Source organism: Serratia sp. K-E0102 (genome assembly GCF_029962625.1).
GTDB lineage: Bacteria > Pseudomonadota > Gammaproteobacteria > Enterobacterales > Enterobacteriaceae > Serratia > Serratia sarumanii.
Map to the genome: position 1 here is coordinate 1696167 of NZ_CP124754.1, position 55987 is coordinate 1752153.

The window sequence follows — 55987 nt, forward strand, 5'->3', positions numbered from 1 at the left end:
GCGTGACCACCGGCGTGGTGTGAAATCACGGGGCGGTAACGCCCCGGTCATGTTGTACGGTTACTCTTTCACCCAGCCGCGGCGAATGGCGAAGGCGAACAGGAAACGATACAGGCGCGACAGCTTGTCGGCGAGGGCATCGCCGAACAGATTCCACACCAGCTGGGCGAACAGGCAGCCGACCAGGCCGAGCAGGAAACCGCCGACCATATCCAGCGGCCAGTGTACGCCGAGGTAAACGCGTGACCAGGCGATGCCGACGGCGACAATCATCAGCAGCGCACCGGACCAGACCCGGTGCCAGAACAGGAACGCCAGCGCAAAGGTAAAGATGGCGGTGCCGTGATCGCTCGGGAACGAGCTGTCCGGCGCGTGCGCCAGGAAGGTATACCCCACGCCGGCGACGAATGGGCGCTCATGCGGCAGCAGCGCGCCGATAGCGGAGGCGGCAAGCATGGCGAACAGCAGCGCGATCGTGGTTTTCGCCACCACTTCGCGCTGCGAAACCAGCTGGCTTTGCGGCCCCCACAGCCACAGGCCGACGATCAGCAGCGGCACGATAATGATCAGATCGCGCGCCAAAAAGGTGGCGAAATCAATCATCCACTCGGGAGACGCCGGGGTCGCATTGATCCAGGCGAAAAGAACATGGTTTAACTGCTCCATAACCGTTACCTCATCTTGCGGCACCAATAGCCGCTAACCATCCAATAAATAACCAACTGGCTTAACCAAACCCACCAACCCGCCCACAGGTTATGGGTAAGAAAATGTGCGCCGCGCATGATCTGACCAAAGCCCATCAGCATGCCGAGCGCAATGCCGCCGCACCAGCACCACCAGGCCAGGCGCGGGCGCTGCGGATAAAACAGGAAAAACAACGCCATGATCGCGAAACCGCTCGAGGCGTGCCCGCCGGGGAAACAGCGGCCGGGGCCCGGCAGTGCCGGCACCGCACCGAACAACGGGAAGGACATCGCCTTGCCGCCGTACTCGATCAGATCCCACGGACAGGAGTGCGCGCTGGTGGCCTTGAGAATGCCCACTACCAACGGGCCGATCCCGATCAACAGCATGGTCACGATCAGGCGCGCGCTGCGGCGATAGATGCCCCAAAACAGCGCCAGTACCGCCCCGACGATCACTATTTGCTTCAGCAGGCGGTGGTTGATCAGATCCAGCCAATAATTGTTTTGCCACGGGAAATGCCCGCTGGCGGCATCGTACCAAAAGTTGCCGATCGCCCAGTCCAGCTGTTCGCTGCGGGAAAGCCACAGGAACAGCAGGCCGCTGATCAGCAGGCCAAAAACCTGCCAACGGTAAAAGGATGCCGGTAGGGAGTAAAGAGCGGTTGTCTTAATTTGCGGTGCCGTTGAGGATTGATTTAATGACGATTCTGGATTCACGCGCAGGCTCGGTGGCAGGATTGAATAACGCCACTGTAATCATTCCGTCTTAAGAAAACCTTAGTCCACCGGTAAGAAAACCCTATCCGAGGCCACCGCCTTCGGCTAAGGTAATCGTTTGCTTTTTTTCGGGATGAGAGTGTGGTGATGCAGAATAACGCGCGTGTCTTACTGTTGGCGGCTGCCGGTGCGGCCTTTTCTCCGCTGAGCTTTGGCCAACCTGCGGCCGCCGGGCCGATCGTGGTGCAGGGCGCCATGCCGGTGGAGGCGGAACGTTTTGCCCAGCGATTGGAAAACCCGCGCGAGGAGCAGATTGGCGGCTGGCGCTTTTGGCACGGCACCGTAGACGGCTACCCGGTGGTGGTGTCGGAGACGCTGAAGGGCATGTCCAACGCCGCGGCGGCCACGGCGATCGCCGCCACGCAGTTCCGCCCGGTGGCGATCATCAACCAGGGCACCGCCGGCGGCCATGATCCGGCACTGAAAGTATATGACATCGTGTTGGGCAAATATTCGGTCAATCTCGGCGCGTTCAAAACGCCGGCCAAGGCGTTGGGGGCAGGCAGCGACTCGCGGCAGTGGCAGCCGATGGATCTGTTGGCTTCCAAAGGCAGCGCCGGCGAGGACAAAAAGGCGCACAGCCTGCGTCAGTTTCCCGCCGACCCCAACCTGCTGGCGATTGCGCAAAGCGTTAAGAGCGATTATCGACAGGGCAAGGTCGTGGAAGGGGTGATCGGCTCGGCCGACGTGTGGAACAGCGAGCTGGATCGCATTCGCTATTTCCACGACCGCTATCAAACTTCGGTCGAAGAGATGGAGACCGCCTCCGCCGCGCAGATCGCCGCCGAATTCAAGGTGCCGTTCGTCGGCATTCGCGTGTTGTCCAACAACATCACCAATCAGGGCAAATACGATCCGCAAACCGGGCTGGCATGCCAGGATTATGTTTATCAGGTGGTGAAGGCCTATATCGCCAACCTGAAGAAACACTGAGCCATTGCTTCGGTTAATCGGCGATATCAGGCGATTGTCACTATTTATCGCCTATTGTAAAGAAGATTAAACCTGTGGCGGGCTTGGCGGTAGTGTATTAGTTTATAGGCGGATTATTTGACAAAAAGTGTAGGGATAAAACATGAACAAGGCATCCGTTGTATTTTCCGGCCTGCTGATGGCCGTTTCCGCCGGCGCTATGGCGGCTACCTCTGGCGATGACGCGGATATCAGCAAACAGCCGCTGGAAAAGGTCGCGCCTTACCCGAAAGCCGAGAAGGGCATGAACCGCCAGGTGATCTACCTGCCGAAGCAAGAGCACGAAGAGAACTACAAGGTGGAGCTGCTGATCGGCAAGACGCTGGAGGTGGACTGCAACCGCCACATGATCGGCGGCACGCTGGAAACCAAAACCCTGTCCGGCTGGGGCTACGATTATCTGGTGCTGGAGAAGCTCTCTGAACCGGCCTCGACCATGATGGGCTGCCCGGACAACACCAAGACCAAGCAATTCATCGCCGCCAACCTGGGCGACGCCGCGATGCAGCGCTACAACAGCCGCCTGCCGATCGTGGTGTATGCGCCGAAAGACGCGGAAGTGAAATACCGCATCTGGAAAGCCGAAGATACCGTAAGCCAGGCCGAGCAGAAGTAATTGCCGCCTGACGCCGCTCCGCTTGCCCTGCGCGGCAGGCGGAGACTTTTCCCCGTTACGCTTTCTTTCCGCCCGCCAATACCGCCCGTTCGGTTTCTTCCCCCATGGCGATCAGCCAATCCAACACCGTTGAGAATATCGCATCCTCCTGGCCGTCGGCCTGGGTCATCAGCACGTAATCCGTCCCGTCAGGCGCAAAGCCATATGGCGCCACCAGCGCGCCGTTGACGATGTCATCCGCCACCAGCGCCAAAGGGCCGATGCCGATACCGGCGCCGGCGACCGCCGCCTGCAGGCTGAGATAGAAATGTTCGAAACGTAGCTCGTTGCCCGGCTGGATCTCGAAGCCGCTGTGGGCGCACCAGTCGCGCCAGGCGAACGGTCGCGTCTCGGTGTGGAGCAGGGTGCCGCGCAGTTCACGCCCCGCCGCGGCATGCTCCCGGCGGCAAACCGGGCCGACCCGTTCTTTGAGGAACGGGCGGGCGACCACGTCGTCGGCGATCGGGAAATCGTTGCGGCGAATCGCCAGATCGATGCCTTCGCGCGAGAAGGCGACGGCGCCGCCGGCGGAGACCAGCTGCAGATCGCGCTCTTTCCCCACCGCCTGCTGCAAACCGGCCAGGCGCGGGATCAGCCAGCGGATCAGAAAGGTCGGCTCGCAGGAGATCACCAACGGGCGATTCTGATGATGCCGACAGGCGCGGTCGATCGCCGACTGCAGGTTGTCCAGCCCCCGGCCGATCTCGCTCGCCAGCTCTTGCGCCTGCGGCGTCGGGTGCACCATGCGGCTGGTGCGCTGAAACAGCGCGAATCCCAGGGTCTGCTCGAATTCGCGCACCGCACGGCTGACGGCGCCGTCGGTGACGTTGAGTGATTTGGCGGCTTTCGACACGCTGCCGTACCGCACCGTAGCTTCGAAAGCCCGTAATACCGCCAGGTTAGGCAACCTTCGTTGACGCACTGCGCCCCCTTTTGATTGAGTTTTTGTCAATCATCGATACTACGCAAATCGTTTTTTATTGCCAGCCAAATCCGCCAAAGTGTGCATCACTTTCCACTTACGGGTAACTGCGATGATTGCCATTCTCGCCGATGATCTTACCAGCGCGCTCGACGGCGCGGCCCCGTTCGCCGCGCGCGGACTGAGCGCCTGCGTCATGCTGCGCCTGCCCGATGCCGCGTTGCAGGGCGCTGAGATCGTCGCTTTCGATTTAGATTCCCGCTTCGTTTCGCCGGAGCAGGCGGAGCGGCGTTTTCGCCATGCCGCCGCCAGTGTGAAGCCGGCGCGCCTCATATACAAAACGATCGATTCCACGCTGCGCGGCAATCTGGGGCCGGAAACGCGCGGGGCGCTGTCGGGCAGCGGGCGCCGTCTCGCCATCGTTGCGCCGGCCTTCCCGGATGCCGGCCGCACCACGGTGGGCGGCCGGCAATACGTCGACGGCGTCGCGCTGGAGCAGACCGCTTTTGCGCGCGATCCGAAGAACCCGATCGTCACCGGCTACGTCATGGAGCGCATGGCGGGGCTGGAGCCGACGCGTTTTCAGGTATTCGACGCCGCAGACAACGGCGAGTTGGATGAGGTCGTGAGGCGGATCGGCATTGCCGAACCGGTGGTGTGGGTGGGATCGCCGGGCCTGGCGGCGGCGCTGTCGCGTGCGTTGTCCCCTAAGGAGAACGCGGCGCCCGCTCAACCGCCGCTGAGAGCCAGCAAAGTGCTGGTGGCGATTGGCAGCCTGCATCCGGCGAATGACGCCCAGCTGGCAAGCCTGCGGCAGGCGGGCGCGGTGCTGGTCACGCTGCCTGAAGCGGCCGATCCCGAGGCGGTAGCGCAAGAGGTGCGAACGGCGTTTGCGCGCGCCGATGTGGTTTGCCTGATGTCGCCCCGGTCGCGAGCGGCCACGGCGGATCATGCCGCTGCGCTGGGCGCGGTCGTCAGCCGTTGCACGCCAGCCTTCGACGGGCTGGTGGCGACCGGCGGCGATACCGCGCGGCGTATCGTCGACGCCATGGCGGCCGGCTCATTGACGCTGTTCGGCGAGGTGGAACCCGGCGTGCCTTTCGGGTTGTTAAATCTGCCGGGCCGCAGGCTGCCGTTCGCCACCAAGGCGGGCGGTTTTGGCCGGGCCGGTACGTTGTTGAACTGCGTAACCCGGTTGCGCGCTGACCGAGAAGGAGAAGAACAATGACCCTTTCCACCTTGCCGCTGGCGATAACCATGGGCGATCCCGCCGGCATCGGGCCGGAGATCATCGCCAAACTGGCGGCCACAGAGCGGTTGAGCACGCCTTATGTGGTGATTGGCGATGCCGGCGCACTGGCGCGCGCGGCGGCCAGTCTGGGGCTGACGCTGCCTATCCGCGAACTGCCCGCCTCGCTGGCGGGATGGGACGAAGCCTGGCGGCGGGGGGAGACCGCCGTTTATTCCGCCGGCGTTGCGCTGCCGGCGGACTTGCCCCTCGGCAGGCTCGATAAGCGCGCGGGGGCGGCGTCTTATGCCTGGGTGGTTGCCGCCATCGATCTGGCGCTGGCGGGGCGCATCGCCGGCATCGTCACTGCGCCGCTGAACAAGGAAGCGATGCGCCTGGCGGGGATCGATTATCCGGGGCACACCGAGATCCTGGCGGCGCGCTCGGGCACCCAGGACTTCGCCATGATGCTGGCCAATGACGAGCTGCGGGTGATCCTGGTTTCCATTCACGTTTCGCTGCGGGACGCCATCGACGCGGCGACCGTGGAAAACGAGCTGCGCGCGTTTCATCTGGCGCAAACGGCCTGCCGGGCGTTGGGTATAGCGAAACCGCGCATTGCGGTGGCCGGCCTGAATCCGCACGCCGGGGAGAACGGCCTGTTCGGCCGCGAAGATCTTGACGTCATCGTGCCCGCCATCACCCTGGCGCGGGAACAGGGGTTGGACGTCAGCGGCCCCTGGCCCGGCGATACCGTTTTTATGCGCGCCCGGCGCGGGGAGTTCGACATTGTGGTCGCCCAATATCACGACCAGGGCCTGATCCCGGTGAAATATCTCGGGGTGGATCACGGCGTTAACGTCACCGTCGGCCTGCCGTTTATCCGCACCTCGGTCGACCACGGTACGGCGTTCGATATCGCGGGCAGCGGACGGGCGGAACACGCCAGCCTGCTGTACGCCTTCCGGCAGGCGGAAAAAATGCTGCGCGCCCAATAACTCACATCACCTGAAGACAATGAGGAAACACCATGCACACACCCGAGTTTATTTTCATGCTGACGCGCAACGACAGCACGGTGCCCGATGCGCAAGCGCGGCTGCCAGAAGTGCTGGCTGCCGGCGTGAAGCATATCGGCTTTAAGGATATCGGCCTGCCGCTGGATCAACTCAAACAGTTGGCGCAGGCGATCCACGCCGGCGGCGCCACCGCGTACCTGGAAGTGGTCAGCCTGGATGAGGAAAGCGAGATGAATTCGGCGCGCGCGGCGCTGGAATTGGGCGTTGATGTATTGATGGGGGGAACGCGCCCGGAAAGCGTGCTGCCGATCATTCGTCAGTCTGGCCTGCGCTACTATCCGTTCGCCGGCCGCATCAGCGGCCACCCCAGCGTGCTGGAAGGTGACATTGACGATATTGTCGCCAGCGCCCGCCAGCGCGCCGCTTTACCGGGCGTGACAGGGCTGGATTTGCTGGCCTACCGCTTTGCCGGCGACGTGCCGACGTTGATTCGGCGGGTGTGCGATGCGGTCGACAAACCGGTTTATATCGCCGGGTCTATCGACCGGGAAGAGCGCATCGCCGCCGTGGTGACGGGCAATGCGGTTGGTTTCACCGTCGGTACCGCGGCGCTGGACGGCGTGTTTCCCGCCGATAAGCCGGGGCTGACGGCGCAAATCAACGCGGTGAAATGCCTGATTGGCAATGTGATCCGCAAACTGTAACGCGCCTCCATTCGGTTCTTTCCAGGGCGATGGGGCAGTTATCTCATTCGTTGAAACATTAATTTGCATGGCTTCTCTTTTTTAATGCTCTTGCGAGCAGGCACGCCCTTGGGCGCTCGCCGACGTTTACCCGGCAAAACAGCGTAATTGCCGCCAGGTTCAATATATATAGAGGGAGTGAAAAATGAATAAAGGGTTAGGGAGTGCCGTTGTGGCGGTGAGCCTGTTGTTAACCGGCTGCGATACCTTCAGCCTGCTGCGCGATCAAAAGATCGCCGACGCTTTTCACGTCGGCGCCGACAAGCGCTCGGTCAGCCGGGATTTCGGCGCGCCGATCGCCACCCTGCCGACGCTGAACGGCCAGGGCGTGTGCCACGACTACCACCACCGCTTGCCGAACGGCACCGTGACGCCGTTCTACGTTGGCTTCAGAAACAGCGACGGCAAAGTGGTGGCCTTTGGCCCCACCACCTGCGGGGAAGCGCAGGCCAACGGCAATCTGAACAGTGATGAACCTATCAAACAGCGGTTCTAAACGGGCATTGCTGCGCCGGCCTGTGGCCGGCGCAGCAAAAGCAGCCCAGCAACGTTGGGTGTGCCATTTTTTTTTCTCTATATCCCTTCTGATTTTCCGCCAGACTTTTATCTGAGATTTATTTTCCTATGGCGTTTGCCAGACGCCGCTGCCGAAAAACACCATTACATGAATTCTCTCCACCGGGTCTTACGGTGTGAACAGCAAGACAACAAAGCAATCTTTGCTGAATTATGCTAGTTTTTCGAACATTCACGGGCATACAGTGACTTGCAAGATAAGGATATCCAATGCGTTATCGTTCGCTAAATCTCGGCGAGGTGACAAGGAAAGGGGCTGGAACGCCGCCCCAGGGAACCGACGTACGGGCTGGTGCCGTATGAAGCTGCTTTCTCTCTTTTCTGAACACACGGCGCCGGAAAGTTTCTCCCGGATACTCACCCCGACACAAGCGCACCATGAGCTGGAACGGCATTATCTGTTCGGCGGCGCAGCCGGCATATCGATAAGCAGCCGGTACTCCATAACCCGCAATACTCAATCCGGTATTGGCGTCACCGGTTATCGTGAGGACGCGATTGTGAAGCGCAGCGTGTTCGATGATCTCAATCGGGGCGGCTTGCTGGCGATTGATGAGGGAATGGGCGCCTGGACGCCGACGAAATACGCGTTTTACGTCGACGCGGAAGGCCGATTACAGCGCTATCCCGGCAGCTCTCTTCCTGCCTTTTATCCAACTGGGCGCGTGATCGCCCGCTATGAAGAAATGGTCAGCCGCTATGGCCGGCGGGCAAAACCGACGGTGCTGCCGGCGAGGCAGAATACGACCCGGAATCCCCCTCTGCAGCAAGCCATCGCTACCGCAGTGGCAACCGTTGCCGCCACGGTACAGGCCATTCGTCCGATGACTAAGGCTGAACGCTGGCAAGAACGCCAGTACCTGATAGGGCGAGGCAACCGCAGCATTTACCCTGATGCGCGCATGGCGGCACAGCGATTGGCGGAGAACAACGTCGCGGTCGAAAAAGCGAAGCTGGCTGAGAATGTTTACAAGACCACTAACCCACTCAAGGACACGATAGACATCCCTGAGGGCTGGAAGGACATCAGTAACAATGATGGGGCGCTGGGTAAACTCGGTTTAAGCAAAGATATGCTCTATGACGATGAGGATACGCCGGGCTTTCTGGCTCGGGTTTATCAGCCAGATGAAACGGTCTTTGGTAAAGCGATGAATCCGACGGTGGTGTTCCGTGGATCGCGTGCGCCCGAGTTCCCGGAGGGAATAAGTAAGGCTGCCCAGAAAGCGTTACTGAATGGCGATTTGTCAGGCATTAAAAACCTGAGTGACTGGTCAAATAACGGCGCTCAGGGGTTGGGGTTTAACTCCGAATATTACAAGAAAGCGGTCAATATAGGTAAAGCAATTAAAGGCGGTGCCGGGATATCTGGCCATTCGCTGGGCGGGGGCATGGCGTCTGCGGCCTCCATGGCCAGCGGCAAACCGGCTTGGACGTTTAATGCAGCAGGCCTGAATGCAGGAACTGTAGAAAAATATGGCGGTTCGATTATAGGCAGCGCCGATAATATTCAGGCGTATCGCGTGAAGGGGGAGCTATTGACCAAGCTGCAGGAGGTTGATTTGTGGGAGGATGCCAAAGACCTCCAATTTTATCCCCCGGCGGTGATGGCGAAAGAACGCTTGTCCATGTTGGCGCCTGATGCAGTGGGAGTAAAACACACGCTTTCCGGTGGAACAGGCTCACTGCTGGATAAGCACGGTATAGACCAGGCGATACAATGCATTGAAAATGAAAAAGACGATGACATTGCCACAATCAAGGGAAGAATATGAAAAAAATCATACTCATTATCACGATGGTAGTGTCTACGCTCATCATGCAGGGGTGCAAACAAGGTATGGATCTACAACCACAGGATTACTTTGAAGGAAAGCAGCTGGACATCGCCAACATCATCTACGAGGGTGACAGGCAAAAGCTGGATAAGGTTTTACCGACGGTAAGCAAAGAAACGTTAAATCGGCCGGCCAAGGCGGAGATGACGTTGCTATTCTGGGCGATAAATAACGCCATCTTTGACAAGAACACGCCAGAGCGGCTCAAGATCATTACGGATTTGGTCAAGGCAGGGGCAGATCCACTGCAGCCAAGACCGGAAGGGCGAAGTAGCCCGGCTGAATATGTTATGAAAGCGGATAAAGGCGTCTGGATACAGGCTATGCTTGAAGGCGGATTATCGCCTAATGCAAGGGATGAAATAAACAATCAGCCAATAATTTTCAAGAGCTTTCAAGCGGTTAATACAGAGACATTGAGTGCCCTAATAGATTACAAAGCTGATGTTAATATCAAAGGGGCTATGAACAGAACTCCATTAATTAATGCGCTGTATAACAGTTGCCCTGAGCACATTGAGGTTCTTTTGGCTCATGGCGCTAACCCCTTAGCCAAAGATGATTTTAATGACAGCTTCCTTTCTCTGATTTCTGCGGAAATAGCCAAAGGAGACAAAAATAATTCTTATATTAAAAAATTAATTAAAATTAAAGAGAAGATAAACATTGTGAATTAGTTAGCTTTCAGGTGGGTGAAATAACGGGTGTTTGACGTGGACGGGTACGGCATGAAGCACATTACTATGATTATTACCGTGGTGCTGTCGATGTTTGTGATGCAGGGATGCAAGCAAGGTAGGGATCTACAACCACAAGATTACTTTGAAGGAAAGCAGCTGGACATCGCCAACATCATATACGAGGGTGACAGGCAAAAGCTGGATAAGGTTTTACCGACGGTAAGCAAAGAAACGTTAAATCGACCGGCCAAGGCGGAGATGACGATGCTATTCTGGGTGATCAATAACGCTATCTTTGACAAGAATACGCCAGAGCGGCACAAGATCATTACGGATTTGGTTAAGGCAGGGGCGGATCCATTACAACCTCAACCTAACACGCCAGGTAGCCCCGCTGAGTTTGTTATGAAGGCGGATAAAGGCATCTGGATACAGGCTATGTTAGAGGGCGGACTTTCTCCAAATGCTAGGGATAAGGTTCATAATCAACCCATTATATTTAATAGCATCTTTGCGAAAAACACAGAAACATTAGAGGTCATGTTGGATTATGGTGCGGATATAAATATAAGAAATTCACTGGGTGATACGCTGCTCATCGATGCTTTAGACTATCACTCCTATGACCACGTCATTCTTCTTTTAGAAAAAGGTGCCGATAGCGATATAAGAGGCAACTCGGGTTGGACGATGGGTAATCAACTGCAACGGCTGATTAATAGGAGTCAGGACGGCAGTGAGGCGAAAGCGTCTCTTGAGCGCATCAGAGACGAGCTAATTAAGCGTGGCGGGAAATGGCCGCCTGCTCCTGTCAGTCAATAAACCGTCTCGCTGTAATACCAGAAAATGGGCACATGTTGTAAGGGTATTCTTACCGCAGAGGCATTGTCCACAGACGGTCGAGTTGCGAAAGTTTGCTTGGGTTGCGCACGATAAATACCTGAGCCAGTCGGCCTTCGGCATTCAAGCTGAGACTGACAGACGCCGTAATACGGCCTTGTTCGGATAGCAAGGCGCCTGGCACGCCATTGATGAGCGCGTGTTGCCAGAGATAGGCTCGCCAAAATACGGGCAATTTACCGCCGATAAATTCGAGCACGTCACGTTTGCCGACGAGTTCAGCCAGGTTGGCGGGCACTTTGCCGCCGCCGTCCGCACTGAGCTTAACGTCTTCGGACAACAGGGTCGAAAGGGGTTCGATATCTGCCGTTTCCACCGCCGTTTTGAAAGCGATAAGCAAGGCTTCCTGCCGCTCTGTGGGCTGGGTTTTACGCTCCTCTGGGCGGCCAATTTTTTCGCGCGCGCGTGACACCAGTTTACGACACGCCGTTTCTTCTCCACCTAATGTCATGGCGAGATCCGCGTAGGGCAAGTCAAAGATGTCATGCAGCAAATAGGCTGCGCGCTCGCGGGGAGTGAGTCTTTCGAGCAACAGCATAAAGGCCGTCGACAGCGACGATGAGAGTTCCAACGTTTGCTCGGGCGTTTTGGCTACGGCGGTTTGAATGGGTTCTGGTAGCCAAATACCGACATAATCGACGCGAGCCTGCTGCGCGGCGCGCAGCAGGTCAAGACAACGACGAGTGCAGACGGTGGTCAGCCAGGCAGCAGGATTCAGAATGCTGTGGCGATCCGCATTTAACCATTTGATATAGGTATCTTGCACGGCATCTTCCGCGTCGGCCAGAGAACCTAAAATACGATAGGCGAGGCCGATCAGAAACGGTCTTCTCGATTCGAACAGTGCTGCATACTTGTCGTTTTTCATATTAGTGGCCGGAAATATGAATTCTATTCCACAGATTTATCATAGTGATATTTGCGGTTAGCGCGCTGATTTCTTCCTCGGAATAGTACGCGCGCAATGCCGCGCGCAGTGGGCCATACTCGGTATGGCGTTCAAGCCGCGTTAACGCTTCTGTCCAGGCAAATGCGGCGCGCTCGCGAGGCGTGAAATCATCAACGTGTTCCCATACCACCAGCCTGTCCAGACGTGCGTTGGTTTCACCGTCCTCACGCGCTTCTTTGGTATGCATCTCGACACAGTAACCGCAGCCATTGATTTGCGAAGCGCGCAGGAGGACGAGATGGTAGATCTTGCGCTCCAGATTGTGCGCGTCGATAGCGCCATGCACTTTCAGCAGCGCGGAAAAAACGTTGGCAATGGTTTGCGCATGATTGACAGGGTCGGTATTCACTGGCGTAGTCATAAGAACTCCTCATTTATCGGGTTAACACATATAGATGACGAATGAGAAGAGGGATGTGTGACCGAACCACAGCAAAAATGTGCATTTCGGGGTCGTGGGCCGTTGATGTAATACGTTTTTCAGGCAACAAAAAACCCGATAATCTTGAACCTAAAAGGCGGGATTATCGGGCTCCACAAAATGGGGACATCAAAGAAAAGCAGTGGCACTAATTCAGACTGCGGCCCCCAACGAAAGTTCTGGTCGGCGACAAAAAAATCAAAATATTTTTATCGCCGAACCATCTCTCCCGCTAATCGATCAGCCGAGTATCCCTGGCCATAGCACCACGATAAGTGAACCCGCCAGCGTTAACAGCACGTTAGCGATGGCGTAGGTGCCGGCATAGCCCAGCGCCGGGATATTGCTGCGTGCGGTATCGCTGATGATCTCCATCGCCGGCGCGCAGGTACGGGCGCCCATGATGGCGCCGAACAGCAGGGCGCGGTTCATGCGCAGCACGTAGGCGCCGAACAGGAAGCAGATAACCACCGGCACCAGGCTGACGATCAGCCCGGCGATCAGCATCTGGCCGCCGACCGCGCCCAGGCTGTGGCCGATGCCGGCGCCGGCGCTCAGGCCCACGCCCGCCATAAACACCATCAGGCCGAATTCTTTCACCATGTTCAGCGCGCCCTGCGGAATGTAGCCGAAGGTCGGGTGGTTGGCGCGCAGGAAGCCGAGCATGATGCCGGACATCAGCAGGCCGGCGGCGTTGCCGATGCCGAACGAGAAGTTACTGAACTGAATGGTGATCTGGCCGATCAGCAGGCCGATGATGAAGAAGGCGCAGAACGCCAGCAGGTCGGTCACCTGGCTGTGGATCGAGATAAAGCCAATCTTCTCCGCCACGCTCTTCACCCGGCGCGCGTCGCCGCTCACCTGCAGCACGTCGCCTTTGTTAAGCACGATGCTGTCGTCGATCGGCATTTCGATCTGGCTGCGGATCACGCGGTTGAGGAAGCAGCCGTGGTCGGTCAGCTTCAGCTGGCTCAGGCGCTTGTTCACCGCGTTGCTGTTCTTCACCACGATCTCTTCGGTGACGATGCGCATGTCGAGCAGATCGCGATCGAACACTTCCTTGCCGTTGCGGAAGCTCGGATCCAGCCGCGCGTGGGCGTCCGGGTAGCCGACCAGCGAGATCTCGTCGCCCACCTGCAGCACCGCGTCACCGTCCGGGTTGGCCAGAATGCCGTTGCGGCGGATGCGTTCGATGTAACAGCCGGTCTGGCGGTAGATGCCCAGTTCGCGCAGGTTCTTGCCGTCGGCCCAGGCCACCAGTTCGGGGCCGACGCGGTAGGCGCGGATCACCGGCAGGTAGACCTTGCGCTGGCTGTCGGTGTCCAGGCCGCGTTCGCGGGCGATCTGCTGGGCAGAGGTGGACAGGTCCTGGTGCTGCAGCTTCGGCAGGTAGCGCGCGCCGAAGATCAGGCTGACCAGACCGATCAGGTAGGTGAGGGCGTAGCCAAGGCTCAGATGATCCTGCGCCGCCAGCAGCGCCGGGCCGTTGACGATGGTGTTGCGCAGCGTGTCGCCAGCGCCCACCAGCACCGGCGTCGAGGTCATCGAGCCGGCCAGCATGCCGGCGGTCAGGCCGATGTCCCAGTGGAACAGTTTGCCGAGACCGATGGCGATCACCATCGCCGAGCCGACCATCACCAGCGCCAGCATCAGGTAGTTTTTGCCGTCGCGGAAGAAAATCGAGAAAAAGTTGGGCCCGGCTTCCACGCCCACGCAGAAAATAAACAGCATGAAGCCGAGATTCAGCGCCTCGGTGTTAATGGCGAAGTGTTGCTGGCCGAGCAGCAGCGAAACCACCAAAACGCCAATGGAATTACCGAGTTGGACGGAGCCCAGACGGAGTTTACCGAGGCACAGCCCCAGTGCGAGTACCACGAACAGTAACAGAATGTAGTTACCGTTTAACAAACTAGCGACGTTTATGTTCACGGAGGATAACTTATTGTTTACCAGTAAGTGCTTGATATAGATAACTATAAGAGATAGATTCAGCCTTAAAACGACGTTATAAATCACCACCAGCGGAAGGCAAAGCGAACCATCGTTCGGCGGCGTTCATTCTAGACGCTATGACCGATGACAGCCAGCACAGAAAGCTGATTTCCTGCGCCGCCGTGCGCATTTAACTCTCTTTTGACCAAGGAAAAAATTCGGTTCAGCGTCACCGCGTGGGTGAGCGGGCCGATTTCTATTGATGCGGTAATTGGGCGGGGGAGAATTCGCATGACGAGTTATAGATATTGGCTGGGCATTCTCAGCTGTTTTCTGTTGTTCAGCCTGGTGTTTCTCGGCCAGCAAACCGGCCTGTTCGGCAGCACCGATCATGAGCACCACGGCGAAACCGGCCTGCTGCTGTTTGTGATCCCCGGTGCGATCGCCAGCTATCTGTCGAGCCGCAAGCGGCTGCTTTGCCCGCTGCTCGGCGCGCTGTATGCGCTGCCGCTGTGCCTGTTGATCCGCCACTTCTGGCTGACGCCGTCCTCTTCGTTCTGGCAGGAGCTGGCGTACGCCACCAGCGCGGTGTTCTGGTGCGTGTTCGGCGCGATGCTGATGCTGTTCGCCCTCGGCCTGTTGCAGACGCTGCAGCAGCTGCACCGGCGGCAGCGGCAATAAAAAAAGGCGCGTTAAGCGCCTTTTTTGTCTTTGTCGTTCAAAAACTTACTGGAACAGGTTCAGGTGTTCTTTGGCGTAAGCTTCGAAATCGGTGCAACCGCCGATGTGCTTCTCATCCAGGAAGATCTGCGGCACGGTTTCAACCGGTTTGCCGACGGTTTTTTCCAGATCGGCCTTGGTGATGCCTTCCGCGTGGATGTCAACGTAACGGAAGTTGAAATCGTCGCGTTCTTCAGTCAGTTTTTCCGCCAGTTCTTTAGCGCGGACACAATAAGGACAGCCAGGACGCCCGAAGATTACTGCAAACATGCAACGCTCCTTAATTGGATTTTCAATAAATTGTTCGCTACCGCAACGACATCCCGTCACCGAAAAAGTCATTACCTGCGTCAGATGGCGCCTACTATGCCCGTTGAGACGGCGAAAAAAAAGCAGGAATTACCTGTTAGTTTGATTCATGTAACCAATTAGTCGGCCGGGACTGTCGCCGCCGACGGGAATTCACTACACTGGAGGCAGACCTTCTGGAGAAGAAAAATATGCGTTCATTCGGTGACTTACCGCGCCCGGTGCTGGTGTTGGAAGGGCTGGGCATCGTGATGCTGGTGCTGGCCTACCTCAGCATTCACGGGCACCTGCAGCTGCCGGGCTGGCTGGCTTCGCAGCAGGCGGCGGTCGGCATGATTTTCCTCGGCGTGGCGCTGATGGTGCCGGCGGCGGCGTTTCTGGTGTGGCGCGTGGTGCAGGGCTTTGGGCCGCTGATGCGCGGCGGGTTGCCGCCGGAAAACGATCGCCGCAAACCGCAATCGAAAGATAATCAGGACAGCGATCCGCGCGCCTGAGCGCCGCGGCCGCTAACCCGCCTGCCGGGCAGGCGTTGGCCTTTGGGGTGACGAGTGAAAATTGCCATTCTTTCTCGCGACGGAACGCTCTACTCATGCAAGCGGCTGCGTGAAGCGGCGGAAGATCGCGGGCACAGCATCGATATCATCGATCCGCTCTCCTGCTACATGAACATCAATCCGGCGGCGCCGACCATTCATTATCGCGGCCGCCAACTTGAGCGTTACGATGCGGTGATCCCGCGCATCGGCTCCGCCATCACCTTTTATGGCACGGCGGTGCTGCGCCAGTTCGAGCTGCTCGGCAGCTACCCGCTAAACGAATCCGTGGCCATTACCCGCGCCCGCGACAAGCTGCGTTCGCTGCAGCTGCTGGCGCGGCAGGGCATCGATCTGCCGATTACCGGCTTTGCCCATTCGCCGGACGATACCGGCGACCTGATCGAACTGGTCGGCGGCGCGCCGTTGGTGGTCAAGCTGGTGGAAGGCACGCAGGGCATCGGCGTGGTGCTGGCGGAAACCCGCCAGGCGGCGGAAAGCGTGATCGACGCCTTTCGCGGGCTGAACGCCCACATCCTGGTGCAGGAATACGTGCGTGAAGCGCAGGGGCGCGACGTGCGCTGTTTGGTGGTCGGCGGCCGGGTGGTGGCCGCCATCGAACGGCAGGCCAAGCCGGGCGAGTTTCGCTCCAACCTGCACCGCGGCGGCACCGCCCGCAAGGTGACCATCACCGCCAGGGAGCGGGCGATCGCGGTGAAAGCGGCCAGTACGCTGGGGCTGGACGTCGCCGGGGTGGATATCCTGCGCGCCGAGCGCGGCCCGCTGGTGATGGAGGTCAACGCGTCGCCGGGGCTCGAAGGCGTGGAAACCACCACCGGGCTGGACATCGCCGGCATGATGATCGAATACATTGAGCAGCGCGGCCGGCCGGGCTTTCGCCTGAAATCCGGCGGTTGACGGGTGGGCGGCGCGCTTTTCCCGCCGTGCAATATCTGAATTAGTGAATTAAGCCGCATTGATCGTGGCGTATCGGGTGAATATTCCGTAAGCTATGCGCCTTTTCGCGTATTGAATATTGTGAGGCTGGTTATTATGGATTCACTCATTGTCCCCGATTTGGCGCTGTTGCGGCGCTGGCTGGATCAGTCGGGCATCTCTTTCTTTGAGTGCGATTCCTGCCAGGCGCTGCACCTGCCGCACATGCAGAACTTCGACGGCGTGTTCGACGCCAAGATAGATCTGGTGGACAACGTCATTCTGTTTTCCGCGTTGGCCGAGGTGAAGCCGACCGCGCTGATCCCGTTGGTGGCGGACCTGAGCCAGATCAACGCCAGTTCGCTGACCATCAAGGCGTTCGTCGACATTCAGGACGACAACCTGCCGAAGCTGATCGTCTGCCAGTCGTTGAGCGTGGCGGTCGGCATCACCTACGAGCAGTTTACCCACTTCATGCAGCAGGGCGAAGAGCAGGTCTCGATGGTGATCCTCGAGGCGCGGGCGAACGATCTGCTGTTTATGGGTGATGAAGAAGAGATCCCCGCTGGCGCCGTGCGTCAGCCGATGCTGCACTGATCCTCGCCGTACCTTAAGCATGCCGTCGCTCCGGCGGCATGCTGCCGTTATTCCCCTCCGCAATAAAATATTCTGCACTTTGGCCTTTGCCGCCCGATCTTTCTCGCCTTTTGTGCCGTTAATGGCGTATCACATAGAGAAAAACTGCATAAAAAATCGATAAAAGGCGTTTTTTACCCTGGGGGCTGGCGGGTTGCGATGGCAGCGGCTATGCTGCTGATTCTGCAAAGGGCTTGCGATTTCCCTTGTGGCCACGCGAGCAGGGCAGTGAAAAAAGGCGCATGCAATCATATGCATAGCCATTCAGTTCGCGGTTGCAACGATTGCGCTCGATCAGGAAAGGTTTTGTATCGCTGCAGATACAAGTTCAATTCTATGATTCACCCTGTTTTGGAGGAAGTTACGGATGGTCACCCAACGTAAAAAGTGGTTATCGGGTGTGGTTGCCGGCCTGTTGATGGCCGCGTCCGTCACGGCGTCAGCCGAAGAGAAAACGCTGCACGTGTATAACTGGTCCGACTATATCGCGCCGGATACCCTGGCCAAATTCCAGAAAGAAACCGGCATCAAGGTGGTGTACGACGTCTTTGACTCCAACGAAGTGTTGGAAGGCAAACTGATGGCGGGCAGCACCGGTTATGATCTGGTGGTTCCTTCATCCAACTTCCTCGAGCGCCAGTCGCAGGCCGGCATCTTCGAGCCGCTCGACAAGAGCAAGATGCCCAACTACAAGAATCTCGATCCCGAGATGCTGAAGCTGGTGGCGCACAATGACAAGGACAACAAATACGGCATCCCTTACCTGATGGTGACCACCGGCATCGGCTACAATGTCGACAAGGTGAAGGCGGCATTGGGTAAAGACGCGCCGGTCGACAGCTGGGATCTGATCCTCAAGCCGGAAAACCTCGAGAAGCTGAAAAGCTGCGGCGTCTCCTTCCTCGATGCGCCGAGCGAGGTCTACGCCACCGTGCTGCACTACCTGGGCAAAGATCCCAACAGCACCAACGCGGCGGACTATACCGGCGCGGCTAACGATCTGCTGCTGAAGCTGCGGCCGAACATCCGTTACTTCCACTCGTCTCAATACATCAACGATCTGGCGAACGGTGATATCTGCGTGGCGATCGGCTGGTCCGGCGACGTGATGCAGGCGGCCAATCGCGCCAAAGAGGCGAAGAACGGCGTGAACGTGGCCTACGCGATCCCGAAAGAAGGGGCGCTGACCTACTTTGACATGTTCGCCATGCCGGCGGACGCCAAGAACAAAGACGCCGCCTACCAGTTCCTGAACTTCCTGATGAAACCTGACGTGATGGCCGGCATCAGCAACTATGTCTATTACGCCAATGCGGTGAAGGACTCCACGCCGCTGGTGAACGCTGAGGTGCGCAATAACCCGAACGTCTATCCCCCGGCCGATCTGCGCGCCAAGCTGTTCACGCTTAACGTACAATCGCCGAAGCTGGACCGTGTCATTACCCGCGCATGGACTAAAGTTAAAAGCGGGAAGTGATGATGGGGGATATCCCCCGATCGTCGGTAAACCGGCAGGCGGGCGCTCCCCGCCTGCATTGCCGTTTTGGGCCACGGCGCTCGCCGTGGTTTTGTGCCGCTTTACGCCGGAGAGCACCCCGATTGAACGACGCCATCCCTCGTCCTCAAGCCAAGTCGCAGAAGGTTTTCACCCCTCTGCTGGAAATCCGTAACCTCACCAAAACCTTCGACGGGCAGAACGCGGTCGAAGACGTTAGCCTTACCATCTACAAGGGCGAGATCTTTGCGCTGCTCGGCCCGTCCGGCTGCGGTAAGTCCACCTTGCTGCGCATGCTGGCCGGTTTCGAGCAGCCCTCGGAAGGGCAGATCGTGCTCGATGGGCAGGATATGTCGCACGTGCCGCCGTACCAGCGGCCGATCAACATGATGTTTCAGTCCTACGCGCTGTTCCCGCACATGACGGTGGAGCAGAACATCGCCTTCGGCCTGAAACAGGACAAAATGCCACGGGCGGCGATCGCCGAGCGGGTGGCGGAAATGCTGGCGCTGGTGCACATGCAAGAGTACGCCAAACGCAAGCCGCACCAGCTTTCCGGCGGTCAGCGGCAGCGGGTGGCGCTGGCGCGCAGCCTGGCCAAGCGGCCCAAGCTGCTGCTGCTGGATGAGCCGATGGGCGCGCTGGACAAGAAACTGCGCGATCGCATGCAGTTGGAAGTGACCGACATTCTCGAGCGCGTCGGCGTCACCTGCGTGATGGTGACGCACGATCAGGAAGAGGCGATGACCATGGCGGGGCGCATCGCCATCATGAACCGCGGCAAGTTCGTGCAGATCGGCGAGCCGGAAGAGATCTACGAGCATCCGAACAGCCGCTTCAGCGCCGAATTTATCGGCTCGGTCAACGTCTTCGACTGCGTATTGCAAGAGCGCCACGACGATGCGCTGATCCTGCAAAGCCCCGGGTTGCGCCATGCGATCAAAGTCGATCCGGACGCCTCGGTGGTGGACGGCGTGCCGATCCAGGTGGCGCTGCGGCCGGAAAAGATCCTGCTGTGCGAACAGGTGCCGGAAGACGGCTGCAACTTCGCGGTGGGAGAGGTGGCGCATATTTCCTACCTGGGCGATCTGTCCATTTATCACGTGAAGCTGCACAGCGGGCAGATTATCAGCGCCCAGCTGCAAAACGGCCACCGTTTCCGCAAGGGGATGCCGACCTGGGGCGATGAAGTGCGTCTGTGCTGGGAAACCGACAGCTGCGTAGTGTTGACGGTGTAGTGAAGCCGGTGAGGAGTAACCCGTATGACCCTGCTTTCTGAACGCACGCCGGAACCGCCGGCCAAAACGCCCGGCACCCTCAAGGCGCTGTTCCACCGCCTGCTGATGGCTCACGGCCGCAAGCTGGTGATCGCGCTGCCGTATTTATGGCTGACGCTGCTGTTCATGCTGCCGTTCCTGATCGTGTTCAAGATCAGCCTGGCGGAGCTGGCGCTGGCGGTGCCGCCTTACACCGAGCTGATGAGCTGGGTGGACGGCAAGCTGAACATCGCGCTCAACTTTGCCAACTACCTGCAGCTGACCGACGATCCGCTGTATATCGACGCCTACCTGCAGTCGCTGCGCGTGGCGGCGGTCTCGACGCTGTGCTGCCTGATCATCGGTTATCCGCTGGCCTGGGCGGTGGCTCACAGCAAGGCGTCAACCCGCAACATTCTGCTGCTGCTGGTGATCCTGCCTTCCTGGACCTCGTTCCTGATCCGCGTCTATGCCTGGATGGGCATTCTGAAAAACAACGGCATTCTTAATAACTTTCTGATGTGGCTGGGGGTGATCGATCAGCCGCTGGTGATCCTGCACACCAACCTGGCGGTGTATATCGGCATCGTTTATTCCTATCTGCCGTTTATGGTGCTGCCGATCTACACGGCGCTGATCCGGCTGGATTACTCGCTGGTGGAGGCGTCGCTGGATCTGGGCGCCCGGCCGCTGAAAACCTTCTTCAGCGTGATCGTGCCGCTAACGCGCGGCGGTATCATCGCCGGTTCGATGCTGGTGTTCATTCCGGCGGTGGGGGAGTTCGTGATCCCGGAACTGCTCGGTGGGCCGGACAGCATCATGATCGGCCGCGTGCTGTGGCAGGAGTTCTTCAATAACCGCGACTGGCCGGTGGCCTCGGCGGTCGCCACCATCATGCTGCTGCTGTTGATCGTGCCAATTTTGTGGTTCCACAAACACCAGAACAAGGAAATGGGGGGGCAGGCATGAACAACTTGCCGGTAGTGCGTTCACCGTGGCGCATCGCCATCCTGACGATCGGTTTTACCTTCCTGTATGCGCCGATGCTGATGCTGGTGATCTACTCCTTCAACAGCTCCAAGCTGGTGACGGTGTGGGCCGGCTGGTCCACGCGCTGGTATACCGAACTGTTCCACGACTCGGCGATGATCAGCGCGGTGGGGCTCAGCCTGACCATCGCTGCCGCTTCCGCCACCGCCGCGGTGGTACTGGGGGCCATCGCCGCCGTGGTGATGGTGCGCTTCGGCCGCTTTCGCGGTTCGACCGGCTTCGCGTTTATGCTGACTGCGCCGCTGGTGATGCCGGACGTGATCACCGGCCTGTCGCTGCTGCTGCTGTTCGTGGCGATGGGGCACGCCTTCGGCTGGCCGTCGGAGCGCGGCATGTTCACCATCTGGCTGGCGCATGTCACCTTCTGTACCGCTTACGTGGCGGTGGTGATCAGCTCGCGCCTGCGCGAGGTGGATCGCTCAATTGAAGAGGCGGCGATGGATCTGGGGGCGCCGCCGCTGAAGGTGTTCTTCGTCATTACCTTGCCGATGATCGCGCCGGCGCTGATCTCCGGCTGGATGCTGGCGTTCACCCTGTCGCTGGACGACCTGGTGATCGCCAGCTTCGTCTCCGGCCCGGGCGCCACCACGCTGCCGATGCTGGTGTTCTCCAGCGTGCGCATGGGGGTGAACCCGGAAATTAACGCGTTGGCCAGCCTGATCCTGCTGGTGGTGGGCATTCTCGGCCTGATCGCCTGGTGGTTTATGGCGCGCTCGGAAAAACAACGATCGCGCGAATTGCAGCGGGCGGCCCGTAGCTGAATCGTAACAAACCTGCTATTTTTGCAATCAATAAGTATTGCAACTAACTACCTGACTTTACATGCGCCACCTGTATAGGTGGCGCGTCGTAGCGGAATACGGATATGTCAGACATGCTGAAAAGCGGGCAGGGAATGGGATCGACTTCGGATGCGCCGGTGCCGGTGATGGTGGCGGGTACCGCCATGGTCGCGATCAAGTGTATCAGCGTGGTGCTGCTGCTGGGCGAGCTGGGCGTCGACGGCGCGCAGGAGTTTGTCAACACCAGCGCGCAGGCGTGGGATTCTACCTTTATCTTTCTGGCCGGCCTGCTGCTGCTGTGTCTGCAAATCAGCTGCGGTTTTGCCGTGATGCGCGGCCGCAACTGGGGGCGCTGGGGCTATGTGGTCTGCCAGTGCATCGTGGTGCTTTACCTGCTGTTGGCCACCATCGGCAGCGTCTTCCCCGAGGTGTTCACCGTGGAAGGCGAAACCAGCGGCCAAATCCTGCACGTTCTGATCCTGCAAAAGATCCCCGACGCGGTGATCCTGGCGTTGCTGTTCGTTCCCACCGCCAGCCGCCGCTTCTTCACCGCGCGCAAGTGAGATTTTAGGCGCGCGGAGTGGTAAACTCTGCGCCCTTGATTCGTCATCCTGAACTTCACGGTAATCTTCATGCATTGCGCTTTGTATACGGCGGGCACCTGCCGTTCCTGTCAGTGGCTGGAAAAGCCCTATCCGCAGCAACTGGCCGACAAACAGCATCACCTGCACTCGCTGCTGGCCGGGCGCGACGTCGCGCAGTGGCTGCAGCCGGTGGCGGGGGAACTGAGCGCATTTCGCAATAAAGCCAAGATGGTGGTCAGCGGCAGCGTGGAGCGCCCGCTGCTCGGCATGCTGCACCGCGACGGCACGTCGGCCGATCTGAGCGACTGCCCGCTGTATCCCGCCGGTTTTGCGCCGATGTTCGCGGTGCTGAAAAGCTTTATCGCCCGCGCGGGCCTGACGCCGTACAACGTGGCACGCAAACGCGGCGAGCTGAAGTACCTGCTGCTGACCGAAAGCACGCTCGACGGCGGCGTGATGCTGCGCTTCGTGCTGCGCTCGGAAACCAAGCTGGCGCAGCTGCGCGCCGCGCTGCCGTGGCTGCAGCAGCAGCTGCCGCAGCTCAAGGTGATCTCCGCCAATATTCAGCCGGTGCACATGGCGATCATGGAAGGGGAGCGCGAGATTGCGCTGACCGAACAGCAGGCGTTGGAGGAGCGGTTCAATCAGGTGCCGCTGTTTATCCGCCCGCAAAGCTTCTTCCAGACCAACCCGCAGGTGGCCGCCGATCTGTATGCCACCGCCCGCGACTGGGTGCGCGCGCTGGGTATCGACAGCATGTGGGATCTGTTCTGCGGCGTCGGCGGTTTCGGCCTGCACTGCGCGCAGCCGCAAACGCGGCTGACCGGCATCGAGATCAGCGCGGAAGCGATCGCCTGCGCGCGCCAGTCGGCACAGCGGTTAGGGTTGTTGCACGTAGATTTTCAGGCGCTCGATTCCACCCGTTTTGCCACCGCCGAAGGCCAGGTGCCGCAGCTGGTGCTGGTCAACCCGCCGCGGCGCGGCATCGGCCAGGCGCTGTGCGACTATTTGAGCCGGATGGCGCCGGACTATATTCTCTATTCCAGCTGCAACGCCGAGAGCATGGTGAAAGATATCGAGATGTTGCCGGGGTACCGCATCGAACGGGTGCAGCTGTTCGACATGTTCCCGCATACTGCGCACTACGAAGTGCTGACGCTGTTGGTGCGGATTTTATAAAGCATAAGGCCCGGATAACCGGGCCTTATTGCTTACTGCGGGAACCACTTGTCGTTGATGGCCTTGTAGGTGCCGTCGGCCTTGATGGCGTCCAGCGCGGCGTTCAGCTTGGCCAGCAGCGCCTGGTTGTCCGGGCGCACAGCGATGCCGAGACCTGTGCCGAAGTATTGCGCATCGGTGATGTGCTCGCCGACCGGCGCCAGCTGCGGGTTGGTTTTCAGCCACTCGTTCACCACGGCGGTGTCGCCGAACACGCCATCAATACGGCCGTTTTTCAGCTCCAGAATGGCGTTTTGGTAGCTGTCGTAAGAGACGGTGGTAATCTCCGGATGCTTGTCCTGCATGTATTTCTGGTGGGTGGTGCCGTTTTCCATGCCGAGTTTTTTGCCTTTCAGATCCGCCAGCGAGCTGAACTTGCCTTTTTGCGCGATCACGATCGCCGAGTTGGCGTAGTAAGGCTGGGTGAAGGCGACCTGTTTGCTGCGCTCCGGCGTGATATCCATACCGGAAATCACCGCATCGTATTTCTTGAATTTCAGCGCGGCGATCAGGCTGTCGAACGCCTGGTTGGTGAAGGTGCACTGCGCCTGCATCTGCTTGCACAGCGCGTTGGCCAGATCGATATCGAAGCCGACGATCTGGTTATTGGCGTCGAGCGATTCGAACGGCGGGTAGGTGGCGGAAGCGGCGAAGCGGATGGTCTCGGCCGCGGTGGCGTTAAAGGTGATTCCGGCCAACATCGTCGCGGCAAGCAGCAGTTTTTTCATGCGTAGAGCTCCTGTCTGGATCCTGAAAGTGATTTTTCGCTATCGTTTGTTTTTACTGGTAATCGCCAGAGGTTTTTGCGAGGACACCTGCTGATAACCCTGCCATCGAGTGAATTAAAATGCAATGAAAATGATTAAATATTGCCTCGAGAATAAAAAAAGCCCCGCACGACGGCGGGGCTCATGAGGGGAGGCGGCCTCAGTTGCGGCGCTCAAACGCCAGCGCGCGGCGCTCCACCAGCCGCATCAGCAGCGTCAACAGGCCGTTGACGCACAGGTACACCAGGCCTGCGGCGCCAAACACCATGACGTCGTAAGTGCGGCCGTACATCAGCTGGCTGTAGCCCATCACTTCCATCAGCGTGATGGTGTAAGCCAGCGAGGTGCTTTTGAACACCAGCACCACTTCGTTGGAGTAAGACGACAGCGCGCGCTTGAAGGCGAACGGCAGCAGGATGCGCAGCGTCTGCCGGCGCGACATGCCCAGCGCTTCGCACGATTGCCACTGCCCGGCGGGGATGGCGCGCACCGCGCCGTAGAACAGTTGCGTGGTGTAGGCCGCGCTGTTCAGCGCCAGCGCTATCATCGCGCACAGCCAGGGCTGCGACAGCAGATTCCACAGCCACGGGTAGTCGCGGATCGCCGGGAACTGGCCGGGGCCGTAGTAGATCAGGAAGATCTGCACCAGCAACGGCGTGCCGGTGAACAACGTCACGTAGATCTTGACCAGCGGCGTCAGGATTGGCGTTTTCAGCGTCAGGATCACCGTCAGCAGCAGCGACAGCACCAGCGCGACGATCAGCGCGGCGACGGTCAGCGTCAGGCTGGTGTGCAACCCTTTGAGGATTTCCGGCAAATACTCAATCATCAGACCGGCCCCCGCTCAAAGCGCGTGGCGCGCAGCTCAATGCGTTTGATGACGTATTGGCTGAACAGCGTCACCAGCAGGTAGATGGCCGCCGCGATCACATACCAGGTAAAGGGTTCTTGTGTGCGGGTGGCGATGCTCTTGGTTTGCAGCATCAGATCGTTCACGCTGATCAGCGACACCAGCGCGGTGTCTTTCAGCAGCACCAGCCACTGGTTGCCGAGGCCGGGCAGGGCGTGGCGCCACATCTGCGGCATGATCAGGCGAAAGAAGATCGCCGCCTTGCCGAGCCCCAGCGCCTGGCCGGACTCCCACTGCCCCTGCGGTACCGCTTTGAGCGCGCCGCGCAGCGTCTGCGAGGCGTAGGCGGAATAGAGCAGGGCCAGAGCGATCACCCCGCACAGGAACGGGCTGACTTCGAAATTGTCGATCGCCAGCTGAATCGGCAGCTGGAACAGACCGAGGTTGAGGGTAAAGCCGTCGGAGAGCATCAGCAGCAGCTGCGACGAACCGAAATAGATAAACAGCACCACCAGGATTTCCGGCAGGCCGCGTAGCACGGTCACCCAGGCGGTGCCGAGCCAGCTGACCGCTTTCCAGCGGGACGATTCCCATACGGCGAACAGCATCGCCAGAATCAGCCCGAGGATCAGGGCGCAAACGGCAAGGCCGACGGTCATGCCGGCGGCGCTTGCTAAAGATTGAAATTCATTCATCGGGGCGTATTACTGCTGGAACCATTTTTTGTAGATGGTTTCATAGGTCCCATCCTGCTTGATCTTGTCCAGAGCGGCGTTGAACTTGCCCTGCAGCTCGGTGTTCTTCTGGCGTACCGCGATGCCGAGGCCGGTGCCGAAGTAGTCTTTATCCGTGACTTTGGCGCCCACTGCCGCCAGCGCGTCATTCTGCTTCAGCCATTCGTTAACCACCGCGGTATCGCCGAACACCGCATCAACGCGGCCGTTCTTCAGATCCAAAATGGCGTTCTGGTAGCTGTCGTAAGGCACGGTGGTGATTTCCGGGTGCTTGTCGGTCAGGTATTTCTGGTGAGTGGTGCCGTTTTGCACACCCACTTTCTTGCCTTTCAGCGCCGCCACGTCGGCGATTTTGCCTTTCTGCGCGATGAACAGCGCCGAATTATCGTAGTACGGCTTGGTGAACAGCACCTGCTTTTCACGTTCCGGCGTAATGTCCATGCCGGCCATCACCGCATCGAAACGCTTGAATTTAAGGCTTGGGATCAGGCTGTCGAACGCCTGGTTGGTGAAGGTGCACTCGGCCTGCATCTCTTTGCACAGCGCGTTGGCCAGATCGACATCAAAACCCTGAATCTTGTTGCCGGCGTCAATAAATTCAAATGGAGGATAGGAGGCTTCGGTAGCGAAACGGATGGTTTCGGCTGCGGAGGCGGAAACGCTGATGCCGGCCAGAACGGCGGCGATTATTAGTTTTTTCATCGCAAACTCCCCAAATTACAGCAAGTTAATTGTTAGTGTGATAAGTAGTTGGCAAACTCGGTGGTCCGCGGCTGCGTGAAGTGGCTGCTGTCGCCTTGCTCCACCACGTGGCCGTTTTCCATGTACACCACGCGGCTGGCGGTCTTGCGCGCCACTTCCACTTCGTGGGTGACGATCACCTGCGTGATGCCGGTGCCGGCCAGTTCGCGAATGATGCTGACGATCTGAGCGGTGATTTCCGGATCCAGCGCCGCGGTCGGTTCATCGAACAGCAGCACCTGCGGTTCCATCATCAGGGCGCGGGCGATTGCCACGCGCTGCTGCTGGCCGCCGGAAAGGTGCAGCGGGAAGCGATCGGCGAAGTCGGTCAGGCGCAGGCGCTTGAGCAGCTTGTCGGCGCGCTCCATCGCCTGAGCCTTGGTCAGACCCAGCACGCGGCAAGGCGCTTCGATCAGGTTCTGAACCACGGTGAGGTGAGGCCACAGGTTGTATTGCTGGAACACCATGCCGACATTTTGACGCAGTTCGCGAATGGCTTTCTCGCCAGGCGCCTGCTTGAAGTCGAATTGGTTGCCGGCGATCTGCAGTTGGCCCGAACGCGGCATTTCCAGCAGGTTCAGCACCCGCAGCAATGAACTTTTCCCGGCGCCGCTTGGGCCAAGCAGCACCAGGGTTTCCCCGGCTGGACAATCCAGCGTGATGTCAAACAGCGCCTGGTGAGCGCCGTAATAGCAATTGATACCGTTAAGTTGAATACTCATGCGCCAGAATTGAATAGACATTGATGCCGCAAATGTTAACTTCCACAGAATACTTATGCAATCTTTGTGCGTTAAAATTTATGAGTGTGCGGCGGGACAGTAAAAGATTAGCACAAGATACCGCGACTCAAGCCGAGGGAGGGGATTTGTGGTGCAGGCTGTGAGATCGGTAGCGAAATTTTTTCTATTGGACGAAATCTGAGCGGCAGGCGGGAGGCGGGAGGCGGGGATGGCCGACGCGGCAAACCCACGTCGGCCTGGGGATCGCGGGTTACTGGTTTTCCAACACCTGGCGCACGCTGCCGTTGGTGGCATGCGCTGGAACATTCAGGTAGCGAATATCATCAACCACCCAGCAGGTGCCTTCGCGCACCATCAGCACTTCGTCCTGCCAGTTCACGGTGCTGTTGGCGTCTTTTTGGTAGCTCAAGTCGACGCGCAGCGGGATGTTTTTCGCATCGGTGTTAGGAATGGTCGAGGCGCTGGCGACGGACGCGCTGCCTGGCCCCTGCGCATTGCCGGAGAACAAGTCGCCGGTGATCCGATGCTTGCCCGGGTTCTGGGCGGCGCTGACCAGATCCTGATACAGCACTTTGCTCAGGTAAGGCTGCAGCTGCGCCAGGCGGTTGCTGTCCGGCAGGCCGGCGCCCTGCTGGATGCGCAGGTCATAGAACTTTTGCGCGACCGTATCCGGGCCGCCTTCCACACAGCTGCCGCTGCGGGTGCCGATATCCTTGTATGCCGGTTCCACCGTGGTACAGGCACTCAGCAACAGCGCTAAGGGTAAAACAGCCGCAATCGTTTTTGTTTTCATCTTATTACCTTATGTGAAAGTCTCTACCATGAAGACCGATAGCTTACAGTATAAATGCGTTTTTTGGCCTTGCATTCGTACTGCGTGCCATTGATTAAGCGAACATAACGCTAATCTTCTGGTCATAGATACGTTGAATTAATCAAACAAGGAATTCTGATGCAGCTTTCAACTACCCCGACCCTGGAAGGGTTCACCATCACCGAATACTGCGGCGTGGTCACCGGCGAAGCGATCCTCGGCGCCAACATCTTTCGTGATTTCTTCGCCGGCGTGCGCGATATCGTCGGCGGCCGCTCGGGCGCTTATGAGAAAGAGCTGCGCAAGGCGCGCTTGATCGCGTTCGAAGAACTGGAAGATCAGGCGAAAGAGCTGGGCGCCAACGCGGTGGTCGGCATCGATATCGATTATGAAACCGTTGGCAAAGACGGCAGCATGCTGATGGTGACCGTCAGCGGCACCGCGGTGAAAGCCAGCCGCTAATCCCACTCCTCAACGCCCTGGCGCGTCCGGGGCGTTTTACTTTGTCCGACGGTGGCTTCCGTGGCGATTATTGATTAACGTTAACGCTATATCAGGTCATCACATCACAGGGAGGATAAGTGAAAATTTGGCCAGGGATCATCGCCGCCGCGCTGCTGGCGGGATGCCAAAGTTCGCAGCAGGACACGCTCGTCGATCGCGGCGCTTACCAGCTCGAAACCCTGCATCAGGCGCAGGGCGCGGATCAACGCATCCGCTTTCTGGTGATGCACTACACGGCGGAAGACTTCCACTCATCGCTGAAAACGCTGACCGACGAACACGTCAGCGCGCATTATCTGCTGCCGGCGCATCCGCAGCGCGAACACGGTAAACCGACGGTGTTCCGCCTGGTGCCGGAAGCGATGCGCGCCTGGCATGCCGGCGCCAGCGCCTGGCGCGGCCGCAGCAACCTCAACGACACCTCGATCGGCATCGAAATCGTCAACAAGGGCTTCACCCGCAGCATGCTGTTCACCCACTGGCAGCCCTATACGGCGGAGCAGATCGCCGTGCTGGTCCCGCTGAGCCGCGACATCATCCAACGCTATGGCATACAGCCGCAGGACGTGGTGGGGCACAGCGACATCGCGCCGCAGCGCAAACAGGATCCCGGCCCGCTGTTCCCCTGGCGGCAGCTGGCGCAGGCCGGCATCGGCGCCTGGCCGGACGAACGCGACGTGCAGCGTTTGCTGGCGGGGCGCGATCGCCATGCGCCGGTAGCGATGGCGCCGCTGCTCGAAAAGCTGGCGCGTTACGGCTACGCGATCGACCCGTCGTGGAATGCGCGGCAGCAGCGCAATGTGCTGGCGGCGTTTCAGATGCACTTCCGGCCCGACGATGTGCGCGGCGAACCGGATGCGGAGAGTGAAGCGATTGTCGATGCACTGCTGGTGAAGTACGGCGCGGCGCGTTGATTACAGGCCGTGCAGCTTGCCGTGATCTTTCAGCCAGCGGGCGGTGCGCGCGATGCCTTCTTCCAGCGAGACGATCGGCTGATAGCCCAGTTCTTGCTGCGCGCGGGTGGTATCGAGCGTGAGGTCGAAATTGAGTTTGGCGACGCCGTAGTGGGTCAGCACCGGCTCCTTTTCGCTTTTGCTGCCGAGGCGCTCCATGCCGCGCGCCATCATGTCGAGCATCGGATAGGGGACGGAGCGGATATGGCACTTCATGCCCAAATCGTCGATCAGCTGCTGCACCACGGTGCGCAACGGACGCGGCTGCTGGTTGGTGATGTTGTAGGCGCGGCCGGACGGCGTATCTTCTTTTAGCGTCGCCAGCCACATGGCGTGCACCGCATTCTCCAGGTAGGTCATGTCCACCATCGCCGCGCCGCCGCGCGGCAGCAGCAGGTTGCCGTAGCGTTTGATCATCTGCAGCAGCCGCGGCAGCATCACCTTGTCGTGCGGCCCGAACAATCCCTGCGGGCGCAGAATGGTGAAATGGGTCTGCGGATTGGACAGCGCCAGCTGCTGGATCACCTGCTCGCCGGCGGCCTTGCTGCGCGCGAACTCGTTGGCGTAGCGCTGCGGGCGAAAGTCTTCGGTCACGTTGCGGTGATGGTGGTAATCGAAATAGATCGCCGGGGAAGAGATGTGAATGAACTGCGCCACGCCGTAGGCCGCCGCCCATTCGCCGAGGCGGCGGGTGGCGCGGACGTTGGCCAGTTCGAAGGCCTCTTCGGTGCCCCAGGGCGAGGTGAAGCTGGAGCAGTGCCACAGCACGTCGACGTCCGTCAGCATCGCCTTGGCCTGCGAAGAGATCAGATTGGTGAGATCGGCATGAATGAACTCCGCGCCCATTTTTTCCAGCAGGCCGCCCATCGCCTGGTTGCGGCCGGTGGCGCGCACTTTGATGCCCTGGCGGCGCAGATATTCAACGGCGTTACGGCCTAACCCACTGGTGGCACCGGTGACCAATACCTTCATAACGGACTCTATTCTCACCCAAAATCGGAATACCGGCGGGCGCTTGCGGCGCTCCCAGCAAATAAGATGCCATTCTTCCGTGATTTCGTGCGCTATGCAATCGGAAAGCCCCGAAGCACAGCGGCAAACTGTGCGGTTGATCGACAAATGAACGGCGTTCAGCGCCGTTGGCGGTCCAGGCCCTCGGCAAGTTCGGCGATGCGCTTCGCCATGCCGCGGAAAATGAACAGATGCGCGGGCATCATGGCGAACCAATACAGCAGCCCGCTGAAGCCGGCCGGATGCCACCAGGCGCGCACGTCCAGCGTGCGGCGATCGCCGTGATCGGTAATGGTGAAGCTCAGCCGCCCCAGCCCCGGCGCCTTCATGCCGAACAGCAGCGCCAGTTGCCGCAGCGGTTTCAGCGTGATGACTTTCCAGCCGTCGATCTCGTCGCCCAGCGCCAGGCTCGCGCGCGCCGGGCGGCCATAGACCACGCCGTTGCCGATCATGTCGTCCATGCGGGCGCGGATCCGCCACAGAATATTGGCGTAGAAATAGCCTTCTTTGCCCCCCAGCTGCTGCACCGTTTGCCATAGGGCCTCGCGGGTGGCGGCGGTGTCCAGCGAACAACCGGCCTGTTTCGGATAGTAACCGTAGCCGGGGCGCCAGCGGGCCCGCGCCGCCGGATCGTAGCCCCAGTCGGCGGAATCGACCACCTCCTGTTCGCGCTGCAGCGTGGTGGCGACCGCCTGATCGAAGGTGTGCAGCCGCTGCGGGATCAGCGCCTGCAGCGGCCGGCCGTCGGCGGGCAGATCGTGCTTCAGCCCCTGGATCAACGCGCGGGCGATCGGCGTCGGCACCGAGGTGATCAGGCTGATGAACCACACCGAAATCAGCCGCGTCGGCAAGGGGATCGGGATCAGCCAGCGCCGTTTGCCGCTGATGGCGATAAAGCGTTGGAACATATCCTGATAGCTGAGGTACTCCGGCCCGGCAACGTCGAAGATGCGGTGCTCCTGCGCCGGGTGCGCCAGCAGATCGGCCAGATAAACCAGCAGGTTCTCCAGCGCCACCGGCGACGACTTCGAGCGCACCCAGCGCGGCGGCGTCAGCACCGGCAGGTTATAGACCATGTCGCGCATCACTTCGAACGCCGCCGAGCCGGGGCCGACGATGATGCCGGCGCGCAGTTCGGTCACCGGCACGCCGCTCTGGCGCAAAATCTCGCCGGTCAGGCGGCGGGCCGCCAGGTGCGGCGAACTGTCGTCGTTCGGCTGCAGCGCGCCGAGGAAGATCACCTGTTTGACGCCGGCATTGCGCAGCGCGTCGCGCAGGTTTTCCGCTGCCTGGCGCTCCTTCTCGATAAAATCGTCGCCGTCGCCCATAGCGTGCACCAGATAGTAAAGCGTATCTGTCTCCCACAGCGCCGCGCTCAGGGTCTCCGGGCGGTACAGATCGGCATACAGGCAGTTGACCTGCGGCCAGTTCCGCTCCTGCAGCCACTCGATGCGCCGCGCGGCGGCGGTAATCTGGTGCCCCTGTTCGATCAGGTGCGGGATCAGGTTCTGGCCTATATAGCCGCTGGCTCCAAGAACCAGTACGCGTTGGGGTGTCATCGGGCCGCCTTGTGCGGTAGAGGATTGGCAGAACGACAGGATGCCAAATTCAGGGTTTAAATGCACTTTTTGTATGGGTATAAGCCGGTTGCATCCATCGTGGCGCAGGTTCACACTACGCGCCCTTTATCGAACGAAAAACCGGATGCCATGAAGCTCAATGTGATTTGTTACGCCCTGCTGGGCCTGGCGCTGGTCGCCAGCCTGTTCTCGCTGCATCCGGTGTGGATGTGGTTGCTGCTGGCTAACCTGCTGACGTTTCTGATCTACGGCGGCGATAAGCTGGCGGCGCGCAAGGGGTGGCGGCGGGTGCCGGAGGCGACGCTGTTGCTGTTCGGCGCGCTGGGCGGGTGGTTGGGCGCACTGGCGGCACAGCAGCTGTTTCGCCACAAAACCCAGAAGCAGCCGTTTAAAACCTGGTTCATCCTCAGCGTGGCGCTCAACCTGGTGGCGGTGCTGGGGCTGTGGTACTGGGTTTATGGCCGCTGGATCTTCTGATTACAGCAGCAGCGGCAGGGTGGCGCTGGCGGTGGCCTGCATCGCCTGAGCGTAGGCGGGATCGCGCCGAGCCAGTTCGGCGATCATCAACTCCACCAGCAGCATGGCGCCGACCTTGGCCGGCAGGGCGCCGGCGGTCAGCGGCCCTTCCGGTTTGGCCGCCACCAGCAGCGTATCCGCCAGCTTGGCCAGCGGGCTGCGTTGGGTGTTGCTGACGGCGATCACGCGTGCGCCGCGCCCTTTGGCCAATGCCACCGCATGCAGCACGTCCTTGGTGGAGCCGGAGCTGGAGATGACGATCAGCAGATCCCGCTCACTCAGCGAGGCGGCGTTCATCGCCGCCCGGTGCATGTCGCTGAACAGCTGCGCCGGTTTGCCGAGGCGCAGCAGCTTGTAGTGCAGGAAATCGCCGATGATGGCGCTGGCGGCGACGCCGTAAATCTGCACCGAAGCGCAACGCTGCAGGCTGTCCGCCGCCTGTTGCAGCGCCTGCGGATCCAACAGCGCGCCGGTATCCCGCAGCGCCTGAACGCTCTCTTCCACCAAATTTTCCGTCGCGCTTTGCCGCGTCGTCGCCTCCGGCTGGCTTTGTTGCAGGCTGAGGGCCAGCGCCATTTTAAATTCGGTATAGCCTTTGCAGCCCAGATGGCGGCACAGCCGCGTGACGCTGGCTTCGCTGGTGGCGCTTTCACGCGCCAGTTCGGTGATGGTCAGGTAAACGGCGCGGGAGGGCTGCGCAAGAAGATAGTTGCCGAGCTTTTGCAGCGTGGGGCTGTACCCCGCCAAATCCTGCCGCAGCCGCAATAACAAGTTGCCTGTATTCATCACGTTACCTTTCTGAGTATTCCCGTTTCTATTGTGGCGGAAAGACGCCGCCGCTCGCCAGCGAAATCGACGGATTGTGAAGCCGATCATCGTTATGAATAAAATTTTCATTAAATTAATTTTAATGTGGTAAAAATTTTCATCATAAAAATGATAGCGGGGAAAAATTTATGTCAACACCAGAATTGTCGCGCTCCGGCGGCTGGTTCGAAAAAGCCCAGCTGTTCGGCAAATCGTTCATGCTGCCGATCGCTGTGCTGCCGGCGGCCGGCCTGCTGTTGGGGATCGGCGGTGCGCTGTCCAATCCCAATACCGTCGAGGCTTATCCCTTCCTCGACGTTGGCTGGCTGCAAAGCGTATTTACGGTGATGGCCAGCGCCGGCGCCATCGTGTTCGCCAACCTGGCGGTCCTGTTCGCGGTCGGCGTGGCGGTGGGGTTGGCCAAAAGCGACAAGGGCACGGCGGGGCTGGCCTCGCTGATCGCCTACCTGGTGATGAACGCCACCATCAATGCGCTGTTGAAAATCAACGGCACGCTGGCCGCGCAGAACGCCGGCGCGGTGGGGCAGGGAACGATTCTCGGGATCCAGACGCTGGAGACCGGGGTGTTCGGCGGGGTGGTCATCGGTCTGGTGACCTGGTATCTGCACGGCCGCTACAACAAGATAGCGCTGCCGCCGTTCCTGGGCTTTTTCGGCGGATCGCGCTTTGTGCCGATCGTCAGCTCGCTGGCGGCGATGGCGGTCGGCGCCCTGATGACCGTGGTGTGGCCGCCTTTCCAACGGCTGATCTTCGGCATGGGCGGGCTGGTGGACGCCAGCGGCTATCTCGGCACCTTTATCTACGGCTTCGTATTGCGCATGCTCGGGCCGTTCGGCCTGCATCACATCTTCTACCTGCCGTTTTGGACCACCGCGCTCGGCGGCAGCGAAGTGATCAACGGACAGCTGGTGGAAGGCACGCAGCGCATTTTCTTCGCCCAGTTGGCCGACCCGAATACGCAGCAGTTCTACATCGGCACGGCGCGCTTCATGTCCGGCCGCTTTATCACCATGATGTTCGGCCTGGTCGGCGCCTGCCTGGCGATGTACCAAAGCGCGCGCCCGGAGAACCGCAAACGCGTCGGCGGGCTGCTGCTGTCGGCGGCGCTGACCTCTTTCCTGACCGGCATCACCGAACCTATCGAATTCTCGTTCCTGTTCATCGCGCCGGCGCTGTACGTGGTGCACGCGCTGTTCGACGGCCTGGCGTTCACGATCGCGCACATTCTGCATATCACCATCGGCCAGACGTTCTCCGGCGGTTTTATCGATTTCATGCTGTTCGGCGTGTTGCAGGGCGAAGCGAAAACCCACTGGATGTATGTGCCGCTGGTCGGGGTGCCCTGGTTCTTCCTGTACTACTTCACGTTCCGTTTCCTGATCCTGCGCTTCAATTTCAAAACGCCGGGGCGCGAGGTGGAAACCGCGCCGGAAGCGGTAACGACCGGCACCGAACGCTCGCAGCAGGTGCTGGCGGCGCTGGGCGGCAAAGAGAATATCGTCGAACTGGATTGTTGCGCCACGCGGCTGCGCGTGACGGTAAAACAGAGCCGGTTGCTGGACGAAAGCGGGCTGAAGGCCAGCGGCGCGCGGGCAGTGATCGTTCGCGGCAACGGCGTTCAGGTGATCTATGGCCCGCACGTGACCATTATTAAAAACGAAGTCGAGGAGTTGTTGGATTTATGACGCTTTCCATTTTGCAGCAGATTAAGGGCCGGCTGGTGGTGTCTTGCCAGGCGCTGGACGACGAGCCGCTGCACAGCGATTTTATCATGGCGCGCATGGCGCTGGCGGCCGAGCAAGGCGGTGCGGCGGCGATCCGCGCCAACGGCGTCGAAGACGTTAAAGCCATCCTGCGCACGGTGGCGCTGCCGGTGATTGGCATTATCAAACGGGATTATGCCGGCAGCGATGTCTATATCACGCCGACCCTGCGTGAAATCGATGAGCTGATGACCGCGGCGCCGCAGATGATTGCGCTGGACGCTACCGGCCACCGGCGGCCAGGGGAGCTGCAGCTGGCGGCGCTGGTTGCCGCGATCCGCGCCAGGTATCCCCGGCTGCTGTTGATGGCGGACATCGCCACCGTGGAAGAAGCGCAAGAGGCTGCCAGGTTGGGGTTCGACTGCGTGGGCACCACGCTGCACGGCTATACCGCCGAAAGCCGGGGCGCCCGACTGGCGGAGGACGATTTCGGCTTTCTGCGTGCGGTGCTGGCGGCGCTGCCGGTGCCGGTCATCGCCGAGGGCAATGTCGAAACGCCGGCGATGGCCGCGCGCTGCCTGGCGCTGGGGGCGCATGCGGTGGTGGTGGGCGGCGCCATTACGCGCCCGCAGCAGATCACCCGCCGCTTTGTCGAGGCCATCGGCGGGCGGTGAAGGGCTCCCCGGCGCGCCGGGGAGGGGAAATCAGGCGTGCTGCTGGAGGAACTCCCGCCACAGCTCGACCACCCGCTGCAGATCCTGACGGCTGACGTCGAGGTGGGTCAGAATGCGCGTCAGCGGGTCGCTGCTGATCAGCACGCCGCGTTCGCGCATCCACGGGCCGAATTTGGCCGCCAGCGCCGGCGATTGGCGCAGGTACAGCACGTTGGTCTGTGCGCCGGGTTCGGCAACCTCCACGCCGATCTGCCGCAGCTGTTGCTCCAGCCAGACCGCGTTGTCATGGTCTTCGCGCAGCCGCGCGACGTTATGCTCCAGCGCGTAGAGGCCGGCCGCCGCCAGGATGCCGGCCTGACGCAGCCCGCCGCCGGTCATCTTGCGCCAGCGCAGCGCGCGCTGAATGAAGGCCTCGCTGCCGCACAGCAGCGACCCGACCGGCGCGCCCAGCCCTTTCGACAGGCAAATGGTGAAGGTGTCGCAGTATTGCACGATCTCTTTCAGCGGCAGGTTCAGCGCCACGGCGGCGTTGAAGATGCGCGCGCCGTCGATATGCAGCGCCAGCTGCCGCTCGCGGGTAAACTGCCACGCCTGCTGCAGGTAGGCCTGCGGCAGGACTCGGCCGCCGATGGTGTTTTCCAGGCTCAGCAGCCGGGTGCGGGCGAAGTGGATATCGTCGGGTTTGATGGCGGCGGCGAGCTTGTCCAGCGGCAGCGTGCCGTCCGCGTCGGCCTCGATCGGCTGCGGCTGGATGCTGCCCAGCACCGCTGCGCCGCCGGCCTCGTATTTATAGTTGTGCGCCTGTTGGCCGACCAGATACTCGTCGCCGCGCTGGCAGTGGCTCAGCAGCGCCACCAGGTTGGCCTGGGTGCCGCTGGGCAAAAACAGCGCCGCCTCTTTGCCCGACAGGCGCACCGCCTCGGCCTCCAGCGCGTTGACCGTCGGGTCATCGCCGTAGACGTCGTCGCCGACCTCTGCCTGAGCCATCGCCTGGCGCATGGCGGCGCTGGGGCGGGTGACGGTGTCGCTGCGTAGATCGATAAGCATAGGGTTCCTGGAATGTAAGGGAGAGGAAAAGGGTACATGGCATCATATACCCTTATTTCACCGGGGGGCAGCTTGCTTAGCGCAGCCAGTTGGTTTTCGCCAGCTCGACCACTTCGTCGCCGCGGCCGTTGATGATGGCGCGCAGCATGTACAGGCTGAAGCCTTTCGCCTGTTCGAACTTGATCTGCGGCGGCATCGCCAGCTCTTGCTTGGCGGTGACCACGTCCAGCAGCGCCGGGCCGGGGTGCGCCAACATCTCCTGCAGCGCGACGTCCAGCTCCGAGGCTTTTTCCACGCGGATGCCCTTGATGCCGGCGGCGTTGGCGATCGCCGCGAAGTCCGGGTTATGCAGATCGGTGCCGTCGGTCAGGTAGCCGCCGGCCTTCATCTCCATCGCCACGAACCCCAGCACGCTGTTGTTGAACACCACGATTTTCACCGGCAGCTTGAGCTGCGCCAGCGACAGGAAATCCCCCATCAGCATGGTGAAGCCGCCGTCGCCGCACATGGCGATCACCTGTTTATCCGGCGCGGTGGCCTGGGCGCCGATCGCCTGCGGCATGGCGTTGGCCATCGAACCGTGGTTGAACGAACCGAGCAGGCGGCGCTTGCCGTTCATTTTCACGTAGCGGGCGGCCCACACCGTCGGCGTGCCGACGTCGCAGGTGAAGATGGCGTCGTCGCTGGCGTACCGGCTGAGCTGCTGCGCCAGATACTGCGGGTGGATCGGTTGGTCGTCGTTGGCGGTCGCCAGCCCGTCGAGATCCTTGCGCGCGTTGCGGTAATGCTCCAGCGCCTTGTCGAGGAACGCCCGGTCGCGCTTGGGCTCCAGCTGCGGCAGCAGGGCGGCGAGGGTGGTGTGGATATCGCCCACCAGCGCCATGTTGACCGGGCAGTGCGCGCCGATGCTGCCGGGGTTGATGTCGATCTGAATGATGTTGGCGTTGGTGGGGTAGAACGCGCGGTAGGGGAACTGGGTGCCGAGCAGCACCAGCGTGTCGGCGTTCATCATCGCGTGGTAGCCGGAGGAGAAGCCGATCAGCCCGGTCATGCCGACGCTGTAAGGGTTATCCCATTCGATATGCTCTTTGCCGCGCAGCGCGTGCACCACCGGCGCCTGCAGCAGCTCGGCCAGCTTGACCACCTCATCGTGCGCGCCGGCGCAGCCGCTGCCGCACATCAGGGTGATGTTTTTCGCCTTGTTCAGCGTTTCCGCCAGCTTGTTCAGCTCGCTCATCGGCGGCTGCACCAGCGGCAGCGCCGGGGTATGCCAGGTCAGGGTCGCGTCTTCCGGTGCCATGCGCAGCGCCACGTCGCCCGGCAAGACCACCACCGAGACGCCGCGGTTGAGGATCGCCTTGCGCATGGCGATCTCCAGCACGCGCGGCAGCTGTTCCGGATTGGAAACCAGCTCGCAATAGTGGCTGCATTCGCGGAACAGCTCCTGGGGATGCGTTTCCTGGAAGTAGCCGCTGCCGATTTCGCTGGAAGGAATGTGCGCGGCGATCGCCAGCACCGGCACATGGTTGCGGTGGCAGTCGAACAGGCCGTTGATCAGGTGCAGGTTGCCGGGGCCGCAGGAACCGGCGCACACCGCCAACTGGCCGGTGAGCTGGGCTTCGGCGCCGGCGGCGAAGGCGGCCACCTCTTCATGGCGGGTGCCCAGCCATTCGATGGTGCCCATGCGGTGCAGGCTGTCGCTCAGGCCGTTGAGCGAATCGCCGGTCACGCCCCAAATGCGTTTTACGCCGGCTTGATCCAGCGTTTTGGCGATCAGTGTGGCTACGGTTTGCTTCATGGTTCCCCCAAACATGGTTTGAAAAACGATGTGTACTCGATCCGGTGAGCGGCAGCAGAACAACTGCAAGCATAGCTTACCGGCGGTGGACGAGATGCGGTCAGGAAGAGTAAAGAGCGTAGGACGGGGGAAAGTGTAACCGGGCGGGGAGGGGGGAACTTGCCGATAAATGCCCCATCGCGGCGATGGGGCCAAGGGATCACGCCAGCGTGACGTCGCCCCGCAGCTGGCAACTGCAGGCCAGCACGTAGCCCTGAGCTACCTCTTCTGCGCTCAGCGTCATGGTGCTGGTGGTGGTGTAGTCGCCCTCGAGGATGCGGGTTTTGCACGAGCCGCACACCCCGGCGCGGCAGGCGGCGTTGACCGGCAGGGCATTGGCCTCCATCGCCGCCAGCAGCGTGCTGCCGACCGGCACGCGGAATTCGCGCAGCGGGCGGGCGGCGCGCAGCGTCAGCCCTTCAGTGGCATCGGCCTGCGCCGCCGGCGTGTGGAACTGCTCTTTATGGAAACGCTCGGCCGGCACGCCGAGCCGACGGCACAGCTGCTCCACGTGGTCCATGTAGGGCGCAGGGCCGCAGGTCATCACCGTGCGTTCGGCGATATCCGGCGCCGCCTGCCGCAGCGTCTGCTCATCGATGCGGCCGCTGAGGTAGCCGGGTTGCAGATCCCGCTCGGCCATCAGCGTCAGGCGCAGCTGCGGATGGGCGGCGCACAGCGCGCGCCATTGATCGGCGAAAATCGTGTCGGCGGGGGTGCGCACGTTAAAGATCACGGCGATATCGCAGGCCGGACGGTTGGCGGTCAGCCAGCGGCACATCGAGACGATCGGCGTCACGCCGCAGCCGGCGGCCAGCATCAGATAACGATCGGCCGGGTGGCGCTCGCAGCTGAACTCGCCCTGCGCGTCGGACAGCCACAGCGTGTTGCCGGGCTTGACCTCTTGCGTCAGCCAACGCGATCCGACGCCGTCCGGCAGGCAGCGCACGCTGACGCTGAGAAAGCGGCTCTGGCCGGGCGAGGAAGAGAGCGTATAGGCGCGCAGCGTCTCCTCGCTGTTGCGGATGCTGACCAGCGCAAACTGGCCCGCCTGATAAGGGTAGAAAACGTCGCATATCAGGTTCAGCGTCCAGACGTCGGCGGTTTCGCGCTGGATGGAATGTACCTGCATGCGGTTCGGGCAAAGCGGAGTGGGTTGAGTCATCGGGGCACCTCAAAAAGCAAAGGGGCCGGCGCAGGCGGCCCCATAACGTAATGGCATCAGGCGAGCAGCGCGTTGATATCCTGCTCGACGGTGGTGATCGGACGCAGGCCGAATTTCTCGTTGAGGATCGCCATCAGGTTGTCGGTCAGGAAGCCCGGCGCGGTCGGGCCGGTGACGATGTTTTTCACCCCCAGCGACAGCAGCGTCAACAAAATGACGATAGCCTTCTGTTCAAACCACGACAGCACCAGGCTGAGCGGCAGCTCGTTGACGCTGCAGCCGAGCGTATCCGCCAGCTTGACCGCCAGCATAATGGCGGAATAGGCGTCGTTGCACTGGCCGACGTCCAGCAGGCGCGGCAGCCCTTCCAGGGTGCCGAAGTCCAGCTTGTTGAAACGGTACTTGCCGCAGGCCAGCGTCATGATCAGGCAGTCTTGCGGCACGCTGCGGGCGAAGTCGGTGAAGTAGCTGCGCTCGTCGCGGCTGCCGTCGCAGCCGCCGACCAGGAAGACGTGGCGCAGTTTTTTCTGCGACACCAGATCGATCACCGTGTCGGCGGCGTTCAGCAGCGTCTGGCGGCCGAAGCCGACGGTGATCAGGTGCTCGATCTCGGTATAAGGGAAGCCGTTCATGCCCTGCGCCTGGCGGATCACGGCGCCGAAGTCGTCGCCCTCCAGATGGTTGACGCCCGGCCAGCCGACGATGCTGCGGGTCCAGATGCGATCGCCGTAGTTGCCGACGTTCGGATCGATGATGCAGTTGGAGGTCATCACGATCGGGCCGGGGAATTTGGCGAACTCCGTCTGCTGGTTCTGCCAGCCGCTGCCGTAGTTGCCCACCAGATGCTTGAATTTTTTCAGTTCCGGATAGCCGTGCGCCGGCAGCATTTCACCGTGAGTGTAGACGTTGACGTTTTGCCCTTCGGTTTGTTCGAGCAGCATGCGCAGATCTTTCAGATCGTGGCCGGAGATCAGAATGGCTTTCCCGGCCACCGGGCGCACGTTGACCGCGCTGGGCTGTGGATCGCCGTAGGCCTGGGTTTCGCCGCGATCGAGGATCGCCATCACGTTGAAGTTCATCTTGCCGATGCCCATGGCGTTGTTCAGCAGGGTGTCGACGTCGCGCGGTCGGGTGCCGAGCCAGGCCATAAAGGCGTGGTAGTCGGCATAGAGCTGCTCGTCGAACTGACCGAGCACGTGCGCGTGTTCCATATAGGCCGCGGCGCCTTTCAGGCCGTACAGGCACAGCATGCGCAAACCGTGGACGTCGTCGCCGACCTCGGCCTTGTCGCCGTTGAGGGCAAACTGCGCCGCCTGTTGCAGCAGCGCAGGCATATCGTCACCGGCCAGCTGCAGCGCCGCCATCGGGTGATCGACGCGCACGCCGGCATCCAGCAGCCGGCAACGGGCAGCCAGCGAATCGCGCAGCAGCAGGGTTTCGCGCGCGTAGCCGATGATGCGCTGGGAGTCGAAGTTGACGTTGGTCAGGGTGGAGAAGAAGGCGCGCGGGGCGAAGCTGTCGATCTCGTGATCGACGATGCCCAGCGAACGCGCCTGCAGCGCCCAGGCGGAGAGGCCCTGTAGCGCCGCCACCAGCAGATCCTGCAGATCGGAGGTTTCCGCCGTCTTGCCGCACATGCCCTGAGCATACGCGCAGCCGTTGCCTGCCGGGGTACGGATGGTTTGTTCACATTGCACACAGAACATAGTCGCTTCCTTTTATTTTTAAAGTTGCATTTGTAATGCTTGTTTAAAAGCATAGATCGGCGATCGGGGTTGCAAAAGGCTTTTGTGCGACTACTGCGGGCAAGTTTGATTTAGCGCAATTTTGCCGTGCGGATGGGAATTATTACGCTTTGGGGGCCGGGCGGCCCCCAGGGGAGAGGATCAGGAGAACAGGGCGATCAGCACCGGCGCCAGCAGGCTCAGCAGGAAGCCGTGCACGATGGCGGGGGGCACCATGTCCAGCCCGCCGCTGCGCTGCAGCACCGGCAGGGTGAAGTCCATCGAGGTGGCGCCGCACAGGCCGAGGGCGGTGGAGCGGCTGCGGCGCACCAGCGTCGGGATCAGCATGATCGCCACCAGCTCGCGCGCCAGATCGTTGAAGAACGCGGCGCTGCCCATCACCGGGCCGTAGGCGTCGGTGATCAGAATACCCGACAGCGAATACCAGCCGAAGCCGGAGGCCATCGCCAGCCCGGCCTTGACCGGCAGCCCCAGCAGCTGCGCCGCCAGCGCGCCGCCGGCCAGCGACGCGACGGTCACCACCAACGCCACCAGCGTGCCGCGGCGGTTGAGCACGATCTGGCGCAGCGTCATGCCGCTGTTGCGCAGCTGAATACCGACCAGCAACAGCAGGAAGATCAGCGCATATTCGCTGCCTTTATGGGCGAACTGCAGCCATTGCCACTGCGTCAGGCCGAGCAGGAAGCCGCCGAGCACCACGCCGCACAGCTTGAGCGACTCCAGCGCCATGTGCATGCGCGAAGGCAGCTTTTCCTGTTTATGGCTGCTGCGCCACGGCATGCGCCGCTCCAGCAGCGCCAGCAACAGCAGATTGGCGCAGAGAATGCAGAAGAAGAACACCGCGCTGTATTGGAAGATCAGCACCAGGTTGCTGCTGAGATCTTCCATGAACGCCAGGCTGATACCCATGAAAAACAGGATCACGTACACCATCCAGCTCAGCAGCCGGTTGATCAGCACCAGCAGCGGGCGATGGCGTAAGGGAATGAGGTAACCGACAATCAGTGGTAACAGAATAATCAACAGTCCTGAGTACATGGTGCAGCTTGTGTCCTTGAGTTTTGACGCGCGCCGAACGGCGGCGAGGAGCACACGCTAACCAAAAGCCCGGCCGGAGTAAAGCGGCAGATTTGACGTTGGCCGCTTGACCTGCAAGGGGTTTTTTGACCATGCTCTGTGAAGGTTGCCTCATTGACGAGGCGACGGCGCGCACGGGAGGCGGCGGATGTTCTTGGAGCGTATCGAAATTGTAGGTTTTCGCGGCATTAACCGGCTGTCCCTGATGCTGGACGACAACACGCTGTTGCTCGGCGAAAACGCCTGGGGTAAATCCAGCCTGCTGGATGCGCTGACGCTGCTGCTGGCGCCGGAGCAGAAGCTGTATCGGTTTGAGGCGCACGACTTTCATTTCCCCCCCGGAGAAGAGGCGGCCAAAGAGCGCCACCTGCAGGTGGTGTTCACCTTCTGCGAAAAAGACATCGGCCATGCGCACCTGCCGCGCTATCGCCACCTGACGCCGCTGTGGGTCAAGGGCGAAGATGGTCTGAGCCGCATTCATTACCGCTGCGAAGGCGAGCTGGCCGACGACGGCACGGTGTGCACCTGGCGCGGTTTTCTCGACGCCGACGGCAACGCCTTTCAACTGCACCATATCGAACAGCTGGCCCACGCCATCATCCGCATTCATCCGGTATTGCGCCTGCGCGACGCGCGCTTTATTCGTCGCCTGCGCCCCAGCAGCCTCGGCGATGAACGCAAACCCGATACCCAGGCGCTGGCGCAGCAGTTGGATCAGCTGACGCGCGAGCTGGTGCGCAATCCGCAGAAGCTGACCAACGGCGAACTGCGTCAGGGGCTGGCGGCCATGCAGCAACTGCTGGAGCACTACTTCGCTGAGCAAAGTTCGCAGGTGACGCGGCCGCGCCGCCGCGGCGGCGAACCGGAGCAGGATGCCTGGCGTGCGCTGGACGGCATCAACCGTATGGTGGCCGAGCCGAACAGCCGCAGCATGCGCCTGATCCTGCTGGGGATGTTTTCCACCCTGCTGCAGGCCAAGGGCGACGTTAAGCTGGATGCGCATGCACGGCCGCTGCTGCTGGTGGAAGACCCGGAAACTCGCCTGCACCCGATTATGCTGTCGGTGGCCTGGGGGCTGCTCAATCAGCTGCCGCTGCAGCGCATCACCACCACCAACTCCAGCGAACTGGTGTCGCTGGTGCCGGTGGAGCACGTCTGCCGGCTGGTGCGCGAATCGGGGCGGGTCGCGACCTACCGTCTCGGGCCGCGCGGGCTGAGCGCCGAAGACGGGCGGCGCATCGCGTTTCACATCCGTTTCAACCGGCCGTCGTCGCTGTTCGCCCGCTGCTGGCTGCTGGTGGAGGGCGAGACCGAAGTGTGGCTGCTGAACGAGCTGGCGCGGCAGTGCGGCTACCATTTCGAGGCGGAAGGGGTGCGGGTCATCGAGTTCGCCCAGTGCGGCCTGAAGCCGCTGCTGCGCTTCGCCCGCCGCATGGGCATCGAGTGGCATGCGCTGGTGGACGGCGACGAGGCGGGCAAAAAGTACGCCAATACCGTGCGCAGCCTGCTGGACAATCATGAAGACAACGAACGCGATCGGCTGACCGCGCTGCCGGCGCCGGATATGGAACACTTCATGTTCCGCGAAGGGTTCGGCCCGGTCTATCACCGGATGGCGTCGGTGCCGATCAACGCGCAAATGCCGGTGCGCAAGGTGATCCTGAAAGCGGTCCACCACTCGTCGAAGCCGGATCTGGCGATCGAGGTCGCGATGCAGGCCGGCGAATGGGGCACGGACTCGGTGCCGCCGCTGCTGAAGAAAATGTTCTCACGGGTGATCTGGCTGGCGCGCGGCCGGGCGGACTGACGGCCCACCGGGTGTTATCGGGCGCAGAAATGCGCCGCCAATCCCTGTTCCAGCTCGTCCAGCAGCTGATAGCGGCGGCGATACTCGGCGCGCTTCTTGCTGGCAACCTCTTCGATCGGCTTGCGGGCGATGCGCTCGGGCAGCAGGAAATAGCCGCTGTCGAGCGGTTTGGCGCCCATCGACAGCCAGAACTGATCGTAATCGGCGTGCAGTTGGTCCTTCTTCTTACTCTGGTAACGCCAATTTTGATAGATATGGGTGGCGTTGCCGACCGCCACGATCTGGCGGATGCCGAGGTGCCGCGCCAGCGTGCAGATGCCTTCCAGCACCAGCCGTTTGGGGAACAGGCCGTGGCACTCTTTGGTGGTGTGCTGGATCTCGGCGTGCGGCACCTCATGGTTTGCGCCCTGCAGGCCGCCGATGAACAGCGTCGGCTGCTGCTGATAATGCATCAGCGCAAAGGTGATCTCCGCCAGCATCACGCCGTTGGCGTTGCGCAGCAGCAGCGTGGCTTCCCCTTCCTTATTCAGCTTGTCGATCGCCGCCAGTTCCAGCGCGATCGGCGCTCCGTTTTTGCCCATCGCGCGGGCCAGCACGAAAGGCTGCGGGCCGAGGTGGCCGAGGCGCATCTTCAGCGGCATGCGCTGCGCGATGAGATCGTAATGATCGCGCAGGGCGAACAGGCATTCTATCTTGCTCATGTTGGCCGCCAGGTACGGGCGATGCAGTTTGCACGGCAGGTTCGGCTGCGCGCTCAGGATCTCCTCCAGCAGCGGGTTGCTGGCCAGGGTGCTGAGCAGGCCGCTGGTGGTGCGCCAGTTGAGCAGCGAACGGCCGAGAAACTTCAGGCGAAACGCGGGCTTTTTCCAGGCGTTGCTTGGCGCCTTTTCGCCATTGATCAGCGCCGTCATCAGTTGCCAGCCGTTAAGGGGCCGGGCGGAGGCGAGTGGGTAGCTGAGCTGTGACATGATGAAATCCTTGGCTGTATTGAATGGCGCTATTTCATCAAGGCTTCACTAAACGGGAGTTCAATGCTGAACTGTAACCAGGCGTGTCTCCACATTGTGTTGAGCTAAGGTTTAGTTATTCCCTACGGTGCGTGCTAATTTAGCTCCGCCGCCGCAATGGGCGGTTGATATTCACAAGCACAGGCAGGTCAATTTTGACAGGGTTTACAGGACATAAACGCCGCTGGATACTCGTTCTGGCGGTCATTGCGGCGCTTGCCGCAGCGGCCGTTTGGCACTTTCGCCATCCGGCGCCAACCGATTTCAAAACGGTGAAAGCCAGCAAACGCGATCTGCAGCAGAACGTGTTGGCGACCGGCCAGCTGGACGCGGTGCGCAAGGTTGACGTCGGCGCGCAGGTCAGCGGGCAGTTGGAAAAGCTGTATGTCGAGATCGGCGACAAGGTGAAGAAAGGCCAGTTGCTGGGCGTTATCGATCCGCAACAGGCGCAGAACAGCATCCGCGAAGGCGAGGCGACGCTGCGTGAACTGCATGCGCAACTGCTGCAGGCGCAGGCCGAACAGCAGCTGGCGGCGGTCACGCTGCAGCGCAACCAGGCGTTGGCCAAGCTGCAGGCGGTGTCGCGCCAGGATCTGGATCAGGCGGCGACGCAGCTGGCGGTGAAGAAAGCGCAGGTGGGCACCATCAATGCGCAGATCGCGCGGAACCAGGCCAGCCTGGATACCGCCAAGATCAACCTGGCCTATACCCGCATCGAGGCGCCGATGGATGGCGACGTGGTGCAGATCACCACGCTGCAGGGCCAGACGGTGATCGCGGCGCAGCAGGCGCCGAACATTCTGACGCTGGCGGATCTCGGCACCATGCTGGTGAAGGCGCAGGTGTCGGAGGCCGACGTCATCAACCTCAAGCCGGGTCAGAAGGCCTGGTTCACGGTGCTGGGCGATCCGACCCGGCGCTTCGACGGCGTGCTGAAAGACATTCAGCCGACGCCGGAAAAGGTCAACAACGCCATCTTCTATTATGCGCGTTTCGAAGTGCCCAACCCGGAAAGGCTGCTGCGCTTGCAAATGACGGCGCAGGTGCATATTCAGTTGGCAGGCGTCGAGCAGGCGCTGGTGATCCCGCTGGCGGCGCTGGGCGATCAGATCGCCGACAATCGCTACCACGTCTCGGTGCTGAAGCAGGGCAAGGAAGAGAAGCGCGAGGTGGCCATCGGCCTGCGCAACAATATCGACGTGCAGATCCTCAGCGGCCTCGAGGCGGGCGATGAGGTGATCGTCAGCCGCGGCGGCGTGGAGGCCGGCTGATGGCGGCGCTGTTGCAGCTGAGCGGCATTCGCCGCAGCTACCGTTCCGGCGAGCAGACGGTGGAGGTGCTGAAGGGGATCAGCCTGAGCATCGACGCCGGTGAAATGGTGGCGATCATGGGGGCCTCCGGCTCCGGCAAATCGACGCTGATGAACATTCTCGGCTGTCTGGACAAGCCGAGCGCCGGCGTGTATCGGGTGGCCGGGCAGGATGTGGCGACGCTGAGCGACGATGCGCTGGCGCAGCTGCGGCGCGAGCATTTCGGCTTTATCTTTCAGCGCTATCATCTGCTGCCGCACCTGAGCGCAGCGCACAACGTCGAAGTGCCGGCGGTGTACGCGGGGCTGGGCAAAGCGGCGCGGCGCGAGCGGGCGGAGGCGCTGTTGCGGCGTCTGGGGCTGGGGGAGCGCGTCAACTACCGGCCGAGCCAGCTTTCCGGCGGCCAGCAGCAGCGCGTCAGCATCGCCCGCGCGCTGATGAACGGCGGGCAGGTGATCCTGGCGGATGAACCGACCGGCGCGCTCGACAGCCACTCCGGCGAAGAGGTGATGGCGATCCTCAAACAGCTGTGCGCCCAGGGCCACACGGTGATCCTGGTGACCCACGATCCGGCGGTGGCGCGCCAGGCGGAACGGATCATCGAGATCCGCGACGGCGAGATTATCGCCGATTCGCGCCCGGCACCGCAGGAGAATGCGCAGGCCAAGCCGCTGGCGCTGGCCGCCGCGGCACCTTCCTGGCGGCAGATGGGCGGCCGTTTCCGCGAGGCGCTGGTGATGGCCTGGCGCGCGATGGCGGCCAACAAGATGCGCACCGCGCTGACCATGCTCGGCATCATTATCGGCATCGCCTCGGTGGTGTCGATCCTGGTGATCGGCGACGCCGCCAAGCAGATGGTGCTGGCGGACATTAAATCTATCGGCACCAACACCGTCGATATCTACCCCGGCAAGGACTTCGGCGATGACGATCCGACCTACCGGCAATCGTTGAAATACGGCGATCTCGATGCGCTGCGCGAACAGCCGTACATCAGCGCGCTGTCGCCGAGCATCAGCAGCAGCATGCGGCTGCGCTTGGGCAACGTCGACGCGGCGGCCAACGTCAACGGCGTCAGCGAGCAGTTCTTCCGCGTGTACGGCATGAGCTTTACCCAGGGCGTCGGCATCGACTCGATGCAGGTGCAGTCGCAGGCGCAGACGGTGGTGATCGACGCCAATACCCAGCGGCGGCTGTTCCCGCACCAGAAGAACGTGGTGGGCGAGGTGATCCTGGTAGGCAACATGCCGGCGACGGTGGTCGGCGTGGCCAGGGAGAAGCAGTCGATGTTCGGCAGCAGCAAGACGCTGAACGTGTGGGTGCCTTACAGCACCATGGCCAACCGATTGATGGGCAACAATTATTTTGACTCGATCACCGTGCGCATCCGCGACGGCTACGACAGCAAGGAAGCGGAACAGCAGCTGTCGCGCCTGTTGACGCTGCGCCACGGCAAGAAGGACTTCTTCACCTATAACATGGACAGCCTGGTGCAAACCGCCGAGAAAACCACCCGCACGCTGCAGCTGTTCCTGACGCTGGTGGCGGTGATTTCGCTGGTGGTCGGCGGCATCGGCGTGATGAATATCATGCTGGTGTCGGTGACCGAACGCACGCGCGAGATCGGCATCCGCATGGCGGTGGGCGCCCGTTCCGGCGACGTGTTGCAGCAGTTCCTGATCGAAGCGGTTCTGGTCTGCCTGGTGGGGGGCGCGCTGGGGATTACGCTGTCGTTCGCCATCGGCCTGGCGGTGCAGCTGGTATTGCCGGGCTGGCAGATCAGCTTCCCGCCGGCGGCGTTGCTGAGTGCGTTCCTCTGTTCCACCGGCATCGGCGTGGTGTTCGGCTATCTGCCGGCGCGCAATGCCGCGCGGCTGAATCCGATCGATGCGCTGGCGCGCGAGTAGGTAACAGGCATAAAAAATGCCAGTCACACGGCGGCTGGCATTTTTATCGCAGTCACGCTCAGTGCAGCGCGACTTTGCCGGAAGCGTTTAGGACAGCGCCTCGCTTTCCACCGGCACAATAAGACTGGCATGGTTCCCTTTCGGCCCTTGATGCACGTCGAAGCTGACCTGCTGGCCCGCCTTCAACGTTCTGTAACCATCCATCTTGATGGTGGAATAATGCGCGAAAATATCTTCGCCGCCGCCGGCTGGGCAGATGAAGCCAAAACCTTTGGCGTTGTTAAACCATTTAACAGTACCCGTCTCCATGCTTTTACATCCCTCGCAACGCTATTTTAAGTGAGATGAATAACTGATTTCGCACCCGCCGTGGGCGGGTAGCAGGGTGGACAAGGGGTGGTTAAAAGACCACCAGCCACGAATTTACACTCTAGAGCAAATGATCGGGGCGTCAAGGGATCGGCTTTTGTCGGCGGGGAGCAGTTCACCAAAGTTTGAAGCAGGTAACGCTATTGCCACGATTCAGTCACAATTGGCCCGTTTTTTTGCGCACGTTACAGTGCGGCGGGACGATGCCGAAGATGATAAAATAGTAACTATCCCCACTTTGAATAACCGAAACCTGCCCCCATATCTGAGGGCAGAGCAGAGAAGATGAGCAGCGATGGGCAATAACAACGACTGGCTAAACTTTGAACACTTGGCCGAAGAAAAACAAATCGATGCGGTAAAACCGCCGTCTATGTATAAAGTTATACTTAACAACGACGATTACACACCGATGGAATTTGTGATTGACGTTCTGCAAAAGTTCTTTTCTTATGATATTGAACGCGCAACGCAACTGATGCTCACGGTCCACTATCAAGGCAAGGCGATCTGTGGTGTTTTTACCGCCGAGGTGGCGGAAACCAAAGTCGTCCATGTGAACCGGTACGCAAGGGAGAACGAGCATCCGTTGCTTTGTACGCTGGAAAAAGCCTGAATAAGGCAATCTATTGGGGAGGTGCTTATGCTCAATCAAGAACTGGAACTCAGTCTCAACATGGCTTTCGCCAGGGCGCGTGAGCACAGACACGAGTTTATGACCGTGGAGCACCTGTTGCTGGCGTTGCTGAGCAACCCTGCCGCGCGAGAAGCGCTTGAGGCATGTACGGTGGATCTGGCCGCGTTGCGCCAGGAGCTGGAAGCCTTCATCGAACAAACCACACCGACGCTGCCCGCCGGCGAAGAAGAGCGCGACACTCAGCCGACGCTCAGCTTCCAGCGCGTGCTGCAGCGCGCGGTCTTCCATGTGCAATCTTCCGGCCGCAGCGAAGTGTCCGGCGCCAACGTGTTGGTGGCCATCTTCAGCGAGCAGGAGTCGCAGGCGGCCTATCTGCTGCGCAAACACGACGTCAGCCGTCTCGACGTGGTGAACTTCATTTCACATGGCACGCGTAAAGACGAGCCGGGCCAAGCGCCGAATGCGGAAAACCCGGTGAACGAAGAGCAGTCCGGAGGGGAAGACCGTATGGAAAACTTCACCACCAACCTCAATCAGTTGGCCCGTGTGGGCGGCATCGATCCGTTGATCGGCCGCGATCGTGAGCTGGAGCGCGCGATTCAGGTGCTGTGCCGCCGTCGTAAAAACAACCCGCTGCTGGTCGGCGAATCCGGCGTCGGCAAGACCGCCATCGCCGAGGGCCTGGCCTGGCGTATCGTGCAGGGCGACGTGCCGGAAGTGATGGCGGACTGCACGCTGTATTCGCTGGACATCGGTTCACTGCTGGCCGGCACCAAATACCGCGGCGACTTCGAGAAGCGCTTCAAGGCGCTGCTCAAGCAGCTGGAGCAGGATCAGAACAGCATTCTGTTCATCGATGAAATTCACACCATCATCGGCGCCGGCGCGGCTTCCGGTGGGCAGGTGGATGCCGCCAACCTGATCAAACCGCTGCTGTCGAGCGGCAAGATCCGGGTGATCGGCTCGACCACCTACCAGGAGTTCAGCAACATCTTCGAAAAGGATCGTGCGCTGGCGCGCCGTTTCCAGAAGATTGACATCACCGAGCCGACGGCGGAAGAGACCGTTCAGATCATCAACGGCCTGAAGACCAAGTATGAAGCGCACCACGACGTGCGTTATACCGCCAAGGCGATCCGCGCCGCGGTGGAGCTGTCGGTGAAATACATCAACGATCGTCATCTGCCGGACAAGGCGATCGACGTGATCGACGAGGCGGGCGCCCGCAGCCGGTTGATGCCGGCCAGCAAGCGCAAGAAAACCGTCAACGTGGCCGATATCGAATCCGTGGTGGCGCGCATCGCTCGTATCCCGGAGAAAACCGTGTCGGCCAGCGATCGCGACGTGCTGAGAAACCTGGGCGATCGCCTGAAGATGCTGGTGTTCGGCCAGGATCAGGCGATCGAAGCGCTGACCGAAGCGATCAAGATGAGCCGCGCCGGCTTGGGCCACGAGCGCAAGCCGGTCGGTTCCTTCCTGTTCGCCGGGCCGACCGGGGTCGGGAAAACCGAGGTCACCGTACAGTTGGCCAAGGCGATGGATATCGAGCTGCTGCGTTTCGACATGTCCGAGTACATGGAGCGGCATACCGTCAGCCGTCTGATTGGCGCGCCTCCGGGCTATGTTGGTTACGATCAGGGCGGGCTGCTGACCGATGCGGTGATCAAGCATCCGCATGCGGTGGTGCTGCTCGATGAGATCGAGAAGGCGCACCCGGACGTGTTCAACCTGCTGCTGCAGGTGATGGACAACGGCACGCTGACCGACAACAACGGCCGCAAGGCGGACTTCCGCAACGTGATCCTGGTGATGACCACCAACGCCGGGGTGCGGGAAACCGAACGCAAGTCGATCGGCCTGGTGCAGCAGGACAACAGCACCGACGCGATGGAAGAGATCAAGAAGGTGTTTACGCCGGAATTCCGCAACCGTCTGGACAACATCATCTGGTTCAACCATCTGTCTACCGAGGTGATCCAGCAGGTGGTCGACAAGTTTATCGTCGAACTGCAGGCGCAGCTGGATGCGAAGGGCGTCTCGCTGGAAGTGAGCGACGAAGCGCGCGACTGGCTGTCGGTGAAGGGCTACGACCGCGCGATGGGCGCTCGTCCGATGGCGCGCGTCATGCAGGAAAATCTGAAGAAACCGTTGGCCAACGAACTGCTGTTCGGCTCGCTGGTGGACGGCGGCTCCGTGAAGGTCGAGCTGGACAAGGACAAGAAACAGCTGACCTACCACTTCCTCAGCGCCGCCAAGCGCAAGGCGGACGAGGGCGCGGTGCACTAAGGCCGCCTTCAGGCAAAGAAAAAGCGATGCTTCGGCATCGCTTTTTTTATGGGTGAGATTCACCGTACAACAGAAACGAGTGAGCCCTCTCAGTTTACCTGCGCACCTGCAACCCGTTGTGTAACGTCGCTGCGGGGGTAAACGGAAAGGGCTCCCGAGGGATTACATCCTCGATGCCGCCAACGTGTGGCGCGCGGTGAGCCGATTAACGGCTACGGAAGACAATGCGGCCTTTGCTCAGGTCGTACGGGGTCAGCTCTACAGTGACTTTGTCGCCCGTCAGGATGCGGATATAGTTTTTACGCATTTTACCGGAGATGTGTGCGGTTACCACGTGCCCGTTTTCCAATTCAACGCGGAACATGGTGTTCGGCAGCGTATCAAGAACGGTGCCCTGCATTTCAATATTGTCTTCTTTGGCCATCGAATCCTCTAGGTCTAACTACCTTAGTTTTTAACCGGCAAGATAATGCCGAAAAACCCCCATTATGTAAAGATGTGTCGGTGAACATTGCACCGTTTCCACCAATTAGTTTACTGGAGAGGGCGGTTCAGCCGGCTGTGGGGATATGACTTGCGGCTCCCAGCACGCCGGCGCCAAAGGCCGCCGTTGAAGGGTGCTGAGCTGCTGCAAAAATTGACGGCGCGGAATTTCACGCGCGCCAAGGCGGGCAGTGTGAGCGTTCAGCACCTGGCAGTCAATCAATTCCCCGCCATAAGCGGCAAAATGGCGGCAAAAGGCCATCAATGCGCATTTTGAGGCGTTGGTGACGCGGCTGAACATCGATTCGCCGCAGAACAACGCGCCCTGCGCCACGCCATACATGCCGCCGACCAGTTGATTATCCTGCCATACCTCCACCGAGTGCGCGTAGCCGAGGCGGTGCAGATGCTGATAGGCGCGCTGCACCTCCGGGCCGATCCAGGTGCCTTCATCCGGCCGGTGGGCGCAGGCGGCGATCACCGCGGCGAAGTCGTGATTGAGCGTGATGCGAAACGGATCGTGGCGCAAAAAGCGTTTCAGGCTGCGGTTGAGATGAAACTCTGTCGGGAACAGCACCGCACGCGGATCGGGCGACCACCACAGGATGGCTTCCCCCGGCGAATACCAGGGGAAGATGCCGCGCTCGTAGGCCGCCAGCAGCCGCGGCGCCGTCAGGTCGCCGCCGATAGCCAACAGGCCGTTAGGGTCGCGCAGGGCGCTTTCAGGCGAGGGGAACGCCAGCGACTGTGGGGAAAGCTTCACGATGCGCATACGGGGTCTCTGCGTCCTCTACGGGCCGATTACGGCGCCAGGTTGCTGATACGGTTGCGAAAGCGGGCATAGCGGCCCTGCCGGCGCATCAGGGTGGCGTGATCGCCCTGTTCGACAATCCGGCCGTCGTCCATTACGCAAATGCGGTCGAGATGCTCCAGGCCGTACAGACGGTGCGTCACCAGGATCAGCGTCTTACCCTGACAGTGCCGGCGCAGCAGCGCCAGGATCTGCTGCTCGGTTTCGGCGTCCAGCCCTTCGGTCGGTTCGTCGAGCAGCAGCAGCGGGGCCGGGTGCAGCAGCGCGCGGGCGATGCCCAGGCGGCGCTGTTCGCCGCCGGACAGCTGCCGGCCGCCTTCGCCCAGCCAGGCGTTCAGCCCGCCGTCGCTGTCCAGCAATTTATCCAGCCCCACCTGCCGCAGCACCTCGCTCAGGCGAGCGTCGTCGGCATCCGGCGCGGCCAGCCGCAGGTTTTCCCGCAGCGTATCGCTGAAGATATGCACCCGCTGGCTGACGACCGTGGTCATCCGACGCAGCGTGGCTTCATCATAATCCTCCAGCGGTTCGCCGTTGAGCAGAATTTTTCCGCCGTCGGTGCGCCAGGCGCGGGTCAGCAGCTGCAGCAGGGTGGACTTGCCGCAGCCGGTGCGGCCGAGCAAAGCGATGTGTTCGCCGGCCGCGACCTCGAGCGTGACGTCGCGCAGCACCGGCTGCGGTTGGTCGGGGTAGGTGAAGCTCAGCTGTTGCAGGCTAAGCTGAGCCCGATCGGCGGCGGCCGGGCCGGCGGCCGGGAAGGTGACCTCCGGCTGACGATCGATGATCTGCCTGACCCGCGTGGCGGAGGCAATGACCTGGCCGAGGTGCTGGAAGGCGCCGGCGACCGGCATCAGCGCTTCGAACGACGCCAGCGCGGCGAAGACAAACAGTGCGATCAGCGCGCCGGGCTGGGTATCGCCGCCGATGCCGGCGGCGGTCAGCCACAGCAGCAGCGTTACCGTCAGCCCGCTGGCGAGGATCATCAGCGCCTGCGCCTTGCCGCTCAGCGAGGCCTGCTGCCACTGGCGGCGTTGCCACCGCTGTTCGGTGGCGTTCAGCGTCTGGCGGAAGTCGTTGACGGCGCCGAACACCACCAGCTCCGCCTGCCCCTGCAGCCAGGCGGTCAGGTCGGTGCGGTATTGGCCGCGCAGCGCGGTAAGCTGGCCGCCGATCGGCTTGCCGGCGCGATAAAACACCGGCGGTACCAGCAGCAACAACAGCAACAGGATGCCGCCCAGCGTCAGGGCGAGCGCAGGATCCAGCCAGCTCAGGCCGTAGGTGACCACCAGGATCACCACCGCTGCGCTGATCAGCGGCGAGATCACCCGTAGATAAAGATGATCCAGCGTGTCCACGTCCGCCACCAGGCGGTTGAGCAGCTCGGCCTGGCGGAAACGGGCGATGCCGCCCGGCGTCAGCGGCAGGATCTTGCTGAAGGTGAACACCCGCAGATGCGACAGCACGCGGAAGGTGGCGTCGTGGCTGACGACTCGCTCAGCGTAGCGCCCGGCGGTGCGGAAGATCGCCGCGCCGCGCACGCCGGCGGCCGGCAGCATGTAGTTAAAGGTCAGCAGGCCCGCCAGTCCGGCCAGCGACGAGGCGGCCAGGAACCAGCCGGAGAGCGCCAGCAGGCCGATGCTGGCCAGCAGAGTGACGATCGCCAAGAGGATGCCGAGGCTAATCAGCAGGCTATGGCGGCGGTACAACGCCAAAAACGGCAGCAAAACGCGCATGATTAAAGCTCCCCGCGGCGATGGGCGATCAGAGTGGCGAACAGGCCCGGCTGGGCGCTGAGGGTGGCGTAATCGCCCTGTTGCACGATGCGCCCGTTATCCATCACCCAAATCTGATCGTAGTCTTCGGTGTCTTCCAACTGGTGCGTCACCAGCAGGGTGGTTTGCTGATGCGAAGCGGCGTTCAACGCCTGCATCACCCGCTGCTCGCTGTGGGCATCGAGGCTGGCGGCCGGTTCATCCAGCAGCAGCAGGCGGCGCGGGCCGATCAGCGCCCGGGCGACCGCTACGCGCTGCGCCTGGCCGACCGACAGGCGGGCGGCGTTGTCGCCCACTTCGGTGTCGAGCCCCTGCGGCAGATAAGGGAGCAGTTCGCTGACGTAGGCGAGTTCCACCGCCTGCTGCAGCTGCGCTTCGTCAGCCTGCGGGCAGCCCAACAGGATATTGGCGCGCAGGGTTTGCGCCGGCAGGTGCGGGTTCTGGCCGACCCAGCTCAGCTGCTGGCGCCAGGTTTCGGCGGACAGTTCACGCAGC

General features: G+C 61.0%; 57 protein-coding genes (2 of these 57 only partly in view). 30 read left to right on the forward strand and 27 right to left on the reverse strand.

Features of this window, described 5'->3' with window-relative positions; all coding sequences use genetic code 11:
* A protein-coding gene (locus SSARUM2_RS08105) for a hypothetical protein (RefSeq protein WP_060453212.1) crosses the window boundary here: on the forward strand, positions 1–23 show its 3' portion. It extends 814 nt beyond the left edge of the window; the window shows 23 of its 837 coding nt (coding positions 815–837); its start codon lies beyond the left edge, outside the window; it ends in the stop codon at positions 21–23.
* A 37-nt stretch (positions 24–60) separates the two neighbouring features.
* Here SSARUM2_RS08105 and ybjG read toward each other — a convergent pair whose 3' ends face one another.
* Positions 61–666 carry an undecaprenyl-diphosphate phosphatase gene (ybjG, locus tag SSARUM2_RS08110; protein ID WP_033637800.1) on the reverse strand — a complete coding sequence of 202 codons (606 nt, stop codon included), beginning with the start codon at positions 664–666 and terminating at the stop codon, positions 61–63.
* Between the two features lie 5 nt (positions 667–671).
* Positions 672–1406 (reverse strand): phosphatase PAP2 family protein, encoded by a 735-nt coding sequence (locus SSARUM2_RS08115; protein WP_060438905.1) that lies wholly within the window; start codon positions 1404–1406, stop codon positions 672–674.
* Positions 1407–1553: 147 nt separating this feature from the next.
* Here SSARUM2_RS08115 and SSARUM2_RS08120 point away from each other — a divergent pair, with 147 nt between their 5' ends.
* Positions 1554–2399: a 5'-methylthioadenosine/S-adenosylhomocysteine nucleosidase gene (locus SSARUM2_RS08120; RefSeq protein ID WP_060438904.1), complete on the forward strand. Its 846-nt coding sequence runs from the start codon at positions 1554–1556 to the stop codon at positions 2397–2399.
* Between the two features lie 142 nt (positions 2400–2541).
* The gene (gene eco, locus SSARUM2_RS08125; RefSeq protein WP_033637803.1) at positions 2542–3054 is read left to right on the forward strand and encodes a serine protease inhibitor ecotin; all 513 of its coding nucleotides are present in this window, start codon (positions 2542–2544) and stop codon (positions 3052–3054) included.
* Positions 3055–3109: 55 nt separating this feature from the next.
* On the opposite strand, the gene SSARUM2_RS08130 is transcribed toward eco, so the two are convergent.
* On the reverse strand, positions 3110–4015 hold the full coding sequence (locus SSARUM2_RS08130; protein ID WP_053091702.1) for a LysR family transcriptional regulator: 906 nt from the start codon (positions 4013–4015) through the stop codon (positions 3110–3112).
* A gap of 112 nt (positions 4016–4127) precedes the next feature.
* On the opposite strand from SSARUM2_RS08130, the gene SSARUM2_RS08135 reads away from it, so the two are divergent.
* The 7 genes from SSARUM2_RS08135 (at position 4128) to SSARUM2_RS08165 (ending at position 10921) form a co-directional block, all read left to right on the forward strand.
* Positions 4128–5243: a four-carbon acid sugar kinase family protein gene (locus SSARUM2_RS08135; RefSeq protein WP_049213132.1), complete on the forward strand. Its 1116-nt coding sequence runs from the start codon at positions 4128–4130 to the stop codon at positions 5241–5243.
* A complete protein-coding gene (gene pdxA, locus SSARUM2_RS08140; RefSeq protein ID WP_060438903.1) occupies positions 5240–6241 on the forward strand; it encodes a 4-hydroxythreonine-4-phosphate dehydrogenase PdxA in 1002 nt (333 codons plus the stop codon). Before SSARUM2_RS08135 ends, pdxA begins: the two co-directional genes overlap by 4 nt.
* Positions 6242–6273: 32 nt before the next feature.
* On the forward strand, positions 6274–6966 hold the full coding sequence (locus SSARUM2_RS08145; protein WP_060421625.1) for a hypothetical protein: 693 nt from the start codon (positions 6274–6276) through the stop codon (positions 6964–6966).
* A 184-nt stretch (positions 6967–7150) separates the two neighbouring features.
* Positions 7151–7501, forward strand: coding sequence for a hypothetical protein (locus SSARUM2_RS08150; protein ID WP_125460754.1), 351 nt, complete (start codon positions 7151–7153; stop codon positions 7499–7501).
* 379 nt (positions 7502–7880) lie between these two features.
* Positions 7881–9356: a phospholipase gene (locus tag SSARUM2_RS08155; protein ID WP_060438902.1), complete on the forward strand. Its 1476-nt coding sequence runs from the start codon at positions 7881–7883 to the stop codon at positions 9354–9356.
* A complete protein-coding gene (locus tag SSARUM2_RS08160; protein ID WP_060419791.1) occupies positions 9353–10096 on the forward strand; it encodes an ankyrin repeat domain-containing protein in 744 nt (247 codons plus the stop codon). Before SSARUM2_RS08155 ends, SSARUM2_RS08160 begins: the two co-directional genes overlap by 4 nt.
* 51 nt (positions 10097–10147) lie before the next feature.
* On the forward strand, positions 10148–10921 hold the full coding sequence (locus tag SSARUM2_RS08165) for an ankyrin repeat domain-containing protein (RefSeq protein ID WP_060439066.1): 774 nt from the start codon (positions 10148–10150) through the stop codon (positions 10919–10921).
* Positions 10922–10970: 49 nt separating this feature from the next.
* Here SSARUM2_RS08165 and sigJ read toward each other — a convergent pair whose 3' ends face one another.
* The 3 genes from sigJ to SSARUM2_RS08180 all read right to left on the reverse strand — a co-directional run bounded on the left by sigJ (position 10971) and on the right by SSARUM2_RS08180 (position 14298).
* On the reverse strand, positions 10971–11867 hold the full coding sequence (sigJ, locus tag SSARUM2_RS08170; protein WP_060438901.1) for an RNA polymerase sigma factor SigJ: 897 nt from the start codon (positions 11865–11867) through the stop codon (positions 10971–10973).
* A gap of 1 nt (position 11868) precedes the next feature.
* Complete coding sequence (locus SSARUM2_RS08175; RefSeq protein WP_049213125.1) at positions 11869–12309, reverse strand: carboxymuconolactone decarboxylase family protein; 441 nt, start codon at positions 12307–12309, stop codon at positions 11869–11871.
* Between the two features lie 300 nt (positions 12310–12609).
* On the reverse strand, positions 12610–14298 hold the full coding sequence (locus SSARUM2_RS08180; protein ID WP_072008430.1) for an aspartate:alanine antiporter: 1689 nt from the start codon (positions 14296–14298) through the stop codon (positions 12610–12612).
* Positions 14299–14592: 294 nt separating this feature from the next.
* Here SSARUM2_RS08180 and SSARUM2_RS08185 point away from each other — a divergent pair, with 294 nt between their 5' ends.
* Positions 14593–14982, forward strand: coding sequence for an inner membrane protein YbjM (locus SSARUM2_RS08185; protein WP_033637808.1), 390 nt, complete (start codon positions 14593–14595; stop codon positions 14980–14982).
* A gap of 45 nt (positions 14983–15027) precedes the next feature.
* Here the strand turns inward: SSARUM2_RS08185 and SSARUM2_RS08190 are convergent, their stop codons facing one another.
* Positions 15028–15291, reverse strand: a complete 264-nt coding sequence (locus tag SSARUM2_RS08190) for a GrxA family glutaredoxin (protein WP_004938676.1) — start codon at positions 15289–15291, stop codon at positions 15028–15030.
* A 230-nt stretch (positions 15292–15521) separates the two neighbouring features.
* Here SSARUM2_RS08190 and SSARUM2_RS08195 point away from each other — a divergent pair, with 230 nt between their 5' ends.
* The 9 genes from SSARUM2_RS08195 (at position 15522) to rlmC (ending at position 23781) form a co-directional block, all read left to right on the forward strand.
* Complete coding sequence (locus tag SSARUM2_RS08195) at positions 15522–15824, forward strand: YbjC family protein (protein ID WP_033646672.1); 303 nt, start codon at positions 15522–15524, stop codon at positions 15822–15824.
* Positions 15825–15878: 54 nt separating this feature from the next.
* Positions 15879–16781, forward strand: coding sequence for a 30S ribosomal protein S6--L-glutamate ligase (rimK, locus tag SSARUM2_RS08200; RefSeq protein ID WP_033637810.1), 903 nt, complete (start codon positions 15879–15881; stop codon positions 16779–16781).
* Between the two features lie 135 nt (positions 16782–16916).
* Positions 16917–17396 (forward strand): YbjN domain-containing protein, encoded by a 480-nt coding sequence (locus SSARUM2_RS08205; protein WP_004938666.1) that lies wholly within the window; start codon positions 16917–16919, stop codon positions 17394–17396.
* Positions 17397–17802: 406 nt separating this feature from the next.
* On the forward strand, positions 17803–18912 hold the full coding sequence (gene potF / locus SSARUM2_RS08210) for a spermidine/putrescine ABC transporter substrate-binding protein PotF (RefSeq protein ID WP_033637811.1): 1110 nt from the start codon (positions 17803–17805) through the stop codon (positions 18910–18912).
* A 122-nt stretch (positions 18913–19034) separates the two neighbouring features.
* Positions 19035–20168 carry a putrescine ABC transporter ATP-binding subunit PotG gene (gene potG / locus SSARUM2_RS08215; RefSeq protein ID WP_033637812.1) on the forward strand — a complete coding sequence of 378 codons (1134 nt, stop codon included), beginning with the start codon at positions 19035–19037 and terminating at the stop codon, positions 20166–20168.
* Positions 20169–20192: 24 nt separating this feature from the next.
* The gene (gene potH, locus SSARUM2_RS08220; protein ID WP_033646669.1) at positions 20193–21155 is read left to right on the forward strand and encodes a putrescine ABC transporter permease PotH; all 963 of its coding nucleotides are present in this window, start codon (positions 20193–20195) and stop codon (positions 21153–21155) included.
* Positions 21152–21997 carry a putrescine ABC transporter permease PotI gene (gene potI, locus SSARUM2_RS08225; protein WP_016928360.1) on the forward strand — a complete coding sequence of 282 codons (846 nt, stop codon included), beginning with the start codon at positions 21152–21154 and terminating at the stop codon, positions 21995–21997. Before potH ends, potI begins: the two co-directional genes overlap by 4 nt.
* A gap of 104 nt (positions 21998–22101) precedes the next feature.
* Positions 22102–22581, forward strand: a complete 480-nt coding sequence (locus SSARUM2_RS08230; protein ID WP_060427903.1) for a YbjO family protein — start codon at positions 22102–22104, stop codon at positions 22579–22581.
* Positions 22582–22650: 69 nt separating this feature from the next.
* Entirely contained in the window at positions 22651–23781 is a 1131-nt protein-coding gene (gene rlmC / locus SSARUM2_RS08235; protein ID WP_060438878.1) for a 23S rRNA (uracil(747)-C(5))-methyltransferase RlmC, read from the forward strand.
* A gap of 32 nt (positions 23782–23813) precedes the next feature.
* Here the strand turns inward: rlmC and artJ (SSARUM2_RS08240) are convergent, their stop codons facing one another.
* The 6 genes from artJ (SSARUM2_RS08240) to SSARUM2_RS08265 all read right to left on the reverse strand — a co-directional run bounded on the left by artJ (SSARUM2_RS08240) (position 23814) and on the right by SSARUM2_RS08265 (position 28448).
* Positions 23814–24548 carry an arginine ABC transporter substrate-binding protein gene (gene artJ / locus SSARUM2_RS08240; RefSeq protein WP_041034305.1) on the reverse strand — a complete coding sequence of 245 codons (735 nt, stop codon included), beginning with the start codon at positions 24546–24548 and terminating at the stop codon, positions 23814–23816.
* Positions 24549–24747: 199 nt separating this feature from the next.
* Complete coding sequence (gene artM / locus SSARUM2_RS08245) at positions 24748–25416, reverse strand: arginine ABC transporter permease ArtM (RefSeq protein WP_033637817.1); 669 nt, start codon at positions 25414–25416, stop codon at positions 24748–24750.
* Positions 25416–26132: an arginine ABC transporter permease ArtQ gene (gene artQ, locus SSARUM2_RS08250; RefSeq protein WP_060453038.1), complete on the reverse strand. Its 717-nt coding sequence runs from the start codon at positions 26130–26132 to the stop codon at positions 25416–25418. The genes artM and artQ overlap by 1 nt, the downstream gene beginning before the upstream one ends.
* Before the next feature lie 9 nt (positions 26133–26141).
* Positions 26142–26873: an arginine ABC transporter substrate-binding protein gene (gene artJ, locus SSARUM2_RS08255; protein WP_033637819.1), complete on the reverse strand. Its 732-nt coding sequence runs from the start codon at positions 26871–26873 to the stop codon at positions 26142–26144.
* A gap of 32 nt (positions 26874–26905) precedes the next feature.
* Complete coding sequence (gene artP / locus SSARUM2_RS08260; RefSeq protein WP_038884338.1) at positions 26906–27634, reverse strand: arginine ABC transporter ATP-binding protein ArtP; 729 nt, start codon at positions 27632–27634, stop codon at positions 26906–26908.
* Positions 27635–27905: 271 nt separating this feature from the next.
* Positions 27906–28448 (reverse strand): lipoprotein, encoded by a 543-nt coding sequence (locus SSARUM2_RS08265; protein ID WP_033637821.1) that lies wholly within the window; start codon positions 28446–28448, stop codon positions 27906–27908.
* 159 nt (positions 28449–28607) lie between these two features.
* Between SSARUM2_RS08265 and SSARUM2_RS08270 the strand changes: the two genes are divergently transcribed.
* A complete protein-coding gene (locus SSARUM2_RS08270; protein ID WP_033637822.1) occupies positions 28608–28931 on the forward strand; it encodes a heavy metal-binding domain-containing protein in 324 nt (107 codons plus the stop codon).
* Between the two features lie 119 nt (positions 28932–29050).
* Entirely contained in the window at positions 29051–29887 is an 837-nt protein-coding gene (locus tag SSARUM2_RS08275) for an N-acetylmuramoyl-L-alanine amidase (RefSeq protein ID WP_033654648.1), read from the forward strand.
* Here SSARUM2_RS08275 and SSARUM2_RS08280 read toward each other — a convergent pair whose 3' ends face one another.
* Positions 29888–30898 (reverse strand): NAD(P)-dependent oxidoreductase, encoded by a 1011-nt coding sequence (locus SSARUM2_RS08280; protein ID WP_033646660.1) that lies wholly within the window; start codon positions 30896–30898, stop codon positions 29888–29890.
* Between the two features lie 158 nt (positions 30899–31056).
* Entirely contained in the window at positions 31057–32496 is a 1440-nt protein-coding gene (locus tag SSARUM2_RS08285; RefSeq protein WP_060453036.1) for a DUF2867 domain-containing protein, read from the reverse strand.
* A gap of 150 nt (positions 32497–32646) precedes the next feature.
* Between SSARUM2_RS08285 and SSARUM2_RS08290 the strand changes: the two genes are divergently transcribed.
* Positions 32647–32994, forward strand: a complete 348-nt coding sequence (locus SSARUM2_RS08290) for a DUF1294 domain-containing protein (RefSeq protein WP_033654657.1) — start codon at positions 32647–32649, stop codon at positions 32992–32994.
* Here SSARUM2_RS08290 and SSARUM2_RS08295 read toward each other — a convergent pair whose 3' ends face one another.
* Entirely contained in the window at positions 32995–33822 is an 828-nt protein-coding gene (locus tag SSARUM2_RS08295) for a MurR/RpiR family transcriptional regulator (protein ID WP_043147107.1), read from the reverse strand.
* A 167-nt stretch (positions 33823–33989) separates the two neighbouring features.
* On the opposite strand from SSARUM2_RS08295, the gene SSARUM2_RS08300 reads away from it, so the two are divergent.
* Both SSARUM2_RS08300 and SSARUM2_RS08305 read left to right on the forward strand, forming a co-directional pair.
* Positions 33990–35546, forward strand: a complete 1557-nt coding sequence (locus SSARUM2_RS08300; protein ID WP_060453035.1) for a PTS transporter subunit EIIC — start codon at positions 33990–33992, stop codon at positions 35544–35546.
* Positions 35543–36238: an N-acetylmannosamine-6-phosphate 2-epimerase gene (locus tag SSARUM2_RS08305; protein WP_039566740.1), complete on the forward strand. Its 696-nt coding sequence runs from the start codon at positions 35543–35545 to the stop codon at positions 36236–36238. Before SSARUM2_RS08300 ends, SSARUM2_RS08305 begins: the two co-directional genes overlap by 4 nt.
* A gap of 30 nt (positions 36239–36268) precedes the next feature.
* Here the strand turns inward: SSARUM2_RS08305 and ltaE are convergent, their stop codons facing one another.
* From ltaE to SSARUM2_RS08330, 5 genes are all read right to left on the reverse strand, one after another.
* Positions 36269–37285 carry a low-specificity L-threonine aldolase gene (gene ltaE / locus SSARUM2_RS08310; RefSeq protein WP_060453034.1) on the reverse strand — a complete coding sequence of 339 codons (1017 nt, stop codon included), beginning with the start codon at positions 37283–37285 and terminating at the stop codon, positions 36269–36271.
* Positions 37286–37361: 76 nt separating this feature from the next.
* Entirely contained in the window at positions 37362–39083 is a 1722-nt protein-coding gene (gene poxB / locus SSARUM2_RS08315) for a ubiquinone-dependent pyruvate dehydrogenase (RefSeq protein WP_039566737.1), read from the reverse strand.
* A 199-nt stretch (positions 39084–39282) separates the two neighbouring features.
* Positions 39283–40284: an NADH oxidoreductase gene (gene hcr / locus SSARUM2_RS08320; RefSeq protein WP_033646644.1), complete on the reverse strand. Its 1002-nt coding sequence runs from the start codon at positions 40282–40284 to the stop codon at positions 39283–39285.
* Positions 40285–40340: 56 nt separating this feature from the next.
* Positions 40341–41990: a hydroxylamine reductase gene (hcp, locus tag SSARUM2_RS08325; RefSeq protein ID WP_033646641.1), complete on the reverse strand. Its 1650-nt coding sequence runs from the start codon at positions 41988–41990 to the stop codon at positions 40341–40343.
* A gap of 180 nt (positions 41991–42170) precedes the next feature.
* Positions 42171–43067, reverse strand: coding sequence for a lysine exporter LysO family protein (locus SSARUM2_RS08330; protein ID WP_033646639.1), 897 nt, complete (start codon positions 43065–43067; stop codon positions 42171–42173).
* Between the two features lie 187 nt (positions 43068–43254).
* Here SSARUM2_RS08330 and SSARUM2_RS08335 point away from each other — a divergent pair, with 187 nt between their 5' ends.
* A complete protein-coding gene (locus SSARUM2_RS08335) occupies positions 43255–44913 on the forward strand; it encodes an ATP-dependent endonuclease (RefSeq protein ID WP_033637834.1) in 1659 nt (552 codons plus the stop codon).
* A 14-nt stretch (positions 44914–44927) separates the two neighbouring features.
* On the opposite strand, the gene SSARUM2_RS08340 is transcribed toward SSARUM2_RS08335, so the two are convergent.
* Positions 44928–45881, reverse strand: a complete 954-nt coding sequence (locus SSARUM2_RS08340; protein ID WP_033654258.1) for a VirK/YbjX family protein — start codon at positions 45879–45881, stop codon at positions 44928–44930.
* 194 nt (positions 45882–46075) lie between these two features.
* On the opposite strand from SSARUM2_RS08340, the gene macA reads away from it, so the two are divergent.
* Both macA and macB read left to right on the forward strand, forming a co-directional pair.
* A complete protein-coding gene (macA, locus tag SSARUM2_RS08345; RefSeq protein ID WP_033637836.1) occupies positions 46076–47191 on the forward strand; it encodes a macrolide transporter subunit MacA in 1116 nt (371 codons plus the stop codon).
* The gene (macB, locus tag SSARUM2_RS08350; RefSeq protein ID WP_049197188.1) at positions 47191–49137 is read left to right on the forward strand and encodes a macrolide ABC transporter ATP-binding protein/permease MacB; all 1947 of its coding nucleotides are present in this window, start codon (positions 47191–47193) and stop codon (positions 49135–49137) included. Before macA ends, macB begins: the two co-directional genes overlap by 1 nt.
* A gap of 87 nt (positions 49138–49224) precedes the next feature.
* Here macB and cspD read toward each other — a convergent pair whose 3' ends face one another.
* On the reverse strand, positions 49225–49446 hold the full coding sequence (gene cspD, locus SSARUM2_RS08355) for a cold shock-like protein CspD (RefSeq protein ID WP_004928349.1): 222 nt from the start codon (positions 49444–49446) through the stop codon (positions 49225–49227).
* Between the two features lie 355 nt (positions 49447–49801).
* Between cspD and clpS the strand changes: the two genes are divergently transcribed.
* Positions 49802–50122: an ATP-dependent Clp protease adapter ClpS gene (clpS, locus tag SSARUM2_RS08360; protein WP_004928347.1), complete on the forward strand. Its 321-nt coding sequence runs from the start codon at positions 49802–49804 to the stop codon at positions 50120–50122.
* Between the two features lie 27 nt (positions 50123–50149).
* Complete coding sequence (clpA, locus tag SSARUM2_RS08365; protein ID WP_025302261.1) at positions 50150–52429, forward strand: ATP-dependent Clp protease ATP-binding subunit ClpA; 2280 nt, start codon at positions 50150–50152, stop codon at positions 52427–52429.
* Between the two features lie 205 nt (positions 52430–52634).
* Here the strand turns inward: clpA and infA are convergent, their stop codons facing one another.
* The 4 genes from infA to cydD all read right to left on the reverse strand — a co-directional run.
* Positions 52635–52853: a translation initiation factor IF-1 gene (infA, locus tag SSARUM2_RS08370; protein WP_002211347.1), complete on the reverse strand. Its 219-nt coding sequence runs from the start codon at positions 52851–52853 to the stop codon at positions 52635–52637.
* A gap of 105 nt (positions 52854–52958) precedes the next feature.
* On the reverse strand, positions 52959–53684 hold the full coding sequence (aat, locus tag SSARUM2_RS08375; protein WP_033637838.1) for a leucyl/phenylalanyl-tRNA--protein transferase: 726 nt from the start codon (positions 53682–53684) through the stop codon (positions 52959–52961).
* 29 nt (positions 53685–53713) lie between these two features.
* Complete coding sequence (gene cydC, locus SSARUM2_RS08380) at positions 53714–55453, reverse strand: cysteine/glutathione ABC transporter ATP-binding protein/permease CydC (protein ID WP_060438874.1); 1740 nt, start codon at positions 55451–55453, stop codon at positions 53714–53716.
* A gap of 2 nt (positions 55454–55455) precedes the next feature.
* Positions 55456–55987: the 3' portion of a cysteine/glutathione ABC transporter permease/ATP-binding protein CydD gene (gene cydD, locus SSARUM2_RS08385; RefSeq protein WP_060438873.1), read on the reverse strand. The gene runs 1235 nt beyond the window's last position; only the last 532 of its 1767 coding nucleotides appear in the window; the start codon falls outside the window, past its right edge; it ends in the stop codon at positions 55456–55458.

What these genes read in the sequence shown, in the direction of transcription:
- SSARUM2_RS08230 (WP_060427903.1), top strand. Translation starts at nt 22,102, where the DNA reads ATGTCAGACATGCTGAAAAGCGGGCAGGGAATGGGATCGACTTCGGAT.
- SSARUM2_RS08305 (WP_039566740.1), top strand. Translation starts at nt 35,543, where the DNA reads ATGACGCTTTCCATTTTGCAGCAGATTAAGGGCCGGCTGGTGGTGTCT.
- SSARUM2_RS08150 (WP_125460754.1), top strand. Translation starts at nt 7,151, where the DNA reads ATGAATAAAGGGTTAGGGAGTGCCGTTGTGGCGGTGAGCCTGTTGTTA.
- SSARUM2_RS08165 (WP_060439066.1), top strand. Translation starts at nt 10,148, where the DNA reads ATGAAGCACATTACTATGATTATTACCGTGGTGCTGTCGATGTTTGTG.
- SSARUM2_RS08270 (WP_033637822.1), top strand. Translation starts at nt 28,608, where the DNA reads ATGCAGCTTTCAACTACCCCGACCCTGGAAGGGTTCACCATCACCGAA.
- SSARUM2_RS08265 (WP_033637821.1), bottom strand. Translation starts at nt 28,448, where the DNA reads ATGAAAACAAAAACGATTGCGGCTGTTTTACCCTTAGCGCTGTTGCTG.
- SSARUM2_RS08335 (WP_033637834.1), top strand. Translation starts at nt 43,255, where the DNA reads ATGTTCTTGGAGCGTATCGAAATTGTAGGTTTTCGCGGCATTAACCGG.
- SSARUM2_RS08145 (WP_060421625.1), top strand. Translation starts at nt 6,274, where the DNA reads ATGCACACACCCGAGTTTATTTTCATGCTGACGCGCAACGACAGCACG.
- SSARUM2_RS08120 (WP_060438904.1), top strand. Translation starts at nt 1,554, where the DNA reads ATGCAGAATAACGCGCGTGTCTTACTGTTGGCGGCTGCCGGTGCGGCC.
- potI (WP_016928360.1), top strand. Translation starts at nt 21,152, where the DNA reads ATGAACAACTTGCCGGTAGTGCGTTCACCGTGGCGCATCGCCATCCTG.
- sigJ (WP_060438901.1), bottom strand. Translation starts at nt 11,867, where the DNA reads ATGAAAAACGACAAGTATGCAGCACTGTTCGAATCGAGAAGACCGTTT.
- artM (WP_033637817.1), bottom strand. Translation starts at nt 25,416, where the DNA reads ATGATTGAGTATTTGCCGGAAATCCTCAAAGGGTTGCACACCAGCCTG.
- SSARUM2_RS08205 (WP_004938666.1), top strand. Translation starts at nt 16,917, where the DNA reads ATGGATTCACTCATTGTCCCCGATTTGGCGCTGTTGCGGCGCTGGCTG.
- SSARUM2_RS08190 (WP_004938676.1), bottom strand. Translation starts at nt 15,291, where the DNA reads ATGTTTGCAGTAATCTTCGGGCGTCCTGGCTGTCCTTATTGTGTCCGC.
- SSARUM2_RS08185 (WP_033637808.1), top strand. Translation starts at nt 14,593, where the DNA reads ATGACGAGTTATAGATATTGGCTGGGCATTCTCAGCTGTTTTCTGTTG.
- SSARUM2_RS08330 (WP_033646639.1), bottom strand. Translation starts at nt 43,067, where the DNA reads ATGTACTCAGGACTGTTGATTATTCTGTTACCACTGATTGTCGGTTAC.
- clpS (WP_004928347.1), top strand. Translation starts at nt 49,802, where the DNA reads ATGGGCAATAACAACGACTGGCTAAACTTTGAACACTTGGCCGAAGAA.
- ybjG (WP_033637800.1), bottom strand. Translation starts at nt 666, where the DNA reads ATGGAGCAGTTAAACCATGTTCTTTTCGCCTGGATCAATGCGACCCCG.
- SSARUM2_RS08135 (WP_049213132.1), top strand. Translation starts at nt 4,128, where the DNA reads ATGATTGCCATTCTCGCCGATGATCTTACCAGCGCGCTCGACGGCGCG.
- artQ (WP_060453038.1), bottom strand. Translation starts at nt 26,132, where the DNA reads ATGAATGAATTTCAATCTTTAGCAAGCGCCGCCGGCATGACCGTCGGC.
- SSARUM2_RS08160 (WP_060419791.1), top strand. Translation starts at nt 9,353, where the DNA reads ATGAAAAAAATCATACTCATTATCACGATGGTAGTGTCTACGCTCATC.
- artJ (WP_041034305.1), bottom strand. Translation starts at nt 24,548, where the DNA reads ATGAAAAAACTGCTGCTTGCCGCGACGATGTTGGCCGGAATCACCTTT.
- pdxA (WP_060438903.1), top strand. Translation starts at nt 5,240, where the DNA reads ATGACCCTTTCCACCTTGCCGCTGGCGATAACCATGGGCGATCCCGCC.
- potF (WP_033637811.1), top strand. Translation starts at nt 17,803, where the DNA reads ATGGTCACCCAACGTAAAAAGTGGTTATCGGGTGTGGTTGCCGGCCTG.
- artP (WP_038884338.1), bottom strand. Translation starts at nt 27,634, where the DNA reads ATGAGTATTCAACTTAACGGTATCAATTGCTATTACGGCGCTCACCAG.
- SSARUM2_RS08280 (WP_033646660.1), bottom strand. Translation starts at nt 30,898, where the DNA reads ATGAAGGTATTGGTCACCGGTGCCACCAGTGGGTTAGGCCGTAACGCC.
- rlmC (WP_060438878.1), top strand. Translation starts at nt 22,651, where the DNA reads ATGCATTGCGCTTTGTATACGGCGGGCACCTGCCGTTCCTGTCAGTGG.
- hcp (WP_033646641.1), bottom strand. Translation starts at nt 41,990, where the DNA reads ATGTTCTGTGTGCAATGTGAACAAACCATCCGTACCCCGGCAGGCAAC.
- macB (WP_049197188.1), top strand. Translation starts at nt 47,191, where the DNA reads ATGGCGGCGCTGTTGCAGCTGAGCGGCATTCGCCGCAGCTACCGTTCC.
- SSARUM2_RS08290 (WP_033654657.1), top strand. Translation starts at nt 32,647, where the DNA reads ATGAAGCTCAATGTGATTTGTTACGCCCTGCTGGGCCTGGCGCTGGTC.
- SSARUM2_RS08340 (WP_033654258.1), bottom strand. Translation starts at nt 45,881, where the DNA reads ATGTCACAGCTCAGCTACCCACTCGCCTCCGCCCGGCCCCTTAACGGC.
- SSARUM2_RS08175 (WP_049213125.1), bottom strand. Translation starts at nt 12,309, where the DNA reads ATGACTACGCCAGTGAATACCGACCCTGTCAATCATGCGCAAACCATT.
- infA (WP_002211347.1), bottom strand. Translation starts at nt 52,853, where the DNA reads ATGGCCAAAGAAGACAATATTGAAATGCAGGGCACCGTTCTTGATACG.
- SSARUM2_RS08300 (WP_060453035.1), top strand. Translation starts at nt 33,990, where the DNA reads ATGTCAACACCAGAATTGTCGCGCTCCGGCGGCTGGTTCGAAAAAGCC.
- cydC (WP_060438874.1), bottom strand. Translation starts at nt 55,453, where the DNA reads ATGCGCGTTTTGCTGCCGTTTTTGGCGTTGTACCGCCGCCATAGCCTG.
- ltaE (WP_060453034.1), bottom strand. Translation starts at nt 37,285, where the DNA reads ATGCTTATCGATCTACGCAGCGACACCGTCACCCGCCCCAGCGCCGCC.
- SSARUM2_RS08195 (WP_033646672.1), top strand. Translation starts at nt 15,522, where the DNA reads ATGCGTTCATTCGGTGACTTACCGCGCCCGGTGCTGGTGTTGGAAGGG.
- poxB (WP_039566737.1), bottom strand. Translation starts at nt 39,083, where the DNA reads ATGAAGCAAACCGTAGCCACACTGATCGCCAAAACGCTGGATCAAGCC.
- eco (WP_033637803.1), top strand. Translation starts at nt 2,542, where the DNA reads ATGAACAAGGCATCCGTTGTATTTTCCGGCCTGCTGATGGCCGTTTCC.
- cspD (WP_004928349.1), bottom strand. Translation starts at nt 49,446, where the DNA reads ATGGAGACGGGTACTGTTAAATGGTTTAACAACGCCAAAGGTTTTGGC.
- SSARUM2_RS08285 (WP_060453036.1), bottom strand. Translation starts at nt 32,496, where the DNA reads ATGACACCCCAACGCGTACTGGTTCTTGGAGCCAGCGGCTATATAGGC.
- artJ (WP_033637819.1), bottom strand. Translation starts at nt 26,873, where the DNA reads ATGAAAAAACTAATAATCGCCGCCGTTCTGGCCGGCATCAGCGTTTCC.
- potH (WP_033646669.1), top strand. Translation starts at nt 20,193, where the DNA reads ATGACCCTGCTTTCTGAACGCACGCCGGAACCGCCGGCCAAAACGCCC.
- aat (WP_033637838.1), bottom strand. Translation starts at nt 53,684, where the DNA reads ATGCGCATCGTGAAGCTTTCCCCACAGTCGCTGGCGTTCCCCTCGCCT.
- SSARUM2_RS08155 (WP_060438902.1), top strand. Translation starts at nt 7,881, where the DNA reads ATGAAGCTGCTTTCTCTCTTTTCTGAACACACGGCGCCGGAAAGTTTC.
- hcr (WP_033646644.1), bottom strand. Translation starts at nt 40,284, where the DNA reads ATGACTCAACCCACTCCGCTTTGCCCGAACCGCATGCAGGTACATTCC.
- clpA (WP_025302261.1), top strand. Translation starts at nt 50,150, where the DNA reads ATGCTCAATCAAGAACTGGAACTCAGTCTCAACATGGCTTTCGCCAGG.